The sequence below is a fragment of the Photobacterium arenosum genome (assembly GCF_014841115.1).
GTDB classification, from domain to species: Bacteria; Pseudomonadota; Gammaproteobacteria; order Enterobacterales; family Vibrionaceae; genus Photobacterium; species Photobacterium arenosum.
This window is the reverse complement of the sequence record NZ_JACYTP010000015.1, coordinates 57672-115342: the sequence shown is the minus strand read 5'-3', so window position 1 is coordinate 115342 and position 57671 is coordinate 57672. Positions and strand designations below refer to the sequence as shown.

Genomic DNA, 57671 nt, shown 5'->3' with positions numbered 1-57671 from the left:
CCGTTCGGCATGTAGCAATCAGCATCATGCCCCTGGCTGTGATGCCCCAGAGGACACGGCCCGCTAGGACTTGATCACCACACAGGCCGTCTGTTTCTGGCGGCCAAAGCCGAGGATCTGGCTCAGCCCGGCTTTATTGAGCGGAATATGGGCGCGATGGCTGCTGTCCGCCTTGTCTTCGGCGAAAGGGTCATGAAAGAAAAAGAACTGTTCGCTGACGCCGCTCAGCACAATCCAGTGTGGCTCTTTGCAGCCGTTGAAACGATAGGTGCTGATCAGCATCAGCAAACAGTACCCTTGCTTCAGCCAGTCTTCAATCTGACTAACCGCCGGCATGGCATCCACCACAGGCACACCAGCCTCATCCATCTGCTGACAAAAATCCTGATGGACCAGCTCGATAATGTCCTTTTTCCTGGGATCGCGAACACTGTCTATAAAAGGCGTTGACAGCGACTGAGCCCACAATTCCACTTTGCACCCGCGCCGGTTTGCCGCCAGTGCCAACCCGTGTCCGCTGCACCCACCGTGCCCCGAGGCCATGAAGATAGTGGTAGCCTCCCGCCACAGCTGCATCTCGGTCTGCCGGCTGGGCTGAAAAGCTGGATCCAGATAAGACAGACTCATCATTAAGCAGGCCGGACCACAGGTGAATGGCGTGGTCTGCACATACAAAGGGAGTGGCAGCAAATGCTTAGCTTCCATAGGGCTCAGGCGTTTTTGCATCCTGACGCCATCGGCCAGATCATCGTAATAATGGATTAAAATTTTTAATGGTTTATAACCGCATTTTTCATAAAGATTTCGCGCCGCGAGATTGTCATTACGCACTTCCAGCCTTAATGTATTGAAACCGTTTTCCAGTGCCGCCGCTTCACAGGCAGACAGTAACTGCTGAGCAATGTGCCTGCCTCGATAAACGGGATCGACGGCAAGGGAATACAACCGCGCCAGCTGGGTACCCCGGTGAAATAACACCAGCCCATAGCCAGCTATCCGGCCTTCATCTTCCGCGACAAACAGCACGCTCTGGGGTGATTTAATAAACCGCCGCATCTGACGGGGTGAAATTCGATCCCCATCAAAAAGCTGAGCCTCCAGAGCATTTAAACTATCTAGATCATAAAGCTGTGCAATACGGACTATCATGGACTTATTCACGCTTGAGTGGACTAGTTCGATTTAATCCCAAAATTAGCCGTAAGGCTATAGGTGAAGAAAAAGATGACAAAAGTCCTCATTATTACCGACAACGACAGTGACTGGCGGCAGTATTTTCCCTCTGACAGGGTTGTCACTGTCGACACATATTTGCAGCAGGGCGCGTTTTGTGAAAACAAAGCCACTCAGGTCATAAACCTGTGTCGCGACTACGGTTACATGAGCAGCGGTTATTACTGCTCGCTGATGGCTGAAGCCCGCGGGCACAGGGTCATTCCCCGTGTGATGACGATTAATGACTTATCTCAGCCCTTCCTGTTGTCGGTACCGTCAGACCAGCTGGAAAAAGCCTTTGCGCACCAGTTGCAGTCGTCTGGGGATCAGCTCGAAGAAAAAATTTATTTTGGTCAGTCCAAAGTGCCCGGCTTTGAAAAAATGGCGCGCCGCCTGTTCGAGCACTTTATGGTGCCTGTGATTAAGGTCATTATCCGCCGCTCCGATTCGCACTGGCAGGTAGAGCAGATCACGCCGTTCCCGTTTCAGGATTTGACGGATCCTGAACAGGATTTGTTTGCCGATGCACTGGAACGTTTTTCTAACAAGGTATGGCGCTCACCCAAGCCCAGCAAGAATGCACGCTACGATCTGGCGCTGCTGGTCGATCCATACGAAAAGATGCCGCCGTCAGACAGTGCGGCACTGCACAATTTCAAGAAAGCCGCCAAGCGTCTGGGCATGCGGCTGCAGGCCATTACGCCGGATGACCTGTCGCGGCTGGGCGAATTTGATGGCCTGTTCATTCGTGCCACCACCAATATCGGTAACTTCACTTACCGTTTTGCCAAAACGGCGGAGAAGCTGGGCCTGATCGTGATGGACGATCCGGAGTCGATCATGAAATGCACCAACAAGGTGTTTCTCACCGAATTGTTGCGGTTGCATAAAGTCCCGACCCCGAAAAGTGTGGTGCTGAAAAGCTTCGATCCTAACTGGCTCGAACAGGCCGAAAACGACATAGGTTTTCCTATGGTGCTCAAAGTGCCGGACGGTGCTTTTTCCGTCGGCGTGGTGAAAGTCAAAAGCCGGGAAGAGCTGCTGACCCAAATGGATACCCTGTTTGCGCGCAGTACGCTGATTCTGGCTCAAGAGTTCCTGCCGACAGATTTTGACTGGCGGATTGGTATCCTCAACCGTCAGCCGCTGTTTGCCTGTAAATACTATATGAGCCGCGGCCACTGGCAGATTTACCAGCACCACAACAGCGGCCGGGTGACCTCGGGCGGCTTTGAAACGCTGGATTTGAAGCAGGTGCCGAAGAACGTTATCGAGGTTGCGCTCAAAGCGGCCAACCAGATTGGCTCTGGTCTGTACGGCGTTGATCTGAAGGAAGTGAATGGCCAGGTGGTGGTGATAGAAGTGAACGACAACCCGAGTATCGATCATAAAGTCGAGGATGCTTTCCTTGGCGATCTGCTCTACGACCGGGTGATGACTGAGTTTCTGCGCCGCATTCAGCTGCGCGGCTTTTGAGTCTGCGCCCCAGTCACCCCCTCCTAGCCTCCCCCTTGAAAAGGGGGAGGGACTGATTGAGTTTGCTGCAAGTCTTGCGTTCGTCCTCCCCATGGCAAGGAGGACGAACAGCTAAAGCACCGCTCTCAGAATGGCTGATTCACCATGACGTTGAAACTACTTTCCTCTTCACCCCATGCCATTTCAGCCCGTACCACCACCCCTTCTACCTGAAAGCGCACTGCGCCTCCGGCACTCCAGCGCATGTCCTGGTTCAGTTCAGCAAGATCAAACTCGTCAGCCACCCGACCCAAATCGGTAAACAGCACCCATTGCCACCAGGGAACATCATACCAGTCAAACACCGGCCAGCCGCTCAGCGGTTGCCACTCGGGCATGACCCGGTATTCCATGCTGTAACTGAGCGCACTGCGATCAGAAAAACGCCCGCCGGGATAACTGCGCAGGCGAAACAGACCGCCAAGGCTGGCACGGGCAAACTCTGGCGGCCTGTGATAACGGGTTTGCCCCTGCACCTGCTCACTCTGATCCCAGCTCGGCACATCCGACAAATAGGCATTAAAGGCAATCACCTGCTGCTCAAACCAATCACCGCCCGGCCCTATGTCCCAAAACCAGCTCTGACTGAGCTCCCACTGCCACCAGCTTTCACGATCGCTGCTGCCGGGATCTGTGGTCACCGTCAGCAGGCTGTGCGATCCCTGGCTGGGGTTATGTTCGCTGTTGAGATTATCCCACTCCAGACGGGTTTCCAGCGCCCAGACCTCGTCAGTATCGGCAAATTCCGTGTCCGGCAAAGGCGGGGAGTCGTGAAAGCGGCGGTTCTGGTAATAAGGGCGAAATTCAATGGACGTGATCCCGCTTTGCCACGGCGTACTGCCGGTCAGCGGACGTTCCAGCGCCAGAGCAGCCAGAGGGTTGGCCGTTGCAGAGCCCAATGGAAAGATATAACGGGCAAACATCCGGTATCTGGCATCATAGGCATTGGCATTGAAGGCATCCAGGGCGCTTGAATCATTGCTGGCTGCCTCTCCGAGATAAAAATCGGTATGCTGAAAATCGGCGTTGTAGATCTCGGCACCTAACAGCCAGCGGCTGTCGTTGCTTAAGCGAAAGTTATCGCCGCGTATATAGGTCAGCCAGGTTCCCTTGTTCCCTTTCAGGCCGGCCCCGAACAGTGAGGCCTGTGGCTGAAACGCGCCTTTGACCACTCCGGCCATGCCTAAAGCAAAACCGATGTTGTCGGTATAAAAAGCAAAGGGCACCACGGCATAATCTTTTGCCCAATTCAGTTCGCCCTCGTCATCATAACCGCCGGTATTGATCTTAATACCGTCATCAGAGGCACAGGCAACCGCAGGATAGCCCGCCCAGAGCAAGGCTGAAAACAACCAAGCCGTGGCATTGACCACGGCTTGTCTGGGATGGCAGATACTTGTACGGGATAATGCCCGGCGATATAAGGGTGTCAGCATAACAGTTTCTTCATTGTCAGCGGTACGCCATAGCCACACGCGATGTCAGCTTGGTGACCAGTTCGTACGCTATGGTACCAACATGATCGGCCACCACCTCGGCAGGTAATCCCTGTCCCCATAATACTGCTTCATCGCCCACCCGATCAGTGGCATCCGGCCCCAGATCGACCGTCAGCATATCCATAGAGACCCGGCCTGCAATCGGCACCCAGCGGCCGTTAATCAGTACAGGCGTACCGTTCGGCGCGGTGCGCGGATAGCCGTCGCCATAACCTATGGCCACCACGCCGACTTTGGTATCCCGCTCGCTGACCCAGGTGCCGCCATAACCGACCGCTTCCCCTTGCCTGAGTGTCCGCACCGCAATCACACTGGAGGTCAGTGTCATCACAGGTTGCATACCAAAGGCCTCGGCAGAGTGCGTCTTATCAGCGAACGGCGAAATGCCGTACATAATAATGCCGGGACGAATCCACTCCAGGTGGCTGTCCGGCCAGGCCAGAATACCCGCAGAATTGGCCAGAGAGCGCTCGCCACGGCAACCCTGCGTCAGGGACATAAAAGTTTGGATCTGACTGTCTGTCACCGGGCTGTCCAGCTCATCGGCACAGGCAAAGTGGCTCATATAGCGCAGCGGCTGTGCCACATTCTGGCTGGCATGCAGGCGCTCGACAAAAGCCTGGAACTCTTCCGGACGCACGCCGAGGCGATGCATGCCGCTGTCAATTTTGAGCCAGACTTTCACCGGCGTCTCCAGCACTGCCTGCTCCAGGGCTTCCAACTGCTCTATGGTGTGGACCACGGTCTGAATATTATTGGTCACCAGCACAGGTAAATCCGATGGCGAATAAAAGCCTTCCATCAGAAGAATAGGCTTTACCACGCCACAGGCGCGCAACGAGAGGGCTTCCTCTATCCTCGCGACGCCAAAACCGTCTGCATCCGGCAGCCCGGTAGCAACCTGCTCCAGACCGTGCCCGTAACCATTGGCCTTGACCATGGCGAGCAACTTGCAGCCGGGCGCCTGTTGTCTGATCAGACTCATGTTCTGGCGCAAAGCCCGGGTATCAATATAGGCGGTAGCTGCTTTCATTTATTGTCCTGCTGCTGGGTTAACGCTAATACTCATCATCAAAAGCCGGGCCGGCATAGTTATCAAAGCGGGAAAACTGACCCTGGAAAGTCAGGCGCACGCTACCGATGGGACCATTACGCTGCTTACCTATGATGATTTCTGCAATGCCTTTCAGTGCACTGTCTTCGTGATATACCTCATCACGGTAGATGAACATGATCAAGTCCGCATCCTGCTCGATGGCACCGGATTCACGCAAGTCTGAGTTTACCGGACGCTTGTCGGCACGCTGTTCCAGCGAGCGGTTAAGCTGAGACAGCGCCACCACAGGCACATTCAGCTCTTTCGCCAGGGCTTTCAGCGAGCGGGAGATCTCGGCAATTTCCAGCGTACGGTTATCCTGCAAGCCAGGCACCCGCATCAGCTGAAGGTAGTCGACCATGATCATGCTAAGACCGCCATGTTCACGGGCAATACGGCGGGCACGAGAGCGGACATCTGTCGGGGTCAGGCCAGAACTGTCATCAATGTACATGTTCTTCTTTTCCATCAGTATACCCATGGTCGACGAAATACGCGCCCAGTCTTCATCATCCAGCTGTCCGGTACGGATCTTGGTCTGGTCTACCCGCGACAGCGACGCCAACATACGCATCATGATTTGTTCGGCGGGCATCTCCAGCGAGAAAATCAGCACAGGTTTTTCCTGCTCCATGGCTGCGTTTTCACACAGGTTCATCGCAAACGTCGTTTTACCCATAGACGGACGGGCTGCCACTATGATCAGATCCGATCCCTGCAGGCCAGCAGTTTTCTTATTCAGATCAGTAAAGCCGGTCGAGACCCCGGTGACACCATCCTGAGGCGACTGATACAGCAGTTCGATACGTTCCAGGGTTTTTTCCAGTATGGTATCGACATTTTGCGGGCCTTCATTTTCATTGGTACGCTGCTCGGCAATGGCAAACACTTTGCTCTCGGCCATATCGAGCAGATCGACGCTGGTTCTGCCCTGAGGATCATAACCGGCGTCGGCAATCTCGTTAGCGACCCCTATCATGTCACGGATCAGCGCACGCTCCCTGACAATCTCAGCATAGGCGGTAATATTGGCCGCAGACGGCGTGTTCTTGGCTAACTCGGCCAGGTAGGCAAAGCCACCGACATCATCAAGCTGGTCATGCAGCTCAAGACGTTCTGACAGGGTGATCAGATCCAACGGCTGGCCGGATTCCAGCAACCCGGCGGCAGACTCAAAAATCATCCGGTGCGGACGGCTGTAAAAATCACGCGCGACCACTTTTTCTGCAACGCTGTCCCAGCGCTCATTATCCAGCAACAGGCCGCCAAGCACTGACTGTTCTGCCTCCAGCGAATGAGGCGGCATTTTGAGCGCATCCATCTGACTGTCTTTGGGACGATTGGGTTTACTTTTCTCTGCCATAACCACTTGCACGTTTGACCTGAATCCGGCCTGTTAGTATACCTGAACATTCCTGCGAGCTGGCAGCCATCCAGACAAAAAAGACCCGGTAAAAGCTGTGCTGCCCAATCTTACGGCACTTCAGCAAAATTTATGTCTAATAGCGCAACATCCTGACGATCATCTGACATTATTCAGCTACACTGCGCCGCCTACACCTTTTCTGCACTTTTTTGTGCAAGCCGTCGTTTCTTGTGTCTGTAGTTGGGAGGGCACGTGGCAAATAAATGCATACTGCTTCCTGTGCTGACATCCGGCCTGCTCATGATGGCTGAGGCCAGTGCAGACGAAGTGCCAGAGCTCCCGCCGATCACCTCGCCCTGGTCCAGTGAACTGGAGCTGGGATACCAATCGCTTTCCGGCAACTCGAATACCAAATCGCTCAATACCCGGCTGGGGCTGACCTATGTCAAAGATCAGTTTCGTCAGCAGGTCGAAGCCAAATACCTGCTGGCAGAAGAAGACGGTGAGGAAGAAAAACGCAAAGGCCAGCTCGAATTACAGAGCGACTTCATCATTAATGAGCGGGCATATGTGCTGGGCAATACCAGCTATATCGACGATAAATACGGCCCCTATTTCAGGGATTTCACTCTGGCAACCGGTATCGGCTACCGGGTCATCCGGCTGGAAAACATGATGATGGAAATAGAAGCCGGGCCGGGTTACCGCCATCAGGAACCTAACATAGACGAAATTGACGATGACGACATCATAGTGCCTGAAACCGTCGATGAGCTGATCCTGCGTGGCAGTACCCGCTGGATCTGGAAACCGTCCAAAGATGTCGAGCTGAATATCCGGCTGACAGGCATAGTCGGTAACAGTAACAGCACGCTGGAAACCCAGGTGTCTCTCACCAGTGCTATCTCAGAACATATCGCTATCAAGCTCAGCAACACTCAGAAGTTCAACAGCTGGGTACCGGATGGCCTGCAAAAGCGCGACGGCACCATGACAATCAACCTGCTATTTCATTACTGATCAGCTTCATTACTGAGCAGCGTCATTACTAAGCTGCGCCATCCTGCCGACAGCCCTTTCTCCAGACATAAAAAAACCAGCCCTGAGGCTGGTTTTTTCGCAGAAGTGCAGGTGCTGATTACTCAGCAGCAACAACTTCCAGCTTAACTGTTGCAAATACGTCAGAGTGCAGCTGCAGGCTGATCTCATATTCGCCAGTTGTGCGCAGAGCACCTTCTGGCAGACGTACTTCGCTTTTCGCTACTTCAACGCCAGCAGCAGTTACTGCATCAGCGATATCACGAGTACCGATTGAACCGAACAGTTTGCCTTCATCACCCGCTTTAGAAGCAATAACTACAGCTTCCAGAGCGTTAACTTTCTCAGCGCGAGCTTGAGCAGCAGTCAGTTGCTCTGCAACTTTTGCTTCCAGCTCAGCACGACGAGTTTCAAACATTTCAACGTTAGATTTGGTAGCCATAACTGCTTTACCCTGAGGGATCAGGAAGTTACGAGCATAACCAGCTTTAACGCTTACCTGATCACCAAGGCTGCCCAGGTTACCGATTTTATCAAGTAGAATAACTTGCATTATCTTGTCCTCTTAAACTTAATTAAACCGGGCCTATTACTGATGCTTGTCAGTATATGGCAGCAGAGCCAGGTAACGTGAACGCTTGATAGCGCGAGCCAGCTGACGCTGGTACTTAGCGCGAGTACCTGTGATACGGCTTGGTACGATTTTACCAGCTTCAGTGATGTAGTTTTTCAGAGTTGCTACATCTTTGTAGTCAATCTCTTGTACGCCTTCTGCAGTAAAACGGCAGAACTTACGACGACGGAAGAAACGTGCCATGGGCTTATCTCCTGAACTAAATTTTTTCAATATGATCGGCATGCAACACTAACTTACCTATGCCATTCCGGCCGGTTTGCCACGAGATAAATCCCCCGGCTTTAATGTTGCTTCCGACAGCTAAATCATGAGTGAGTAATTGCTGACCTTTACCGCTGACCACCACGTTGATGTAACAATACACCTGCCGTGTTAAGTCCGCTTCCACCTGGTTGGAACGATGCTCAAGCACAAAATGGCAATGAGGAACGCCCGCCGGGGACTGGCTTCGTTTGGGATGCTTGGCAACAGTGCCAGACAACTCCAGACGATTGGTCATTCAATGATTACTCAGCGTCGGCCATTAGACCTTCAGATTGTGCATCTGCACGATCTTCACGACGTGGGGCACGCTCTTCTTTAGCCTTCATCATTGGAGATGGCTCAGTGATAGCGCCTTTAGTGCGCATGATCATGTTACGGATCACAGCATCGTTAAAGCGGAAGCTTGACTCCAGCTCGTCGACCACAGACTGCTCAGCTTCAACGTTCATCAGAACGTAGTGTGCTTTGTGCAGTTTGTTGATTGGGTAAGCCAGTTGACGACGACCCCAATCTTCCAGACGGTGGATTTGACCGCCAGAATCTTTGATAGCACCGGTGTAACGCTCGACCATGCCAGCAACTTGCTCGCTTTGATCAGGGTGCACCATAAATACGATTTCGTAATGACGCATGGGTTGCTCCTTACGGATTATTCAGCTTCCCTGTTCAGCTCGGTTATCCTGGGGAAGCAAGGAACGAAAAAATAAAACCGAGAATTTAGGCGCGAGATAGTACAGAATTACACCGCTCAGCGCAACTAAAAGAACAGCGATATCGCCCTGTTCTGGCGTTTATTTTCACCACAGACAGAAAGGCCACCCGAGAGGATGGCATTTCATTTGATTTAGCAGGTATTTTTGTTTTAGTCCTGACGCTGGCGCACCGCTTCAAACAGGCAGATACCCGTTGCAACCGACACATTCAGGCTGGAGACAGTGCCCGCCATCGGGATCTTAATCAGATCATCACAGGTCTCGCGGGTCAGACGGCGCATCCCTTCCCCTTCCGCGCCCATCACTATGGCCAGTGGCCCGGTCAGTTTGCTTTGATAGAGGTCATGAGTCGCTTCACCGGCAGTCCCCACAATCCAAATCCCTTTGTCCTGCAAGGCACGCATAGTGCGGGCCAGATTGGTCACCCGAATCAGCGGCACCACTTCAGCAGCGCCACAGGCCACTTTAGACGCGGTTGCGTTCAACTGGGCGGCCCTGTCTTTCGGCACGATAATCGCCACCACACCGGCGGCATCGGCATTTCGCAGACACGCGCCCAGGTTATGCGGATCGGTCACGCCATCCAGTATCAGCAACAGTGGATTGTCTTTACCTTCAAGCAGGTCATCCAGATCCTGTTCATTGTACTGTTTACCCGGTTTTACCCGCGCCACAATACCCTGATGGCTGCCGCCGTCGGCTTTATCGTCCAGAGCCTTACGGCCGGTCTGCTGGATAGTCACCCCTAATCGCTGCAATTCGTTCAGCAGCGGCAATACCCGCTCGTCCTGACGCCCTTTCAGCACAAAGACTTCAATGAAGCGTGCCGGGTCGGAACCCAGCACAGCGCTGACGGCATGAATGCCGAAAATCATATCATTACGCATTACTTAGTCTTCTTCGCCGCTCGTTCTTTCTTACCGGCCCGCGGCTTGCGCGCCTTGACCGATTTCTTTTTCGCCTTGTCTTTTTTCTTGGCTTTTTTGCCTTTCTTGTCGTCTTCGCTGCCAGGCTTAGCTATCACACCGGCTTTCAGCTGCTGACGAACAGAAGTGCGCTCTTTCTTCGCTTCCGCTTTGTGCTCCTGCTGCGCTTCACCGTTTTCAACGCGGTACGCTTTCAGGTTCTGACGCTGCAAGCCTTCTGCTTTGCGCATCCGTTGCTGCTTCTCACGGGTTTGCGCGGTTTTACCTGGTCGGCGGGACTTTCTGCCACCGCCCACCAGTTCGAAATCAATCTGGCGGTCGTTGAGGTTAATCGCCGCGACTTTCACCTGGACAGTGTCACCCAGGCGGTAAATTTTGCCGGAGGCATCCCCCACCAGGCGCTGACCGATAGGATCGAACTGGTAGTAATCGTTATCAAGATTTGAGATGTGCACCAGGCCGTCAATATTAAGCTCATTGAGGCGGACAAAGAAGCCAAAGCCCGTCACATTGGCAATCACGCCTTCGAACTCATCACCGACATGGTCCTGCATGTATTCACATTTCAGCCAGTCAGCCACATCACGCGTGGCATCATCGGCACGACGCTCTGTCATTGAGCATTGCTCGCCCAGCACATCCATGTCGTCGAAGGAATAGTGGTAGCCGCCGGTCGGTGTCCAGCGATCTTTGTGAGTGCCGTTCTCTTTGGCAACCAGATATTTGATGGCACGATGCAGAGCCAAATCAGGATAACGGCGGATCGGCGAGGTAAAGTGCGCATACGAGTTGAGGGCCAGACCGAAGTGACCCAGGTTTTCCGCCTGATACACTGCCTGCTTCATGGAACGCAACAGCATGGTCTGGATCAGTTCTTTGTCCGGGCGATTCTGGATCGCCGCTGCCAGGTGAGCATAATCACTCGGGGCAGGCTCCAGGCCACCGGTCAGATTCAGGCCCAGCTCGCCGAGGAAATCCCGGAAACCTGTCAGGCGTTCTTCGCCCGGGGTATCATGCACCCGGTACAGCGCAGGCTCTTTGGCTTTTTCTACCAGCTTGGCAGAAGCCACATTGGCCATGATCATACATTCTTCGATGATCTTGTGGGCATCGTTACGCTCTGACGGCACAATGCGGTCAATCTTACGATCCGCATTGAAAATGAACTGGGTTTCCAGCGTTTCAAACTCAATAGCACCGCGCTGTTCACGCGCAAGCTTGAGCACTTTGTACATGCTGTACAGCTCTTCCAGGTGCGGAACCAGAGGCGCATAACGCTGGCGCAGATCCTCGTCCCCTTCCAGCATCTTGCTGACTTTAGTGTACGTCAGACGGGCATGAGAGTTCATCACAGCTTCGTAATGCCGGTAGCCGGACAGTTTGCCGGCCGCCGAAATAGTCATCTCACAGACCATGCACAGGCGATCAACCTGAGGGTTGAGCGAGCACAGGCCGTTCGACAGCACTTCAGGCAACATAGGGATCACCTGAGCCGGGAAGTAAACCGAGTTACCGCGGTTTATCGCTTCTTTATCCAGTGCGCTGTCAGGGCGCACATAGTAGCTGACATCGGCGATAGCCACCCATAAACGCCAGCCACCTGATTTTTTCTTTTCACAGAACACAGCGTCATCGAAGTCGCGGGCGTCTTCGCCGTCGATAGTCACCAGCGGCAAATCCCGCAGATCAACACGGCCTTTCTTGGCGTCTTCCGGCACGTCTTCTTTCAGTGTCGCGACCTGCTTCTCAACCTCTGCCGGCCAGACATGGGGAATATCGTAGGTACGCAGGGCAATTTCAATTTCCATGCCCGGTGCCATGTTCTCGCCCAACACTTCCACAATTTTACCGACAGCATTGTACTGACGGGTAGCGCGCTGGGTGATTTCCACCACCACTACGTTACCCATGCGGGCACCCTGACGCACTTCCTGAGGGATCACGATATCCTGCGAGATCCGTGAATCATCCGGTACGACAAAGCCCATACCGTCTTCAATAAAATAGCGACCGACAATCTGGCCGCTGTATTCCTGCAGCACACGGACAATCCGCCCTTCACGGCGGCCGCGTTTATCGACGCCAGCCACCTGAACCAGAACGTAATCACCATGGATAACACCGCGCATCTGATGAGACGGCAACAGCAGGTCATCTTGACGGGCCATGCCGCTGCCTTCAGGGCGCACAAAGCCAAAGCCGTCTTTATGGCCAATGACATGGCCTTTAATCAAATCCAGCCTTTCCGGCAATGCGTAACACTGGCGGCGGGTGTACACCAGCTGGCCGTCGCGCTCCATGGCGCGCAATCGGCGGCGAAGGCCTTCGTACTGGTCTTCGCCCTGCAATTTCAGCTCGGTAAACAGCTGATCGCGATTAACAGGTGTACTAAAGCCGCGAACCACTTCCAGAATGAATTCACGGCTTGGGATTGGGTTTTCGTAGTTTTGAGCTTCCCGCTCGCGGAAAGGATCGACGGGTAAATCAGTTGTACCTTTGGACATAAAATAATCCGTATTGGCAGCCAGATACCCTAAGTATATCCCTGCCATCAATAATTAGTTGGGAGCAGGTCAAATTCCGCTCCAATAAATGAAGATAATATCTGCGTGTGAATCAGTCGCTTACACGCTTTTTTTGTGAGCCTGCCTGTCACTGGCAGCTCAAGCAACGCGACAAGATAAATGCCGCTCAGATCACATTCTAAGCGCTAACTGCCTGAAAAGATACCGCAGGCCAAAAATCACCACGGCAAGAGGGAGGTTACCAGAAGCTCTCTCGTCGCTTCGCGCGAGCAATCACATTGGAAGGCATACGCAGCTCTAAATTGCGACGTAACTGAGCAATCTTTTTGTGGGTCCGGCCGTCAGCCGTCACTGACTGATACAGCCAGCGGTAAGCATCTTCGTAATCCAGCGGGCTGCCATAATCATTGAGCAGCAATTCGGCAAGCTGAATGCGTGCAGCCAGATGGCCCATCGCCGCCGCTTCGCGCAAATAAGGAATCGCACGTTCCCGATCCTGTTGCACCAGTGTGCCCCTGGCATAATAACGGCCCAGCTGTTCCAGCGCTGAAGGCAGGCCCTGACGAGCCGCTGTTTCCATGTAATAGAGGCCCAGTTCAACGTCACGCTGCACACACACGCCCCAAGCCAGCATGTCACCGTACAGAAACTGATACGCTGGCAGTTCAACACGCTCTGCCCGCACTTCAATATCCTGTACCAACTGGCACTCATCGGCTTTCACGCGCTGTAACTGCTGGTTGCCCTCAAACAGATGGATCAGTTCCGCCTCTGAATACAAAGGCACAGCATCCCCAACATCTGTAATCGCTTTAACCGGCATCGCCGCCATTAAAGCTGAAAGCACTATTACACGCAGAACCATTCCGCTCTCTCTTTACATTGAAACATTACGACTGGACTCAGCCACATTTCTTCGCTGAAAACGATAAAAAACCTGGCGGTATGAACCTTATCGACCAGAGGCAAACAGACTTTAGTCAAAATTTCAGAAAGCGAACAACAAAAAGCCAACCCTAAGGTTGGCTTTTGAGCATCAGGTCAAATCGCTCAGCAATCAGCTTGCGTACGGATGCACCTTGATGATGGTTTCGTTACGATCAGGGCCGGTTGAGATCAAATCGACAGGTACACCTGTCAGCTCTTCCAGACGCGCGATGTAATTCAGTGCCGCCTGCGGCAACTCTTCCAGTGTTTTCACACCGAAGGTAGTCTCAGTCCAGCCTGGCATAGTTTCGTAGATAGGCTCTACGTCTTCGAATGCATCAGCCGCCATTGGAGACACAGTCAGGATCTTGCCATCCGGCAGTTTGTAACCGGTACAGATCTTGATTTCTTCCAGACCATCCAGAACATCCAGCTTAGTCAGACAGAAACCGGACACTGAGTTGATTTGCACAGCACGGCGCATTGCAACGGCATCAAACCAGCCACAACGACGCTTACGGCCTGTGGTTGCACCAAACTCATTACCTTTCACCCCCAGGTGCTCACCGACTGCATCATCAAGCTCAGTCGGGAACGGGCCAGCACCAACACGTGTGCAGTACGCTTTGGCGATGCCCAGAATGTAACCCAGGTAACGAGGACCGAAGCCAGAACCGGCAGCAACACCGCCCGCCGTCGTGTTAGAAGAAGTCACATACGGGTAAGTACCGTGATCGATGTCCAGCAGTGTGCCTTGTGCACCTTCGAACATGATCTTGTCGCCACGCTTGCGTGCGTCATCCAGCTCCTGGGTTACATCAATAACCATAGATGTCAGGATGTCCGCCTGAGCCAGCACAGTTTCCAGTACTTCTTCGTAGCTTACAGGCTCAACATTGTAATAATGCTCCAGCTGGAAGTTATGGTAAGCCATCACTTCCTTAAGCTTCTCGGCAAATGCCTCTTTATCGAACAAATCGCCAACACGCAGACCGCGACGAGCAACTTTATCTTCATAGGCAGGACCGATACCACGGCCAGTCGTACCGATTGCTTTCTTACCACGAGCCAGCTCACGAGCCTGGTCCAGCGCAATGTGATACGGAAGAATTAGCGGACAAGCTTCTGACAGGTATAAACGCTCACGAACTGGAATACCACGCGCTTCCAGTGGCTCCATTTCTTTCAGCAGAGCATCAGGAGAAAGGACGACACCGTTACCGATAATGCATTTCACGTTGTTACGCAGGATGCCTGAAGGGATTAAGTGCAGGACAGTTTTTTCACCATCTATGACAAGGGTGTGACCTGCGTTGTGACCGCCCTGGTAGCGAACCACATATTGTGCATCTTCAGTCAGCAGATCAACGATCTTGCCCTTACCTTCGTCACCCCACTGGGTGCCGAGAACGACTACATTGTTTGCCATCTTTCTTCGTCTATCAGTAGTTAAAAATGGATTCTAGCACCTTACAAATTTGCTTGCAGTCATTTTTTGACCATGACCCAGAAAATCGAAAGGCAGGCTTCACGAATACCCTACGTCAGGATTTACAGCTGGGTGAACATGATATAAGCAATAACGCTGCCAGCGACGACTAAACAACCACCTATACGGCGTAATGTCTGATCATCCTGGCTGCTCAACTGACTGATCAGTTCGCGCCAGCCCCTGGGTGCCAGTAATGGCCCCAAACCTTCCAGAATCAGTACCAGCCCGACGGCCAGCCAGAATGTTTGACTCATCGTTTTACCCCGCTATCGGCTCATAATCTCCAGGTCTCAGACAAAAAAAAGACAAGGCCAACGCCTTGTCTTTTTGTCAGCACTGAACCCTCTTAGTTCAGGCCGTCCGACCCTTTCATGTATTTGAAGAAGTCACTGTTTGGATCAACCACCAGAATATCCTGCTTGGAGCTGAAGCTGTTTTCGTACGCTTTCAAAGAACGCAGGAAGTTATAAAACTCCGGATCTTTGTTAAACGCAGTCGCATAGATATCTGCAGCTTTCGCTTCAGCATCACCGCGCTGGATGCGGGCAATACGTTCTGCTTCAGAAATAATCTTGGCGACTTCCAGCTCAGACTGAGCACGGATAACCTCGGCTTTTTCACGGCCCTGAGAACGGTGCTTACGAGCAACCGATTCACGTTCGGCACGCATACGGCGATAGATAGACTCGCTGATCTCATCCGGCAGGTTGATTTTCTTCATCCGGAAATCAACCACTTCGATACCAAGGTCACGGGCACTGATCTGAGTTTCTGCCAGTACATCTGCCATGATCTTGTCACGCTCGCCTTCCAGCTCTCGCTTGGGGGCCACTTCCTGCACAATTTCAGATGCAATGGCCACGCTTTCATCAACGGGTGCAGCAGCGCCGGCATCCACGTTGTTGCCACGATCCGGACCAGACACTATCTGTTTGATCTCTTTGGCACCGATCTGAGCACGCAGACTGTCGACAACCTTACGTTTCAGCAGCCCTTCCGCCGTTGCGGTATTACCGCCACCGGTGGTCAGGTAATACTGACCAAAGTCCTGAATACGCCACTTTACATAAGTGTCGATGATCACGTCTTTTTTCTCAGAAGTGACAAAACGGTCAGCCTGATCATCCATGGTCTGAATACGGGCATCCAGTTTACGCACACGGTCAAATACCGGTACTTTAAAGTGCAGGCCCGGCTCATACACACGTGTCATGTTGCTAACGTCATCTTTAATGATTCGACCGAAACGAACCACAATTCCACGCTCGCCCTCTTTGACGACGAAGACGGACATCAACACCAGAGCGATGAGAATGACTACGAGCGGGATAATTAACTTACGCATAATTAATATCTCCCCTGACGACCAGAGTCAGCACGCGGTGCCGCTGGAGTAGGATTCGCATTTTCCGTCTTCTCCAGCTCAATACCGTACGAGCTGGATGGGCTCATTTGCTGCTTACTGCCTTCAGACTGATTCATCAGCTTGTCCAAAGGCAGATATAACAGATTGCCACCAGATTTCGAGTCCACCATCACCTTGCTGGTGTTGGAGTAAACGCGTTCCATAGTGTCCAGATACAAGCGATTACGGGTTACTTCTTTCGCTACGTTGTACTCAGGTAACAGTTTCTCAAATTGAGCCACTTCACCCAGTGCGCCGTTAACCACTTTCTCGGTATAACCTTCCGCTTCTTTCTTCAGACGTTCAGCACGACCTGTCGCTTTCGGCAAAATATCGTTGCTGTATGCTTCCGCTTCGCGCACAAAGCGCTCCTCATCCTCACGGGCCGCAATCGCATCATCAAATGCATCTTTCACAGCTTCCGGCGGACGGGCTGACTGGAAGTTCACGTCCACAACCAGAATACCCATGTCATATTTATCGGTAATCTTATCGATATCAGTCTGGGTATTGGCACGAATCGTCTGACGGCCACGGGTCAGGGCTTCATCCATAGTGGAGTCACCGATCACCGCACGCAGTGCAGAATCCGTCGCCTGGCGCAGACTGTCGTCCGCATTGGTCACACTGAACAGATACTTCTGTGCGTCAGACACCCTGTACTGCACTTCCATTTCAACTCTCAGTACGTTTTCATCCTTCGTCAGCATCAGACCTGAGCTGCGCAGAGAACGAATCGCCTGTACGTTGACCAGCTCAACATCATCGATGAAGGTAGGCTTCCAGTTCAGACCAGGATCGACCATTTCATAGAATTTACCAAACCGAAGTACGACGCCACGCTCAGCTTCGCCAACAGTGTAAAACCCAGAAAATCCCCAAATCGCAGCCGCGATAACAGCAATGACACCTAAACCGACAGCACCGCCGCCGCTCGAAGGTCCACGCTTATTCCCAAAAATACCACCAAACTTACGACTCAGTTTTGCAAACACTTCATCGAGATCAGGCGGCCCTTGTTCACGACCACCACGATTATTGTTCCCCCAAGGGTCCTTATCGCGGCCACCGTTGTTTCCAGGCTCATTCCACGCCATTATAGAACTCCATCAATATGATATGACGACAGTTTTTATTACTCTAGCAGTCCATCAGGCAAGGATAAAGTCATCCAGCCCCTGGTGCTCTCTTTTTTGCAGTCGAGCCCATTCTGCGATGGGTAAACGTACATCCAGTATCAGGTTACCATTTTCTTCATACTCTTCCCTGACAATCGCCCCAAGCTGATAAAACTTGCTCCGGAAGCGACCGATCACTGCCGGCGGCAGACGCAGAGTATGGGTGACCATAGTCCCGGACAGCCGTTCCGTCAGTGCCGTGAAAAGCACATCAATACCTGTCCCTTCACGGGCAGAAACCCAGATCCGCCGTGGAATACCGTCTTCGTCGCGCTCAATACGCGGCTCAGCCTCTTCCAGGTTGTCGATCTTATTCATGACCACCAATACCGGGACATCACCGGCGTCGATCTCTTCCAGTACCGTGTTGACCGCATCGATATTTTCCCGATAACGCTCATCACTGGCATCCACCACATGTAACAACAACGCGGCTTCCTGGGTTTCTTTCAGCGTGGCTTTAAACGCAGCCACCAGATCATGAGGAAGATGGCGGATAAATCCGACCGTATCGGCCAGGATACTGGTCCCCACATCGTCCACATCGATTTTCCGCAACGTCGGATCCAAGGTGGCGAACAGCTGATCCGCAGCATATACCCCGGCATCAGTTACCCGGTTAAACAGGGTAGACTTACCGGCGTTGGTATAACCGACTAACGAAATTGTCGGAATATCTGCCCGACTTCTGGCTCGGCGGCCCTGATCCCGCTGTTTGGATACCTTATCCAAGCGACGCAGAATCGCCTTGATCCTTTCGCGCAGTAAACGACGGTCAGTTTCAAGCTGAGTTTCACCCGGTCCGCGCAGACCTATCCCGCCCTTCTGTCGTTCAAGGTGGGTCCAGCCTCGGATCAAACGGGTAGAAATATGACGTAACTGCGCCAGCTCGACTTGCAACTTACCCTCATGGGTACGCGCACGCTGAGCGAAGATATCCAAGATCAATCCGGTTCTGTCCAGAACCCGGCATTTGCACAGCCGCTCCAGGTTTCGCTCCTGGGCAGGCGAGAGTGAATGGTTAAAAATGACGATCTCGGCGTTTTCCGCCCTGACCGCATCGGCAATTTCCTGTGCTTTACCTTCTCCCACGTAATACTTAGGGTGGGGAGACTGTCTGCTGCCTGTAATCACACGCAGCTTATTGACTCCCGCCGAGGAGACCAGCATTTCAAACTCGCTGAGATCTTCCCATTCCCCTTCTTGCGTGAAGTTGATATGAACAAGAATTGCCTGTTCACCGGCTTCATAACGGTCAAACAAGCAATCAACTCCTTATCGAAGAATATTATTCTTCTGTTTTTTCCTGACCACGTTCTGTTGTCGGACGATCACCTGAATGGTGATGATTTACCGGGCGAGCCGGTACGACAGTAGAAATAGCGTGCTTGTACACCATTTGGTTGACAGTGTTTTTCAGCAGGATAACGAACTGGTCAAATGACTCAATCTGTCCCTGGAGCTTAATACCATTGACCAAGTAAATAGAAACCGGGATTCTTTCACGACGCAGCGCATTCAAAAACGGGTCTTGTAGAGATTGCCCCTTAGCCATTCTTTCTTTTCCTTATTTGTTTGTAGTTGTATGTTTCAATGAACAAAAAAACAATACGCAAAGCAGAGATGAGTATACACGTTAATCAAACCTCACGGCTAACGGAGTTTGTGACTGTTTGTAACGCTTTCTCTACATCACTGCTATCCAACCAAGTCAGCGCTTTCCAGCTGCGAAGCCAGGTAATTTGCCGCTTGGCTAACTGACGGGTTGCACAGATTCCGCGAAAAACCGCTTCATCCAAGGTGCAATTTCCGTCAAAGTAATCCCACATCTGTCGGTATCCAACACAGCGCACTGACGGGAGATCCGGATGCAGATCCCCCCGCTCATACAAGGCTCGAACTTCCTGTTCAAAGCCTGCCTTGATCATCTTGTCAAAACGCTGTTCGATCCTCTGATGCAGAATAGCCCTATCCATGGGTGTTATCGCAAATTGGTGTACCTGGTAAGGTAATGTTTCCCCCTGCGTTTGGGTCAACTCAGTTAAAGTTTTACCTGAAATTCGGAAAACTTCCAATGCCCGCGACAATCGTTGTGGATCATTTGGATGGATCCGTGTCGCAGAGACGGGATCAATTTGTTGTAATTCTTCATGTAAAGCCAGCCAACCCTGTTCCTGGGCTTGTTGCTCAATCTCAGCACGAATAGCCGGATCAGCCTGCGGGAGTGGCGAAAGCCCCTCCAGCAATGCCTTAAAGTAGAGCATAGTGCCGCCAACCAATAATGGAATGCGACCAGCCGCCACGATATCTGCCATTTCTTTAAGGGCATCTTCGCGAAAATCGGCGGCTGAATAACTTTGTGACGGATCACGAATATCGATCAGCCGATGCGGTGCCTGAGCCAGCTCAGCAGCATCCGGCTTCGCGGTACCAATGTCCATATCACGATAAATCAGTGCAGAGTCCACACTGATTAATTCAACAGGCAACTGCTGACGCAAACGGATTGCCAGGTCGGTTTTTCCCGACGCGGTAGGCCCCATCAGAAAAATGGCCTGTGGAAGAGATTTAGTCATGTTTAAACGCTTCTAATGCCGGCTGCAAATCGACCGGACGCAGCAGCCGGGAATAATAAGATTCCAGGGTACTCCCCCAGAGTTGTTCGAGCTCACCCAGCAAAGTAATGGCCTGTGACAGGCTGAAGCGTTCACTGTGAGCCGACAGTTCGGCCGACAGCCAATCCAGCAAAGCTTCCCAGTAATCAGTATGACTCAGTTGTTCCCCGGCCTCTGACAGCGTGCAGAGTTGATCCAGTAACGCAGGGATCAGCAATTGCAGGTTCTGCTGGCGAAGCGGCAGGCTCACCGCCAGGATCACCAGTTTATCCTGCCCTTTTGCCCGGATCTGGATACCCAGTTTCTGCAGGACCGCGCTGTGCTGTCCGGCACTTTGGCTTAACCGCTGTGTAGTTGGGATCACCAGTGGGATCAGCAATGGCTGAGGTTTAAGGCCGTCATGACGGGCAAATTCCAGTTGCCCTTTGATGCGCAGCTGATCTGCCTCTGTGAGCGATAACAAAGCCACATCAGTGCCATGGCTGACCAGCAGATAGCGCTCTGCAATTACGGTCAGCGCTTTACCCAGTCCATGCTCCGGCTGGCTGTTGAGTACCGGATCGCGTTTGACCGGTTCCGGCGTTTCACGCCAGACGTTGGCAGGTTGTACACTTTGCGGCTGGCGTGGCATCTGCTCAGGTTCTGCCGATGCGACAGGTGTCTGCATCAATGCCTGATAGGCCGCAACTTCCGTTTTGGAAGGCGATTCTCCGCCATGCTGACGAGGCGAGTGGCTCCGGGTACTGGCAGCAGGACGGGACGACACCGGGGCAACAGCGGCCCTCTCCTGCTCTGGACGACCGGCCGGGCGGGCTGAGGTGACAGACTCATCGCTCTGTCGCCACTCTTTTGCTGGCGCTTGTCGCGGATAGGCCGGGGTATTGGCAATAGCATCCAGTGCGTTGGAAGGAGAGACGCGCGAGCTATCGGTGTCTTGTGCCGGATCCGGCTGCCTGCTGAGCGGTGCCGGTTCCTTGATCTGGTAAGCACCCGGCTGGGCGGCATCACCGCGGGCCGATGCTCGTTCTGGTGCCGAGTACAGGCTGCTTTCAGCTCCACTCTGCTGCAATGCACTTTGCACGCCCTGATAGATAAAATCATGCACCAGACGGGCATGGTGAAAGCGTACCTCGTGCTTGGCCGGGTGAACGTTAACATCCACCTGGTGCGGGTCGACCTCAATGAACAGCACGTAAGCCGCGTACTGCTCTGCGGCCAGGGCGCCTTCAAAGGCCTGACGGATAGCATGATTGATCAGCTTATCCTTCATCATCCGGCCATTGACGTAACAGTACTGAATATCGTTCTGTGCCCGCGCCCCTTGCGGGGTGCAGATCCAGCCTGACAGGCGCAGGTCGCCGTGACCCAGCTCCAGTGACAGCGCATGTTGCAGAAAACCCTGCCCGCACACGGCGGCCAGCCGGCGCTCTTTTTGCGCCTGTGTCTCTGCAGCGCGATACTGACGGATCAGTTTACCGTTGTGGCGCAGCAGTATACTGGCATCGAACCGGCTCAGTGCAATACGCTTGAGCAGTTCATCAATATGGGCAAATTCGGTTTTTTCGGTACGGAGAAATTTACGGCGAGCCGGGGTATTGAAAAACAGATCCAGCACTTCCACTGTCGTCCCGACCGGGTGAGCGGCCGGTTTAAGCTGCACCGTCATTTCACGCCCTTCAGCATAGGCCGACCAGGCTTCCGGCTGCGCATCGGTACGGGATGTCAGCGTCAGACGGGATACCGAGCTGATACTCGCCAGTGCCTCCCCCCTGAAGCCAAGGCTGGCGATAGCTTCCAGATCATCCAGAGTCGTGATTTTTGACGTAGCGTGACGGCTGAGCGCGAGTTGCAGCTCTTCTTTCACTATTCCGACTCCGTTATCACGGATGCGAATGGTGCGGCTGCCGCCTTTATCAATGTCGATTTCAATACGGGTTGCGCCAGCATCCAGACTGTTTTCCACCAGCTCTTTCACCACAGAAGCAGGGCGTTCCACTACTTCACCAGCGGCGATCTGGTTAGCCAGCCTGGCAGGTAATATCTGAATGGGCATAATCAGGTCTGCAATTAAGTGCTTGGAATTTTAAGTTTCTGGCCCACCGCCAGTGTATCTGAGCTTAGCTGATTCGCTTGCCGGATACTACTGACGCTGACCCCATAATGGGTTGCAATTTTACCGAGGAATTCACCGCGGCGTACAGTATGCTCAACCAGCTTGCGCTGAACCGGAATGTTCAGCTTCTGGCCGACGGCCAGTTCATCTGCTCGCAAAGCGTTAGCCTGCCGAATACTGTCGACTGTCACTTTATACCGGCTGGCGATCTTACCCAAAAATTCGCCCCGCTGCACGGTATGCACCACGGTGCTGTGCGTGATGCTGGCCACAGCGGCACTGCTGTTAGTGGTGCTGCTGTTGTGGCTGGCCGTTTTACCGGCAGGAATTCGCAATATCTGGCCCACTTTCACCACATTGGATGACAGCTGGTTCATCTGACGGATTGCCTGGACAGACGAGTTGTATTTATCGGCGATCACGCTCAATGACTCGCCGCTGGCGACTTTGTGCTTAATACCGTGCTTGCGGGCAGCAAATAAGGTCCCTTCCGGTGGTTTATCATTGAAATAAGCCAACACTCCCTTATACACCGCCTCTGAGAGCTTGTTCTGGTGGCTGGTGCTGTTGAGCAAACGTTCTTCGCGCGGATTGGTGATAAATCCGGTTTCAACCAGCAGAGAAGGGATATCCGGTGATTTCAGTACCGCCAGACTGGCATGCTCGGGTTTCGACTTATGCAGCTTAGTCACTTTAGCCATTTCGTTCAGTACCCGGCTGGCAACGTCATACCCTTCTTTTTGTGAATGACTGAACTGCAAATCCAGCACCGCCATACTCAGGTACTGATCGTCCTGACCGCCGGACAGCACATCGCCGCCGCCCAGCAATTCAGACTGCTTCTCTTGCTGTTCGAGCCAGCGGCCGATTTCTGTATTGGCGCGGCGGGTATTCAATACCCAGACAGACGCCCCTTGCGGCTGCGGTTTATGAAAACCGTCCGCATGGATAGAAACCAGTAAATGCGCTTTGTTCTTGCGGGCAATTTCAGAGCGTTTGTTCAGATTGACAAAGTAATCCCCCCGACGGGTCATGACCGCTTTCATGCCTGGTGTAGCGTTAATGCGGTCAGCCACCTTACGCGCAATGGTCAAAGTGACATTTTTTTCATATTTCCGGCTCGGGCCGATAGAACCGGGGTCTTCCCCGCCATGGCCGGCATCGATGGCCACGATAATATCGTCATTACCGTAAGGCAGGTGAATGCTGTCGACCGCTTTTGCCTTGCTGCCCGTGTCCGCCGATTTGACGGTTTCGGTTTTGGCGGCATGCGGCAGATCCAGCACCAGACGGTGACTGTAATGGCCATCCGGAGTCGGTGGCAGTTTGAAAATCTTGGGGGATGTGGTGGAGCGGGTCTCAAACACCAGACGGGATGTCCCGGTTTCCGGCGGGCTGCTGCTGCGAATTTTCGTCAATACATCACTGTCTTTGACCACAACCGGTAACGACGATTTCAACGAAGTATCCTTCAGATCAATCACCAAACGATCAGGTTTAGTCAGCGTAAAATAGGTAAAAGTCGGCTCTTCCTCCATGTCCAGCACGACCCGGGTTTCATCCGGGGCTGGCCATACACGAATCCCTTCTACTTCATTCGCCAGAGCTGAGCCGCTCACTATCCCGGCAAGAAAAACCGTCAAAGAAAAACTTCTGCGCCACCCCATTGAATCAACTCTGCTCCAGTTTCTTTAACAATGCCATCCCGTAGCCGTTGTTCGCCGTCACTTCAACCTGACGGTGCTGATCTACGTAGCGAAGTTCAATATCCAGATCCGGCGCCGGCAATAATCCTGTGCCTTTTTCCGGCCATTCAACCAGACAGATGGCATCCGAAGTGAAATAGTCACGGATCCCCATAAATTCCAGCTCTTCCGGATCTGCCAGACGGTAAAGATCAAAATGGTAAACCTGCCAGGGCGGCAGTTCATAAGGTTCCACCAGGGTATAGGTCGGGCTTTTTACATTGCCCTGATGACCCAGCGCGCGGATAAAGCCCCGGCAAAAGGTTGTTTTACCTGCACCTAAATCACCGTGAAGGTAAATCGTCGTCTGCCGCTCACAGGCCTGAGCCAATTGTTGACCAAAAGCCACCGTTGCCGCTTCATCGGCCAACACAATATTCAATGTCTGCATTGTTGTCGTTATCTTTATCTTAGATTTATCAATTGTCGAATATACGCAAAGAGATCACCAGCCAGCAAGCCACGTTCCCCTGACTCTGCAGCCAGATCTGCTGCCCGGCTATGAATCCACACACCAGCCCGGCCCGCTTGCGATAGCGTCAGCCCCTGCGCCAGCAGTCCACCAATCAGTCCTGCCAGCACATCCCCCATTCCACCCGTCGCCATGCCGGGGTTTCCGGCCAGACAGACATAATGCTGTCGGCCATCATACACCACAGTACCGGCTCCTTTCAGCACTACGACCCCGCCATAGCGCTGCTGGATCTGTTCAGCAGCAGCAAAACGATCGGCTTCGACCTCTGCAACGGTCAGATTGAGTAATCGGGCTGCCTCACCAGGATGAGGCGTCAAAATGCGGTTCTCTTTATAGTCTGGTGCCTGAGCCAATAAGTTCAATCCATCTGCATCCAGCACCAGTGACTGATCCTGTCGCACCACACTGTGGCTGGCATAGAGCGCTTTTCCCCATGCGCGCTGACCAAGGCCCGGGCCTAATACTACAACATCGGCCCAGTCAATCCGGCTGCTGAGCTGTTGATTAGCCCGGTCAAGACCCAGTTGCCAGCTCTGAGCCATTATCTCAGGACGCGCGGCCACAATTGCCAGCACATTGTCAGTATGTGTGACGGCTGCTGTCAGGCCTGCGCCAGCTCTGGCGCAGGCTTCAGATGCCAGACGAATCGCACCGCCCATGCCCTGATCGCCTCCCAGGCATAGCACCCGGCCGTAACTGCCCTTATGGGCTGTCCGCGAGCGCGGAGGCAGCATGGCGGCAATATCATCTTGCTGAATCACTCTGGTACTGGCCGGTTGCAGCTGCTCCAGCACCTCGGCAACGCCCAGCCCGGCAAAGATTAACTCTCCCCGGTACAAGGCGGCCTGCCCGGTCAGCAATCCTCTTTTCATACAAATAAAGGTGACTGTCTGCCAGGCTTTTACCGTCTCACCCAGTATCTGGCCGGTATCAGCGCACAAGCCCGACGGAATATCCACGGAAATGACAGGTTTAGCGGTGGCGTTGAGCGCTTTTATCAGTGCGGCAGCATTATCACGCACGGCACCGGATAACCCGGTCCCCAGGATAGCATCGACAATCACATCAACCGCTGCATCAATATGTGCCTTCGGGGTGTCTATCTTGCCACCGCAGGCCAGCCAGGCATCCCGGGCCAGCGCCGCCTCGCCCTGTAAACGGGAAGCCTCCCCCAACTGCCACAGCGTGACTGTTAGCCCGCGTTCACGTGCCAGACGGGCAACCACATAGCCGTCGCCGCCATTGTTACCACCGCCACAACACACCAGCACATGTTTTGCCGTGGAATGGCAATACTGAAGGCACTCAAATACCGCCAACCCTGCATTTTCCATTAACTGATACATAGGCCAGCCCAGCTTTTGTGCCGCCTGTTTCTCACCCTCCCGAACCTGCCTGGCCCGAAAAGCGGAGCTGGGTAACGACGTCTCTGTCATGTCGGCACGACTTCCTTCGCTCTGCATCTGCTTATCAAAGCACCCTGTACTGGGCATATACTTTAAAATAGTGCCGAAAAGCGTTTCCTGGCACAACAATCCGTGCCGTATTTTTCGCCATCGCTGATTATTTTTCACTGAGCGAACTGTGCTACACTCCGGCCCCCAATTCATCCATCAGACGGCAGCCACATCATGCTCGACTATCAACAGCTCGCTAACGACATAAAACAATGGGGTAAAGACCTGGGTTTTCAGCATGTTGGTATCTGCGATGTTGACCTGTCAAAGCACGAGGCTCAGCTACAACGCTGGCTGGATGCCGGCTATCACGGAGAGATGGACTGGATGGCTCGTCATGGCATGATGCGGGCTCGTCCGGCTGAGTTATTGCCCGGAACGATCAGAGTCATCAGTGTCAGGATGAATTACCTGCCACCGGAAGCCGGCTTTGCCCAGACCCTGAAACAGCCCGAAAAAGCCTATATCAGCCGTTATGCCCTCGGCCGCGATTACCATAAGCTGGTCCGTAACCGCCTCAAACAGCTGGGCCAGAAAATCGAGCAGGTTACCGGTGCTTTTGGCTACCGGCCTTTTGTCGATTCAGCGCCTATCCTGGAACGCCCGCTCGCGGAAAAAGCCGGATTAGGCTGGACGGGCAAGCATTCCCTCATATTAAGTGAGGACGCAGGTTCCTGGTTCTTCCTCGGTGAGCTCTTGATTGATTTGCCATTGCCCACAGATGAGCCCGTAGACAATCAATGCGGTAAGTGTGTGGCCTGTATCACCAGTTGCCCGACTCAGGCCATTGTCGCTGACGGCGTGGTCGATGCGCGCCGCTGTATCTCCTACCTGACCATAGAGCTGGATGGTCCTATTCCGGAAGAATTCCGCGAAGCCATGGGTAACCGGATTTACGGCTGCGATGACTGCCAACTGGTGTGCCCCTACAACCGGGAGTCGGCGATCACGGATGAACAAGATTACCACTGCCGACCTCAGCTCTATCAGCAAGATCTGCTGACATTATTCAACTGGGACGAAGCCACGTTCTTGAAAAACACCGAAGGCTCGCCCATTCGGCGCATCGGTCATCTCAAGTGGCTACGCAATCTCAGTGTCGCTATTGGTAATGCTCCCTACACTCCGGCACTGCTTAACGCCTTGATTGAACGTAAAGGGTTGGACAGTATGCTGGATGAACACCTTGACTGGTCAATCCATCGTCAAATAACCAGGCGGGATGAAGCCCGTGTGGATGTCGTAGCCAATAAAACCAAGCGGCTGATCCGAATCGTCGAAAAAGGACTTCCCCGAGACGCCTGAAACCAGTAACCACGCGTCACCTTCGTTTGCGGGTGATTCACGGGCTACAAAACGCGATCCCGATCAGCCTTTTTTGTATGTGGAAAACAATTTCATTTGCACCATTTTGGTTATGAACACTGGTTATTAAGCACAAGCTGAAGCTGTTTGATTTAAGAATGTTATTCACCATGATCATTATATGATCACCCTGTTCACAACTTTGAAATCATCACAATTAAATACATAAAAAACAACAAGTTAAACAAACACTGAAAGATTAATTCTCTGTTGATAATGGGGATAAATATTTAAATGCACAGAGTTATGCACAGATGGACAGCACAACTAATCAACCGACTTATCCACAAAGAAAATGATGTGGATAACTCTGTGCATTAGATGATGCAAATGCAGAATTTAATTTGGATAACAGCAAACCCAAGCGAATAAACACTCATGTGCTTTAGGGCTGATTTGACGTGCAGACAAGATTGTAGTGTAGCCTATATTGGCTAAACAACATTGACTGTCATCATTGATGGTCGCCAATACTTCTCAGTATGGGAATACAGAGCATCTTAATTTCAGACAAAAAAACAACCTTTCGGCTGTCTTGACTGATTTGGGATGATGTTGATTTCAGCTTACTGATACTTATGTAAGCTTGAGGTGGCCTGGACTTTGTCCGATAGAACCTCGCGAGGCAAAGCTCTGACCTCAAAGACTATTACTTCACAGTAATGGTTGTGCGATTCTACAGCTTTTAATGTATTAAGCTGTGATCTTCCTATCAAGTAGGAAATCTGGTGCGACACACGAGGTTCCTGATCTTCAAGGAACCGGGCGTGACCTCAACCTTGGCAAGGTTGCGCTCTACCAACTGAGCTAGTGTCACATCACGTTTCACCGTCAGGTACGGTGACAACCGCTTTTGCAAGCTAAGAATTTGGAGCGACACACGAGGTTCCTGATCTTCAAGGTACCGGGCGTGACCTCAACCTTGGCAAGGTTGCGCTCTACCCGCTGAGCTAGTGTCGCATCACGTTTCATCGTCAGGTACGGTGACAACCGCTTTTGCAAGCTAAGAATTTGGAGCGACACACGAGGTTCCTGATCTTCAAGGAGCCGGGCGTGACCTCAACCTTGGCAAGGTTGCGCTCTACCCACTGTTCGAGTGTCACATCAATTATCATCGTTAGTACGATGACAATCGCTTTTGCAAGCTGAGAATCTGGAGCGACACACGAGGTTCGAACTCGTGACCTCAACCTTGGCAAGGTTGCGCTCTACCAACTGAGCTAGTGTCGCATCATTTTTCATCGTCAGGTACGATGACAACCGCTTTTGCAAGCTAAGAATTTGGAGCGACACACGAGGTTCGAACTCGTGACCTCAACCTTGGCAAGGTTGCGCTCTACCAACTGAGCTAGTGTCGCATATTTTCTTAAAAAAGAAAATTGGTTGCGGGGGCTGGATTTGAACCAACGACCTTCGGGTTATGAGCCCGACGAGCTACCAAGCTGCTCCACCCCGCGTCCGTATTGTTTCACCGTCAGGTACGATGACAACCGCTTTTCTTTAAGCAAAGAAAGCTGGAGCGACACACGAGGTTCGAACTCGTGACCTCAACCTTGGCAAGGTTGCGCTCTACCAACTGAGCTAGTGTCGCACTTCGATAATCTGGCATTGACCAAATCATCTTTAAATTTTTGGTTGCGGGGGCTGGATTTGAACCAACGACCTTCGGGTTATGAGCCCGACGAGCTACCAAGCTGCTCCACCCCGCGTCCGTATTGTTTCACCGTCAGGTACGATGACAACCGCTTTTCTTCAAGCAAAGAAAGCTGGAGCGACACACGAGGTTCGAACTCGTGACCTCAACCTTGGCAAGGTTGCGCTCTACCAACTGAGCTAGTGTCGCATTTCGATAATCTGGCATTAACCAAACCATCTTTAAATTTTTGGTTGCGGGGGCTGGATTTGAACCAACGACCTTCGGGTTATGAGCCCGACGAGCTACCAAGCTGCTCCACCCCGCGTCCGAAAACACTGAAAAGCAAACTGAAACATTATTGCCTTTCGAGGCTGCGCATTATACGAGGAAAACAGGCGGATGCAATAGTTCTGAGTAAAAATCTCCGCCGCCCCGCCCAACCGTTCATTAAAGCATCAAATTTTAAAAATATGCTCACGATAGAAACGCAGTTCAGCTATGGATTCGCGAATATCATCCAGCGCCAGGTGACTGCCCTGCTTGTGGAAGTCATTCAGCAGCTCAGGCTTCCAGCGACGGGTCAGCTCCTTCAGAGTACTGACATCCAGGTACCTGTAATGAAAGTATTGTTCTAATTCCGGCATGTGGCTATAAAGGAAACGGCGATCCTGACCTATGCTGTTACCACAAATAGGCGATGCGCCCTTGGGCACCCATTGTTCGAGAAATGCGATGGTCTGACGAACCGCTTCCAGTTCATTAACCTGGCTTTGCTGCACCCGGGCGACCAGGCCACTGTGGGTATGTGTATTGGTACACCAGTCATCCATCTTGTCCAGTTCGGCTTGGGGTTGATGAATTGCCAGTACCGGTCCCTCTGCCAGAATGTTGAGCTGGGCATCGGTCACTATGGTCGCAATTTCAATGATTTTGTGTGTATCGGGATCCAGACCTGTCATTTCCAGATCGATCCAAATCAGGTTCTGATCGCTGATTGTCATTGGAATTTGCCTATTTGATGACTAAAGCATGTATCATACTTAGCCTGAAATGAAAGCCAACCAAACAGAACGATATTCTTGTGGCAAAAAAGAAAAAGTTAACTAAAGGTCAGAGCCGACGTGTCCGCTCTAACCAAAATAAGCGCCTGACTAAGGGCATGGAAGATATCCAGTGGGATGAAGCCCTGCTGGAGAATGCCCGTGAAGGCTTGGTGATCACCCGATTCGGCCAGCATGCCGATATTGAAGATCCGGAAACAGGGACCATTCACCGCTGTAACCTGCGTCGCAGTATTCAGAGCCTGGTGTCCGGAGATCGCGTTGTCTGGCGGCCCGGAGTTGAAGCCCTGCAGGGCATCGCCGGTGTAGTAGAAGCGGTCCATGAGCGAACATCGATGCTGACCCGCCCGGATTACTACGATGGGGTTAAGCCGGTGGCAGCGAATGTTAACCGCATCATCATCGTCTCTTCCGTACTGCCTGAGCTGTCACTGAACATTATCGACCGCTATCTGGTAGCTGCCGAGACAGTTGAAATCGAGCCACTCATTGTACTGAACAAAGTCGATTTGCTCGATGACGGCACCCGTCAGCAGGTCGAGCGCACCCTGTCGCTGTACAAAGCGATCGGCTATGAGGTGCGTTACGTCAGCACCATGACAGGGGAAGGGTTAGCGGCACTGAAAGCGGATCTGAAAGATCACGTCAACATCTTTGCCGGTCAGTCCGGGGTGGGAAAATCCAGCCTGGTCAATGCCCTGATGCCGGAAGTGGATGCAGAGATCGGCGATGTGTCGGAGAACTCGGGACTGGGCCAGCACACCACCACAGCTGCACGTCTGTACCACTTTGCTGAAGGCGGCGATCTGATAGATTCTCCCGGTGTTCGGGAGTTCGGACTGTGGCACCTGGAACCGGAGCAAGTGACTAACGCTTTTGTCGAGTTTCGACGTTACCTGGGCGGCTGTAAATTCCGCGACTGTAAGCACAAAGACGATCCGGGCTGCCTGCTGCGGCAAGCACTCGACGAGGGCAAAATCAGCCAGGCGCGTTTCGACAGTTACCACAAGATCATTGAAAGCATGTCGGAAAACGTGGCTAACCGTCAGTTTTCCCGAAATAAGCAAAATTAAGCGGCCCTGCGTCATCAACTGCGAACTGGCTCCCTCTTCGTGTGCGCTCACCTGACTTCATATCTGAAATCAGGTAGAATCCGCAGCCCGGGTCAGCGCTATTGATGGCGAAGAACCAAGTTATTGATTTATAGAACAATCGGAATCTTATTGTGAGCGATAATCTGAAAATTGGCCTGCAATACTGCGCGCCCAAACATGCCCTGACCCGCCTGGCAGGCAAACTTGCCGACCTGAAAGGTGGCTTTGTCACCACGGCGGTGATCCGTTGGTTTATCAACCGCTACAAAGTGGATATGGCAGAAGCCCGTAACGAAGATCCCGCGTCTTACGCCACTTTCAACGATTTCTTCGTGCGCGAACTCAAAGACGATGCCCGTCCGCTGAACGACGAGGCAGAGGTGTTCTGTCACCCGGCAGATGCCTGTGTCAGTCAGCTGGGGCCGATTGAAAAAGGCCAGCTGATTCAGGCCAAGGGTCATTACTACGACGCAGTTGAACTGCTGGGCGGCGACCAGGCGCTGGCAGAAGAATTTGCTGACGGGAGTTTCGCCACTCTGTATCTGTCTCCGCGAGATTATCACCGCGTACACATGCCATGTGACGGCACCCTGCGTCAGATGATTTATGTTCCGGGCGATCTGTTCTCGGTCAACCCGCTGACCGCTGAAAATGTGCCAAACCTGTTTGCCCGTAATGAGCGCGTGGTTTGTATCTTTGATACAGAATTCGGCCCGGTTGCTCAAGTACTGGTGGGGGCCACAATCGTTGGCAGCATCGAAACTGTATGGTCTGGCACTATTACACCGCCGCGCGGCCCCGTTGTCCGTCGCTGGGATTACCCGGCCGACGGCGAGCAGGCTGTCACCCTGAAAAAAGGCCAGGAAATGGGCCGTTTCAAACTGGGGTCAACCGTCATCAACCTGTTCCCGAAAGAGATGGTGACCTTTGCCGACAACCTGGCGCCGAATGTGGCTACCCGTATGGGTGAGGCCTACGCCCGACTGACTGCACAGCCAGTAACAGAGCCGATGGCAGACAACAGCGACACTTAACCGCACCGCTAACGCGATTGACAGAAAAGGGACGAATTCGTCCCTTTTTTGATGCGTATTTTGATCTCACCCGCCATATGCATCTCATTGAGAGTGCTATGCTGTCCGTGCCCTTTTTGATACAGAGCACCGGACATGCGGGAAATATCGCTACTGCTGAAATTACTGATTGCCTTCGGCCTGCCCTTTGCCCTGCTGCAGATCCCGACACCCTCACTACCGCTGGGTGAGCTGACGCTGGTGCAGCACAGGTTACTGGCCATTTTCGTGATGGCCGCATTGCTCTGGGTATTAGAGCCGGTGCCTGTCTATGCGACGTCCCTGCTGATCATAGTGCTGCAACTTGTCATGCTCTCCGATCAGAGCCTGCTGGTTTTCCGTCAGCCGGCAGACACCACCCCGCTGGGCGCTGTCATTGCCTATACCGACATTTTCCACGCTTTTGCTTCGCCTATCATCATGCTGTTTCTCGGTGGCTTTGCCCTGGCGATTGCCGCCGCCAAGTACCGGCTGGACACCAATCTGGCGCGTGTGCTGTTAAAACCCTTTGGCTCGCAGCCACGCTACATCATGCTGGGGCTGATGCTTATCACTGCAGTCTTTTCCATGTTTATGTCCAATACTGCCACCACTGTCATGATGCTGGCGTTGCTGGTCCCTATCCTGGCAGCAGTCCCCAAAGAAGACAGCAGTATTAAAGCACTGGTACTGGCGATACCGGTTGCCGCCAACACAGGCGGTATTGCCACCCCAATTGGCACGCCGCCCAATGCCATTGCCTTACAGTACCTGAGCGATGATCACAGCATCAGTTTTCTCGGCTGGATGGCGTTTGGTCTGCCGTTTGTTTTAGTACAGCTTGCGCTGGCATGGTGGCTGCTGCAGCGACTTTTTCCTACCCGGCATCACACGCTGGATTTACGGCTTGAAGGGCAGTTTCAGCGCTGCTGGCAGGCCTGGGTGGTCTACCTGACGTTCGGGCTGACCATTGTGCTCTGGCTGACAACGGCCTGGCACGGAATGAATGCCTATGTTGTCGCCCTGCTCCCCCTGACAGTGTTCGCGCTGACAGGCATTATCGGCAAAGAAGAGCTGAAACTCTTTAACTGGGATGTGCTGTGGCTGGTAACCGGCGGGATCGCCATTGGCATGGCACTCGACCAGACCGGACTGGCCGGACAGCTGGCCCACGCAATTGACTACGCCAGCCTGCCGACCCTGCTGATTCTGATCCTGCTCTCGGTATTGTGCTGGCTGATGGCCAATTTTATGTCCAATACGGCGACTGCCAACCTGCTGATGCCCATCGGGGCCGCGATTGCCACTTCGGTCCCCGCCCTGGCCGGGGCGGGAGGATTGACTGCCATGCTGATCATGCTGGCCTTCTCTGCTTCGTTAGGCATGGTGCTTCCCGTTTCAACCCCGCCCAATTCACTGGCCTACTCCACAGGCCTGATTGATAGTCGCGATATGATGAAAGTGGGGGTACTGGTCGGTCTCAGCGGCCTGTCGGTACTGTATCTGGTAGCATTAATGGCTTTATCAATGTAATTCGATCCGATGGAAGCATAATTTTGGCATCATGATCACATCCTAACAATGGACTGCGCAATTAAGCATTAAGCAAACATAAGATTCGCTGATAATTCCGAGTGACTCACTATTTACTTCTGCCCACGCTTTTAACAGCAAAAGAAAGTCAGGGAACGAACTCGGGATTGCAGTATGAAATTCACGATAAAAATGAAAATCCAGGTGGCCATTGCGGCCATCATAGCCACAGTCAGTGCTATCCAGGCTGGCATTTCAGTCACCCAGCTTCGCACCGAAACCACCAACGAAGTCAATGCCCAGATGCGTGCCGCCGGCGGGGCCACCAGCGATTACATTGCCGACTGGCTGGGTGCCCGCCGCGATATGCTATTAGCCAACCTGCCGCTGATTGCAGCCGATAACAATATCGACAGAGAGCTGCTGCTGACCAAACGCGCCGGGGATTTTTTGTCTGTCTATGCCGGTTTCAGCGACGGCAGCATTGCCTATGGCGATAAAACGGAAGACTGGCCCGCTGACTATGATCCCCGTACCCGCCCCTGGTACCAGGACGCGAGTAAGTCCAGCCAGCTGATTCTGACCGAACCCTATCAGGATTTTGATGGCAGCCTGGTGGTCAGCTTCGCCCGTTCATTCAGCGGCGAACGTCGCGGTGTACTGGCCGCAGATCTCACCGTCACCCACATTGTCGACAAAATCCTCAGCCTGACGCTGGACAACGCAGGCAGCGCTTTTCTGATTGACGGCAACAATACGCTGGTCGCATATCAGGATACTTCGCTGAGTCGTAAGCCATTAACCCAACTAGATAATGATCTCTCCTCTGGCTTTATCCGCAATGTTACCGGCAGCCAGCAGGTCGCAGAGTTTCATTTTGATCAAGAAGGGAAAGACAAACTGATCTTTGTCTCGCCGATTGCCGGTACTGGCTGGTCGGTGGGAATCATCGAGGATAAAGATCTGGCGTATGCAGCCATAGGGAAAACTCTGTCCTTCACCCTGATGGCCTCAGTGCTCTTGTATCTTGTCATTGCCCTGCTGGCTGGCTGGATCATTAACAGCCTGCTGCGCCCGCTCAGTGATCTTAATCGCTCGGTGCATGCGCTGACCCAAGGCAACGGCGATCTGACCCAGCGCATTGCCATCCAGCGCATGGATGAAGTCGGCGAGCTGGCAGAGAACATGAATCTGTTCCTCAGCCAGCTGCAACAGATGATCAAAGGCATAGTCTCCCGCTCACACACCCTGGGCGAACAGGCCGAACAGTCGTTTCACCAGGCTCGTCAGGCCTCGGAACGGGTCAACGGCCAGCAGAATGAGATCAACCAGATCGCCACGGCCATCCATGAAATGTCGGCCACTGCTGCCGAAGTGGCAAGCCATGCCGAGCTGACTGCCTCCGCGGCCCAGTCTTCCACCGGCGCTTGCACGCAGGGACAAAGTGTCATCAGTCAAAACCGCGAGGCCATTGTTTCGCTGGCCAATCAGGTGCAGGATGCAGCCCGGGTGATTCAGACTCTGGAAGCCAATGCGCAGGACATCAATCATATTCTGGCAACCATTCAGGGCATTGCGGAACAGACCAACCTGCTGGCACTGAATGCCGCGATTGAAGCCGCCCGGGCCGGTGAACAGGGCCGTGGGTTTGCCGTTGTGGCCGACGAAGTGCGCGTGCTGAGCCAGCGCACTCATGATTCAACCGAAGAGATCCGGGCCATGATAGACACGCTGCAAGGCAATACCCGCCAGGCAGTCGACAGCATGGGAGCCAGCACAGAGCTGGCCGGGCAAAGTGTGGATTACGCCCAGGCCGCCAGTGACAGCCTGAGCCAGATCACCCAGTCCATCGCAGAGATTTCTGATATGGCCACCCAAATTGCCAGCGCGGCAGAGGAGCAGCGTGCGGTAAGTGAAGATATCAGCCGCAATACTCAAGCGATTCGCGATGTGTCGGATCACCTGGCTACCCAGACGCAAGACGTCAGCCAAAGCGCTCAGGGTATGAATCAGGCGGCCAAAGCAATGCGCGACGACGTCTCACGCTTTAAGATTTAACCCCGCTCATCCCCGCACGGTCAGCCCGGTCCGGCTGGCCGTGCTCGCCGTTGCCATCATCCGCCGATACCATTTTCCGCCGCTTTGCTGCATGATATGCGACCACTCCGCATAACAAACTGCCTTGCAGTGTTTTCGAATAAGGATATCCATGGGTTACGAATGGCTGGCGCTGGCCGCCGCTTTGTTGTGGGCCATCAGCAGTTTAATCTCCGTCACACCTTCTCGCCATCTCGGCGCATTTGCCTACAGCCGCTGGCGCATGGCTTGCGTTACTGTGATGCTGTCCGCCATGGCGCTCGTTAATGGTGGCTGGGCCAGTATGACTCTGGATCTGGCTTTGGTGATGGCACTGTCAGGGCTGATTGGTATTTTTATCGGTGATACCGCGCTGTTTGCCTGCTTCAACCGGATTGGTCCGCGCCGGGGCGGCCTGTTGTTTTCCTGCCATGCCGTCTTCTCTGCACTGCTCGGCATCTGGCTATTCGATGAGACCCTACTGGGCTGGAAGCTGGTCGGGGCGCTGTTGGTGTTTGCCGGTGTGGTGACGGCAATTCTATTCGGCCAGAAAAGCCAGAAGCATCAGATAGAAGCCATCACCGGCAGTTTAGCTATCGCGGTGGTGCTGGGCTTGACGGCGGCACTGTGTCAGTCGCTGGGCGCGATTATCGCGAAACCCGCGATGCAGACCACGCTGGACCCAGTGGCCGCTTCGGCGATGCGCATGGCAACGGCATTGGCTGCCCACAGTGTGCTGCGCCTCAGTGGCGCCAGCATTGCCAAACCCCTGCAGCCGATCAATCTGCCGATCCTAGGTATGGTTGCCCTCAATGGTTTTCTGGCCATGGCCGTCGGGATGACGCTGATTCTGTTTGCCCTGCAGCACGGTGATGTGGGTATGGTGGCACTGTTATCTTCCACCACCCCTATCATGATTTTGCCGCTGCTGTGGATCTACACCCGGCACCGACCGCCGGGCGCCGCCTGGCTGGGCGCGTTACTGGCGGTGATCGGCACCGGTTTGATACTCAGTGACTGACGACATGCGCACAGTCCTCTTTCTCAGGCGATAGTGACCGGAAAAGCGGTCACTGCCGCTATGTGCGCCTGCCCCAGTGCCAGCATCACCAGGCGATCAATCCCCAGCGCCACGCCGGCACAATCGGGAAAGCCGGCCTTGAGCGCGGCAACCAGGTGCTGATCGATCGGCTGCGCCGGCAGACCCATTGTCAGCCGCTTGGCGTTATCGGCTTCAAAACGGGATAACTGCTCATCGCCGTCGGACAGCTCGTGAAAGCCGTTGGCCAGCTCAATGCCTTTAAAGTACACCTCAAAACGTTCAGCAACACGGCTATCAGACGGGCTGATCCGCGCCAGTGCTGCTTGCGAGGCTGGAAAATCATACACAAAGGCCGGCACCTGCTGGCCGATCACCGGCTCCACGCCCATGCTGAACATCAGTTGCAACAGGGTGTCTCTGTCGGTTTCACTGGCCGCCACCTCGCCGAGATTCAGCACCAGAGCCGCACGTTTCAGCTCGTCCATTGAGGCGCTGAGGGGACAAACATTCAACACCTGTAAAAAAGCCTGCTGATAGCTCATGCGCTCGGCAGCAGTACACTGCAGCACAAGTTGCAGCAGGGCATCCATTTCATCCATCAGCACATGGTGGTCAAACCCGGGGCGGTACCACTCCAGCATAGTAAATTCCGGGTTATGGTAACGGCCGGATTCTTCGTTGCGAAAAGCCTTACAGATTTGGTAGATAGGCCCGCTGCCCGCCGATAACAATCGCTTCATGTGAAATTCAGGGCTGGTCATCAGATAGAGCGTCTGGCCGTGGGCAAAACCGGGACCGACAAATTGCGTCTGAAAGGTATGCAGGTGAATGTCGGTGACTGTGGCCTGGCTCATGGCCGGGGTATCCACCTCCATTACACCGCGATGTGCGAAAAATTCACGCACAGACGCCAGAATTGCGGCCCGCTGGCGCAGGTTCGCCAGATCAGCTGTGGGTTGCCATTGCATTGTCATAGGAGAGTCTTTTTCATCTGAGTCGAAAGTGGTGAAGACAAAACGGGGCATGAAAACAACAAAGGCCGCATAATGCGGCCCTTGTCTGCTCACACGAAGGAATTACTTCACGCGGCTGACGTATTCCGCAGAGCGGGTGTCAACTTTGAGCACTTCACCGATCTGAATGAACAGCGGCACGCGAACCACAGCACCGGTAGACAGAGTCGCAGGTTTGCCGCCTGTACCCTGAGTATCACCTTTCAGGCCCGGATCCGTCTCAACCACTTCCAATTCCACAAAGTTAGGTGGTGTGACGGCAATCGGGTTACCGTTCCACAGTGTCAGCGTACAGGTGTTGTTTTCTACCAGCCATTTCGCATTATCGCCCACAGCCTTCACATCAGCAGCGATTTGCTCAAAGGTTTCATTGTTCATGAAGTGATAGAATTCACCGTCGTTGTACAGGTAATCCAGTTCAATATCGACAACGTCTGCAGCTTCTACAGAATCACCCGATTTGAAGGTTTTTTCCAGTACCTTGCCAGACAGCAGTTTGCGGATTTTAACCCGGTTAAACGCCTGGCCTTTACCAGGCTTCACAAATTCGTTTTCGATAATGACACAGGGTTCATTATCGAGCATAATTTTCATTCCGCCGCGGAATTCATTAGTGCTGAAAGACGCCATTTTTTTCCTCTTAACATCTTCGAGTTATTTTTCATGCCGCACATCATAACCCGAAACGTCGCTACTGTTGAGCAAAACTGGCTCGAACAATTAGCCGATGCGATCTCGGATCCGCTTGAACTGCTTCACCGGCTGGATATCGACCCTGCCCCCTGGCAAAACGGGCTGGCAGCCAGAAAGCTGTTTGCGCAGCGTGTACCAAGAAGCTTTGTTGACAGAATGGAAATGGGCAACCCGCATGACCCCTTATTACGCCAGGTTTTGCCGCTGGCCGAAGAATTTGAGGTCCACGAGGGCTTTTCACACGATCCGCTGGAAGAACAGAATAATACCCTGCCCGGCCTGCTGCACAAATACCGCAACCGGGTACTGCTGATCGTCAAAGGCGGCTGTGCCATTAACTGCCGCTACTGCTTTCGCCGCCATTTCCCCTATCAGGACAATCCGGGCAGCAAACGCCAGTGGCAGCAGGCACTCGATTACATTGCCGCTCACCCTGAACTGAATGAAGTGATTCTGTCGGGCGGCGATCCGCTGATGGCCAAAGACAGTGAACTGCGCTGGTTAGTGGAAGGCATTGCCGCCATCGGGCATATCAAACGGCTGCGGATCCATACCCGCCTGCCTGTGGTGATCCCGGCCCGGATAACACCCGAGTTGCGCCTGTTACTGCAACAAACCCGGCTCCAGGTCGTTCTGGTCACCCATATCAACCACGGCAATGAAATTAACCACGAGCTGAGAGCGGCACTGGCACCGCTGCGCGACGCCGGCGTCACTTTGCTCAATCAGGGCGTGTTATTGCGGGGGGTCAACGACTCGGTTGACGCCCTGGTCAACCTGAGCGAAGCCTTGTTTGATGCCGGGATCCTGCCTTATTACCTGCACGTGCTGGATAAAGTACAGGGCGCCGCTCATTTCATGGTAAGCGATGATGAAGCCCGGGTGTTAATAGCCGGGCTGATAGCAAAGGTGTCCGGTTATTTAGTGCCCAAACTGACCCGAGAGATTGGCGGACGTACCAGCAAAACTCCGCTGGATCTGCATTTGGAATAACGCCCGATACCGGCTTTGTGATGTGGTGCCATCCGGCTCCCCGTCAGTCTTCACCGGTGATGACCCACAAGTCCCTGCTTAGCCAGGGACGCGTCCTGCCGAAAAAGTACAACCTTTTCTTCACATCACGATCAATAGCACATACAACTGAAAAATATTAATCATACAAAATAAAAACAAATAAAATTAATCACTTATTAGCGTTTGAAAGTGTTAATAATGTCATTAGACTGGCCGCCGAATACTCTCGTATTGCATATTTTTGTGATTCATATCACTCACTAGCATTCGGAAAAAGTCATGACTGCCAATTGGAATCTTAAAACCAAGCTTTCGATGCTGTTCACAGCCATCGCGCTTATTATCATCGCGGCTCTGTCTGCGATTTCTTATCACACCCTGGTCAATTCAGCGATGAGCAGTATTGATACAGAACTGAACACTGCTGCTCAGGCCGTGGAACAGCTCATCGGCGATCTGCCCAATGAGGAAGCCGGCCGTGATGATGCCCTGTATGACGACATTTCAGCCCATCTGACCCACTTTACCCAAGGCGCTAAGCTGGAATGGGCCTACTCAACCGTGCGTCGCGGCGGCCAGGTGTACTACACCTATATCAACCGGGATGAGAATGAGTGGAAAAGCGGCCGCTATAAGAACTGGTATCTGGAGCAATACCTGAAAGTGCCGGAAATGCTGTACGAAGCCTTCCGTACCGAGCAAACCCAATATCAGAGTTATCAGGGCGAATACGGCATGTACCGCTCTATCTTTGTGCCTTTTCGCGGCGATAAAGGCGATCTCCATGTCATCGGCATAGATGTCAAACTGACAGACATCGAAGAAGTCAAAACCGAAGCGCTGAAGAAAACCTTTATAATAGCGGCCGTGTTCCTGGTACTGACAGTGATAGCGGCACGCATGATTGCCAACTTGATCGTCACCCCGGTCAATGGCCTCAATCAGGTGCTGCGTTCACTGGCAAACGGCAACTGGGATCTGAACCAGCGTGTGACAGTCCGCAGCCAGGATGAAATCGGCGAAATGTCCGATTCCTTCAATATCTTTATGGCCGCCTTGCGCCAGCGGATGCTGGAAGTGCAGCAATCGTCCGACAGTGTGGCAGCCACCAGCGCCCAGCTCGACACCCTGATCCGCGCCGTGACAGATCGCTCAATGACCCAGTCAGAACATGTCGGCAGCAGTGCCACCGCCATTGAAGAGCTGGCGGCCAGCGCACAGAGCATCACTGAGATTGTTGATAATGCTAACCAGCAAATGGGCCAGTTCGAACTGCTGACCCAAAATACCGTTGAAGCCATTGATAACGCAGTACGTGGTATGCAGTCTGTCCAGCTGGAAACCAATACTGTGGCTGACAAACTGCAGCAACTCGACAACCGAGCCAGTGAAATCAACTCCATTGTCGAAGTCATTAAAGATATCGCCGATCAAACCAACCTGCTGGCACTCAATGCGGCCATTGAAGCCGCACGTGCCGGTGCGCAGGGCCGCGGCTTTGCCGTTGTCGCCGATGAAGTCCGTCAGTTGTCAGAGCGTACCGCCAAAGCGACGGTAGAGATCAGTACTATGATCCGCTCGATTCAGACCGACACCAGCGATACCACGCAAACCATGCAGCACGCCGTCGACCGGGTCGACAACAGTGTGCAGCATGCCGATCAAGCCAACGCATCCCTCAGTTCCTTTAACCAGGAAATCTCAGCGGTCAGTTCCGGCATGGAAGAAATCGCCGGTTCGGTCAAGGAGCAGGCTCACGCCTCAGATCATCTGTCTCGCAATGTCGCTTCCCTGAGTGACAGCGCGGAAGAAAACCGCCTGTCCACCCTGGAAGCCCAGCAGGGGGTTGATGAACTGAAACGCCGCGCCAATGCGCTGCATCAGATCGTCAGTCAATTCACCCTGTAACCTGTAATAACAACAGAGACTTATAATGAAAAACTTTAAATTCTCACTGATTGCCCTCGCCATGATGGGGACCACTTCCGCTTCAATGCATGCGACTGCTGCGCCAATGCTGCCAAGCATTGAGCAGGCACACACCATGGAAGACGTTCAGACAGCCAATGCCTGGGTGGAAGTTGACAAGGCGGCGTTTGAGTCAAACATTGCGCATCTGCAAAACCATGTTGGCAGCAACACCGACATCTGTGCCGTCATGAAGGCCGATGCGTACGGGAACGGCATTGCCAATCTGCTGCCTTCTGTGATGCAAAGCGGCATTCCTTGTGTAGGGATCACCAGCAACGCGGAAGCCCGACTGATCCGTGAGATGGGCTTTAACGGCCGCCTGATGCGCCTGCGTGCGGCGACCCCTTCTGAGATTGAAACCGCTGTTGATCTGGGACTGGAAGAGCTGATCGGCACCAAGCAGCAGGCAAAAATTATTGCCCGCATTGCGCGCCAGCACGGCACTGTGATCCCGGTACATCTGGCACTGAACTCTGCCAGCATGGGCCGTAACGGTCTGGAAATGCGCACCAAACACGGGAAGAAAGAAGCCAGAAAGATTGTCAATACCCGACATCTGCAGATAGTGGGCATCATGACCCACTTCCCGACCGAAGATCTGAATGAAATCCGTGACGGTCTGCACCAGTTCAAGCAAGACAGCCAGTGGATCATCAAGCACACGGATCTGGAACGTGATGATGTCCTGCTGCACGTAGCCAACTCTTTCACCACTCTGATGGTGCCTGAAGCTCAGCTGGACATGGTTCGTACCGGCGGCGCCCTGTACGGTGACACCACACCGGCGTTCCCTGAGTACAAGCGCATTGTGTCGTTCAAGACCCAGGTCGCATCCATCCACCGCCTGCCAAAAGGCTCAACCATAGGTTACAGCAAGACGGAAACGCTGGAACGCAATTCTGTGCTGGCCAACCTGCCGATCGGTTACTCTGATGCCTTCCCGCGCTCAATGAGCCGTGTCGGTGAAGTGCTGATCAACGGTCAGCGTGCCAAAGTGCTGGGTTCAACGTCCATGAACACCACTATGGTCGACATCACAGATATCAAAGGCGTGAAGCCTGGCGATGAAGTGGTGCTGTTCGGCCGTCAGGGCCGCGACGAAATCACCATTGGCGAAACGGAAGACCATTCAGGCCGGATCCTGTCTGAAATCTATACCCTGTGGGGCACGTCCAACCCGAAAGTGCTGAAATAATTAAACTCTCCCCTGAGACCTTTCCCCCTTTGGTCTCAGGGGAGCTTTCCAGCCCGCTTATCTTCTGCCTTCCCTTGTTGAGTAAATTTTCTTCTCGTCACCATTAAAAGAGATCATGGTCCAACCTCTCGATTCTTGGTCACTTTCAGGGCATATTCTGCGTCCGTTTTACCGAGCAGAAATTCTAAGGTTGCCAGCCCCTTTGCTCGGATTCCTCCAGCTTTTTGACGAGAACACGATGAAAATTGGCATTTTGTCCCAGAACGCAAACCTGTATTCCACCCGACGCCTGCGCGAAGCCTGCGAACAACGGGGCCATGAAGCCGTGGTCATTAACGCCCTGCGCTGCTACATGAATATCAATTCGGTGCAACCTTCCATTCATTTTGAAGGTCATGATGTGGTCGGTATTGATGCCATCATTCCGCGCATCGGGGCCGACATTACTTTTTACGGCTGTTCTGTGCTGCGTCAGTTTGAAATGATGAATGTCTTTTCCATCAACCAGTCGATTGCGATTTCGCGTTCGCGGGACAAACTGCGCTCCCTGCAGTTGCTGAGCCGCAAAGGCGTCGGTATGCCGATCACCGGTTTTGCCAGCAAACCTGACGATGTCAAAGATCTGATCAAAATGGTCGGCGGGACGCCTGTGGTGATCAAACTGCTGGAAGGCACACAAGGTATAGGTGTGGTGCTGGCAGAAACCCAGAAAGCCGCGGAAAGTGTGATTGAAGCTTTCATGGGCCTGAAAGCCAACATCATGATTCAGGAATACATTGCAGAAGCCGGCGGTGCCGATATCCGCTGCTTCGTACTGGGTGACAAAGTGATCGCGTCAATGAAGCGCCAGGCCGCCGAGGGAGAATTCCGCTCCAACCTGCATCGCGGCGGCAGTGCTTCCTTAGTGCGTATTACTCCGGAAGAGCGCCGCACCGCGGTGGCGGCGGCAAAAGCCATGGGGCTGAATGTGGCGGGTGTTGACTTGCTGCGCTCCAACCGCGGGCCGCTGATCATGGAAGTGAACTCATCGCCGGGCCTGGAAGGGATTGAGCATGCCACCGGCAAAGACATTGCCGGTATGATCATCGAGTACATAGAAAAACACGCGGCTAAAAAGCGCCGTCAGCAGCAGCAATAACGGTTTAAATCGCGATAAGCTGCCTCTGACACCCAGGGGCAGCCAGTACAGACTTTTCCGACAAAAACACCAATAAGCTGACCGCTGTTAGCCCTCTCTGCAATGCCCGCCTGAAAATACAGATAAGATACTGATAATAAACAATTTTAAATTTCGTACAGCTTTTTCAGTTATTTTCCATATGACGCTGATGCCGTCTTTTTCAGTGGCGGGCAGAGTTTAGCAAAGCCATTAAGACAAGACCGTTATGATGAAACAGCTTTTACCTTTTAGAACAGCTTTTTTATGCGCTTAATCAGAACTTACTAATTAAGACAACATTAAATAAACTTAACTAATTGATTTTAAATGAGATCGTTAAGCGTACAGCTTTTCCGGCTTTTTCCCTGGTGAACCCAGTCACGGTTAACGACGGCCCATGGCTAACAAAAATCACACAACAACCCTCTGGTACGGCTTTTTGCCTCACTGTCAGCATTTTGCTGCTCAAAATCACATCTTAAATGGAAAAGTTAAAAAATCATTTTAAAGCAATGATTTTAAACGACAAAAAACACGTACAGCTTTTCAGGCAATTTTTCAGCTGAACCTTGTACCGGCATGTCAGGGTTCAGCATTTCACTTTTATGCAGAGGAATAAATGTTCACCCGGTAGCCCCCCTCAGGATCGTCGATAAAATCAACAAAATGCTTAATCGCCTCTAAAGCATCTTCTTCATGATGCGTCACGTAGAGCAACTGGCTGATCTTCGCTGAGGCTATACGATTTAAGGCCTGATACACCAGCTTGCGATTGAGATAATCCAGCCCCTGATACGGCTCATCCAATATCAGTAAAGCAGGTTGTTTGATCAGGGCACGACCAATCAGCAGCAATCTTTGCTGACCATAATCCAGCTCACGGAAACTGACTTTTTCAAACTCCGCCATTTCAAGCAGCCCCAGCCATTCACGGGCCAGCAGCACTTCGCGCTTGCTCGGCTGCTGATACAAGCCGATGGAGTCGTAAAACCCTGACAGCAGTACATCCAGCGCCGGACAACCGACGCGGTATTGCAGGTGCAAGGCCGAAGAGACCACACCAATATGTTTTTTCACGTCCCAGATAGTCTCGCCACTGCCGCGCTTCATGCCCAGCACGGTCACATCGTTGCTGTAGCACTGCGGATGATCCCCCAGCACCAGTCCCAGTAACGTACTTTTCCCGCACCCGTTCGGGCCACGAACCTGCCAGTGCTGGCCTTGCTCTATCTGCCAGTTTACGCCGGAAAAAATCCTGCTCCCCACGTATTCCACTTTGGCATCCCGCATTGAAACCAAGGGGTTGGGGTAATCATGCTCCGCCTGATGGGCCTGTAGCAAGGCCAGCATGGCGTCACTTTTTTGCGCGGACAAGGCTTTCATCTGCGCCATCACAGGGTGCGACAACCAGGCATCACGGCTGAGCACCTGCGACAGCTGCTTCTCGTCAAACAACGCAACATGGCTGATAAACGGCGGCAACTCATCTTCCCGCGAAGTCACTATCAGTAGTTGCATCTGTTGCGACAGCTCATCGAGCAACTGCGACAAAGCCTGACGGTGCTGCACATCCAGACCGGCATAGGGCTCATCTAAAATCAGCAATGCTGGCTTGGTTGCCAGCGCGCGTGCCAGCATCACCCTGCGGGTCTCACCGGTAGATAGCTGACGAAATCCCCGCTGCCTGAGCCGGGTGAGATCTGTCTTTGCCAGCAGCGCTTCCAGCTCCGCTGCGCTGCACCCGGCTTCCAGCACCAGAGCTTCGACCGTGGTGCCGTAATCAATGCTGTCGGAAAAATCGGTCTCGTCTTTGTCCAATTCCAGATCAAGCAGCCTTTGCTGTTCATGCAATGAAATACAGGCAACAGATTGCGGCAGACCATGGATCTGGCCTTGTTGCGGCGTCAGTTCGCCACTGAACATTCTGACCAGCAGCGAAGCGGCATGACTGTGGGTGGAAAATATCCCCCAGTGCTGGCCCGGTTCAATGTGCCAGTTTGCGATATACAGTGATGCCGACTCGGTGTGGTGTTTTAAATCCTGAATATGCATATCAACTTTCCTTAGTCTCTCATCCCTCCATAGTGCATAACTTATTGGCTAATTTCTATGCGTTCCTGACTGTTCAGACAATAAAAAGGCCGACGTTGCACGTCAGCCTGAGATGCTTCAATAATGATTTCTCACACCAGGGCAGGACTCAGAGGGGATACCATCATCGTTTTCAGATTGCTGAACAGCTCGAACAGGGTATTCACTTCCCCCACATGGGCCTGATCCGGGCTCATCCCCAGCTGCAGCCTGACCACCCGGCTTTTCCCTTTGGTCAGATCAACCGGTACCAAATCACCGTCCTCCAGCTTATCGGCAATACTGTGCGCGGGTAACCAGCCGAACCCCAGCCCCTGCTCGACCGACGCCATCGCTGCCGTCAGGCTGCTGACCGTCAGTCGCTGGTGGGATCCCAGCCAGCCACTGTCCACATTCTGATTGCCTGAATCACGGATCACCACCTGGCGATAACGTTTGAGCTCCGGCTGAAATACCTGAGTTTCTGTTGCCAGCGGAAAAGAAGGGGCGCAGACACAAAGCAGTTCGATCTCAGCCAGGGGTTCCAGCACGGTTTCTTTGGGAAGACGGCCGGCAATTGCCAGCGACACGCTGCCCGACTCCATCAACTGCCCGGCACCGGATAACGAGGTTTCAAATACCCGTATCGAAACCATTGGATAGGCCTGATAAAAGCGCTCAAACACGCTCTGAATAAAATCGAACGGCAGCAGAACATCCACAGCCACATTGATTTCTGTCATCAGCTGCCCCTGGTATTTCGAGGCCAGCGCTTCAATCTGGGTTGCATTGTTATGTAAACTTTGTGCCCGCGGTAACAGACTGTGTCCCAGATCCGTTAAGGTAGATTTTCTGCCTTCGACGATAAACAGTGAATGCCCCAGTAAGGACTCCATTTTCTTGATGCTGTGACACACAGCCGACTGGCTTTTATTCAATTTCTGGGCCGCCTTCATTGCGCTGCCCTGCTCGGCAATCGCAATAAAAGCCCGCCACATTTCTAAGGTTACGCGCGCTGACATGATTGATATCCCTCTAACCCACTCACTCTCGTTATGTTTTTTTATTTGCTGAACATTTGCTGAACATTGACTGAAAACCAAGTTATAGTGCAACTTAACGATTAGCAACACAATGAATAAAAATGAAATTGTGAACTCGATCTATGCAGCTACGGCATCTGCTGTCGGCCTGCCATAGAAAAACAACATCACGGAAGGGAGAAAACATGACTATTGAGTATCAGCTTGACCAACGTGGCTGTGCCCACATCCAGCTTAGCCGCGAGCAGGTGCATAATGCGCTGAACGAACAAGTGATCGCCGGCCTGATCGCCATGATCGACCGGGCCCATCAGGAACAGGCGAAAGCTATTTTGTTATCCGGCCGCGGCAAACATTTTTCAGCCGGTGCCGATCTCGCCTGGATGAAATCGATGGCCAATAACTCACGGGAAGCCAATCTGGCGGACTCCGCGCAGCTCGCGGCCCTGATGAGCACACTCAATAGCGCCCGAATGCCGGTGATCACTGTGGTTCAGGGGGCAGCCTACGGCGGCGCACTGGGATTGATCGCCTGCAGCGACATTGTGATAGCAGCCCGTAATGCCGCTTTCTGCCTCAGCGAAGTGAAGCTGGGCCTTATTCCGGCGGTGATCAGCCCCTATGTGATCAGGGCGATGGGGGAATCTCAGGCCCGTCGCTATTTTCTGACCGCTGAAGTGTTTGATGCTGAAGATGCCCTGCGTCTGGGGCTGGTTCACCAAATCAGCGATGAACCGGAACAGGTGGCTGAGCAGTTGCTGACGCAGATCCTGAAGAATTCACCTCAGGCATTGATAGCGGCCAAACAGTTGATTTCCGATGTTTCCGGCCGACCGATTGATGCAGAACTGATTGCTGAGACTGCGCAGCGCATTGCCGATATCCGCGTCTCTGAGGAAGGGCAGGAGGGGCTGGCCGCCTTTTTTGACAAGCGGCCGCCATCCTGGGTCAGTTAAGATTACTGGCTGAGTTTCTTGGCCAGCTTAGCCACATGCTGGCCTTGGAATTGGGCCATCGACAGTTCCTTGGACGAAGGCTGACGCGAGCCGTCACCGCCTGCGATACAGGCCGCGCCCAGCGGAGAACCGCCTTTGACTTCCGACAGATCAGTCAGCTCAGAGGCCGTGTAAGGCAGACCCACCACTACCATGCCATGGTGAAACAAAGTGGTATGGAATGACTGCAAGGTGGTTTCATTGCCGCCGCCGGTACCGGTTGAGGTAAACACGCTGCCGACTTTGCCAACCAGTTTCTTCTCAAACCATAACCCACCGGTCTGGTCGAGGAAGTTACGCATCTGAGCCGCCATGTTACCGAAGCGGGTCGGCGTACCAAAGATAATGGCATCGTAATTCGCCAGCTCGCCAGGCTCGGCAATCGGGGCCAGCTGATCCAGCTGAATACCGGATTGACGGGCAATCTCTTCCGGCACCAGTTCAGGCACGCGCTTAACGTCGACCTGTACATCACTGACACTCTTGGCCCCTTCTGCCACTGCGTGCGCCATTGTTTCAACATGCCCATAGCTTGAATAATATAGAACCAGTACTTTTGTCGTCATTGTGCTATCTCACTTAAATGTAATTAGAAATCTGTCAGGTTTTCCGGTTATCCGGACTATCTCTGGTGTTATTGCAAAAACAGCTGATCGATTTGTTCGTTGGTCAGGGTGTCAGTCACCACATGCTCGCCGTTGACAATCAGGCTTGGAATACTGCGCAGGTTAAACTCTCTGGCTCGATTGAGATCGGCTTCTACCGCCTGGCGAACTTCATCGCTGTCCAGCGCTTTGGTAAAGGCCGCCGTATCCAGGCCAATGTTGCTCGCCGCGGCGATAATGACTTCACGGTCGCCAATGTTATCGTTCACTTTCAGGTGCAGGCGCTGGATTTCATCGAAGTAATCCCAGTGGGTGTCAGAATTGCCAAGCAACTCAGCCGCTTTGGCGCCCAGTGCCGCCAGATAACCGCTCGGGTACGAAAATGGCTGAGCACGCATGCCTTCAATATTAAAGCGGGTCGGATCATCCGCTCTTTGCTGGCAGGCAACCCAGTGGTTGAGGATTTCAGATTTGGCCGCCGCCAGAGAGCCAAAGCGCTGCACCATTTCCTCATCATTACGTTGCAGGACAAAGCAGCGTTGTTTGACTTCGACATCGGCACGTTCAACCAGCTTGCGCAGCCGTGGGCTCAGGACATAACACCAGCCACAGACTGCATCGTGAAAAAATTCAATCGTTACTTTAGACATAGCTTCGTTTCCTTTGGGTTATCTTGCTAACTGTTCTCTAAAGCCTGGCCAGGCATTGCTTGCTGTTCGTTAAGCTCGAAACTGATATTAGGAGCCCCCGCCTGATAAAAAAATTGAAAAGAGTGGCGCATTGATATCGAATTATTTCAAACAACCAAATAAGTAACTGATTTTTAATAATTTAAAAGCAAACCACTGACAGCAATGAAAGCAAAAAGGAATGCAAAAAAAGCGCTAACCTTGCTTGCGGGCTGAAAAAAAGCAGTGCTCAGTAGCCAGATAACTATACCGATTCAGCTCCGTTGCCTGCGCTTCACGGCAGACAGCGAAAAGGGAAATGGAGAGTACAGACAACCCAAGTGAACAAACGCACAGGGGGAACAAGCAGGCAGACAGCCAAAGCGGATAATCGAACAGACGGACAGCTGTTCAGAACGGAAAAAGGGCGGCAGGATATATCGGACAAAAAAGCTTTCGGGCTGGCGCTGTTACTGACTGCGGCCCAACCCGGAGGGATAGTAAAAACGGTACACCAGACAAGCCACCACAGCGGAACCCGCATCATGACTTGTCAATAAACTGCCAGCGGGCCAGCCGGGTGTCTTTGATCTGACAGGACTGCAGCGACAGGGGCCGCCAGCGATGCAGCGGGGATGAGGTCTGATCGGATTGCTCTCCCACCGCAAGACACAACTCAGAGCCTGTCAGCCGGACTTCCCCGTCATCGCTCCACTGAAATTTCTGCAGCGGCTGCGCCTGTAGAAAGTCGGAATGTTCACCGCAATCTCGCGCCATCAGTGCGGTACCCGGCAGGGCCTGAGTATGCGGCGCAATGGCAGTGAGGCACTTTTTATAGGCCGGCAGATAAATTTCCCCGCTTTTCAGCAACGACATGGCCTGATCCCGGAATAACCCGTTTTTGCAGTTATGGGCGATTAAAGGCAGATCCAACCGCTCATAAGGGCTGTAGCCAATCACATCCAGGCAAAAGCCGTCTTTTGGTCTGTCCAGCGGGTCGACAAGCTGAATCACGCCAATGGAGGGCGATTTCAGCGGTGCTGCCTGGGCTGTGGCGACGCTGGCGCTGAGAGTAGCCGCCAGAGCGCCGGCCAGTGTGCCCAAAGAGAGCATCTTTTGCTTCATGCCGCCACCTCTGCTGTTGTGGTCAAAGCCTGACGGCGCTTGAACTTGCTGAGCTGAGCCGTCGCTATCAGGCTGCGCGCGCCGGATGCATTAATTTTGTAAGCCTCACAATGGCTGAACAGCAGGTTGCGGCCATTGCGGGTAATGCGGGCTTCAAATTCTACCGTCTCGCCGCGCTTGGTCGCTGACATGATATTGGCGGAAAAATTATTGGTGATGGCGTACTCCCCGTCATCCAGGGTAGCGATGGTCGCCAGCATGCTGGTGACATCCATCATGGAGTAGATCACCCCGCCGTGCAGGGTTTGGCTCAGGTTATCAATCTGCTCAGTGACCGTCAGCCGCGTTTTGCAGTACTCAGGGGTCTGTGTTACCACCTCAATGCCGCAAAACTGCTGGTAGTTGTGGTTAATTAATGCCTCAGACAACAGCTGAGAATAGGCACTTAATGGCGCCGATTGTGCAGAATAAGTCATGGTTCTTCCTATTTGGTCAGAGAATGGATCAGTGATTTACCTATGATGTTCTGTAACACTTCCGTGGTGCCGCCGCCTAATGAGAGGATTTTGGCGTCGCGAAAGACCCGTTCCGGCAAATACCCCCTTTCACAGCCCCGGGCGCCGAAAATCTGTACCCCAAGGCTGGATACCAGATCCAGGGCACGGGTGGCATTGACCTTAGTGACACAAGCGGCCTCATCCGTCAGGCGCTCTTCTCTCAGCGCGGCCACACTTTGTGCGACCAGGGCGCTGGTGGCTGAAATCTGCAATTGCATCTCAGCCAGATGGTGCAATATGGCCTGTTTATTGTGCAGCGGCGCACCGTGAACCTGGCGCTTGTGGGCAAAAATCAGGCTGTCGTCCAGCAGGCTTCTGGCGTCGCTGTTTGCCATAACGGCCAGATTGATCCTCTCCTTTTTCAGCATCATCTTCAGTGTGCCGAAGCAGGCCTGACTGCCGGCAATCAGACGGCCTCTGGCCATCTCCAGCCTGACGCTCGACACGTCCAGACATTGCCAGCCCAGGGTGGGAATTCGCTCTCCGGACACAGTACCTGGCTCCCGCTCGACCAGAAACAGCCCCATCTCTTGCTGGCCTGTTGCCCGATCGCCGTACTTCGCCAGCACCACAAAATAGTTCGCATGCAAACCGCCACAGATATAGCTTTTCTCTCCCGTAATCAGGAACTCATCCTGTTGCGCCGACGGCACCGCCTGAGTAGTGATCGCAGCAATATCCGACCCGGCCTGAGGTTCAGTGATCGCCAGCGAAATGGTGGCGTCGCCATCGAGTACCTGTTCAATCACGGCATCAAACCGGCCATCGTTATGCTGGTGCAGCGCACTTAAGCTGACCAGGTAAGACGCCAGCCCCATGGCCAGACCCTGGCTGCCGCCGGCGGTCAGGGTTTCCACCAGCGCCACGGCACTGTCGGTATCGCGAAAGAGGCTGTCTTTGTCGCTATGGCCTAACCGCAATATCCCTTCGCTGCCCGCCATACTGTGCAGCTCCTGCGGGTACTCGCCTGCCGCTTCCCATTGCACGATATACGGCTTGATGTAGTGGTCCGAAAAGCGGTTGAGTTCTGTTACAAAAGATTGGTTCATCATCATGTTAAAATGCCGTTGTTCGGGCCAGTTCGTGAAAGCGTCCCATCACCTCGCCGAGACGCTGTTGTTTTTGCACGGTTTCTTTCTGGAAATAAAACAAGTCTGTCAGTTGCTCCATCACCTCGATTAACTGGCAGGAACGCTGTGCCACCCGGGTCTGGTAGCGCTTGAGTGCCGGTTGAATGTCATCAAAACAGCTGCCGTTCAGTGCCTGAGCCAGCATGAAGCAGTTTTCCAGTCCCAGGGTCAGCCCGTAACCCAGCGTCGGTAACATGCCGTGAATACTGTCACCCAGCAGCACACAACGGCCGTTGTACCATTGATGACCCGGGGTGATGGCGTTGAGCGGCAGGGTCAGTATGTTGTCTTCCCGCGTATTTTCGATCATCTCCAGCAGCGGTGCCGGCAGCCCTTCCAGGCGCTGCGCCATCTCGTTTCTGTTCAGGGTGGGCTGATCCAGGTCATGCTGGTACGCCACGAACCAGTAACGGAAACGGGTGCTGTTATCGAGCGGATAAGTCACCAGCCGGGCCTGATCATGGGCGAAAATCTGGCACGCATTCTCTTCCAGAATATCGCAGTCAAAGCAGGTCACGCCCCGGGAAGCGATCACCCCGGTGTAGTGCGGCTGACTGTCGCAGACATATTCCCTGACCTTGGATGAGATACCGTCGGTGCCGACAACCAGATCAAAAGATTCATAGTCACTGTGGTTGATTTCAATTTTTGCCTCTTCGCGGGTATTGATCACCTTGGTACAGGCTGCGCCGTAGCGGATGTCATCCGGGCCCAGCTCCTGTTTGAGCAGATTGAACAAACGCTGACGCTCAAACATCACAGCCGGTGCCGGAAAATCATGCCCCGGCATTTGAACCAGCTGGCGGTGCACTTCTTTACCGTGGCGATCCAACGTCACCAGCGAATCTATCGGCTGCCCTTCGTTAAGGAAGCTGTTGTCATTGAGAATGAAGCGCAGGATCTGTACTCCTTGCGGCCAGACGTAGATCCCTGTGCCTGAATCCCGCGGTTGCTCGCTGCGCTCGAACACAGTGACCTCATGCCCGAACTTTTTCAGCAGCAGTGCGCAGGCCAGTCCGTTTAATCCCGCGCCAACAATACCGATTTTCATTATGCCGCTTCCTTATACACAGACGGTGTCGATGCCAGGTTGAACTTACGCTGCAAGATGCACAGGCTGGTCAGCTCCATCAGCATAGGGTCGAGCAGTGCCAGACGCTGCGGTGACATTTTCGGCATCTCTGCCAGCAGGCGGCGTACTTTCTTGCTGTCGAAGAAAGGCAGTGCATCCAGGCTGGACGAGTTCAGGGTGTCGTTAACCAGTTCAAACAGCGGGCCCTGCTGCATCAGCGTGGAAGGCGGGGCGCGGAAGTAATGTTTTTTACGCTTATACAGCTCTTCAGGCAGGTAAGGCTTCATGGCTTCACGGAACACAAATTTTTCAGTATTACCGCGCACTTTCAGGTGCACAGGCAATGTCGCCGCCAGCTCCATCACGCGGTGGTCCAGCAGAGGCACGCGACCTTCTACGCTGTGGGCCATTTCCATGCGATCACCCAAAGTGGTCAGCACAAAGTTCGGCAGAAAAGACTTGGCCCACAGATACATAGAGCGGTGTACCGGGTCGATCCCTGCCAGCTTGCGGTGATCGAGCTGATTGAAGAAGATACGGTAGGGTTCGACATCACCAAATCTGTCGATCTGGCTGTCGGCATAGACGTTTTGCAGCTCTTTGAACCAGCCCGCCTGATTGTCGAGCCAGGATACCCCGTGCCCCAGCTGCTGCGTCAGCCACTCAACGTCCGCCGGCATACCTTGCTGGGTATAACCCGCCTGATTAGCCTTCATTTTCTGTAAGATGGCCTGAACATCGTCCGGGTTCTGGCCCTGGGTATTAAACAGCGCCATGTCGCGCTTAAAGTGCGGGTAGCCGCCAAAGACTTCGTCCGCCCCTTCCCCGGTCAGCACCACTTTGTTACCGGCATCCTGTACTATGCCGCTGAGAATATATTTCGCCACGCCGTGTGCATTAAAAAACGGGGTCTCGTTATGCCAGACGGCTTTTTCAAAATTATCGGCCAGATCTTTTTGCGTCACAGGCACAGTATGGAAACGGGCACCGTTCTTCTCCGCCGCCAAGCGGGCAAAACGGTTTTCGTCGTAATCTTCCATTTCACCAAAGGACAGGTTATAGGCATCAAACGGCTTGCCCGCCAGCTGAGTGGCCATCCCCAGGATAGCCGAGGAATCCACGCCCCCGCTCAGGTATACCCCAATCGGTACGTCCGCTCTCAGGCGCAGCTTCACTGACTCTTCAATGGCATCGTGCACCTGTTGAATGGCATCAGCATCAGACAGGGTACTGGCATTGAGCGTTTCCGCATCCGGGTAGTCGATATCCCAGTAGCACTGCTGGGTCACACCGGAAGGCGTCAGGGTCATCATGTGCCCCGCCGGTACGGACTGCACATTTTGGAACAGGGTATTATTCTTGAGGTAAAACGCGCGGGTGTTGTAGGACGCCTCATCCCAGACAGCGCGGACGCCAGAATCAATAATGGCTTTGATTTCAGAAGCAAAGTAATAGCGGCCCTGATCTTCGGCCACGAATAAGGGCTTCACCCCGGCCCTGTCACGCATTGCAATCACCAGGTTTTGACGCTGGTCAAACAGCACCAGAGAGAATTCGCCCCGCAGTTTTTCCAGCCCTTTGGTGCCGTACAGCTGATAAAGGTGCAGCGCGATCTCGCTGTCCGACTGAGTCACGAACTTGCAGCCCTGACGGGTCAGCTCATAGCGGATTTTCTCAAAGTCATAAAATTCGCCATTCACCACAATATGCAACGCACCATCCGTACTGTGGATCGGTTGAATACCGTTATCCAGGCCGATAATACTCAGCCGGGTATGGCCCATAATCATGCGCTGGTCATTAGACTGCCAGACCCGCCCTTCATCGGGGCCGCGGTGAATGATGGATTTAAGACCCTGCTCAATCTGAGCAGGTTTGATCTGATTAAGAGGATTCGCACTATAAACCGTTACAAAGCCGCACATGTTACTCTTCCTTATTAAACAAATAGTGGTATTGATTGGATGTTAAAAGTGGCGATGTCTGGCTTTAAGCCGCTTTGCTCATTGGCTCGAGCACACGTTCATAGACACGCTTGTTGTCGTGAATCGCGGCCAGCCTGAAGTTCGAGCCGGAAGTCGGGTTATAGCGAATGTTGGCCTGATCGTAGTCGCGCAGCTGGTACATATACTGACAATAAGTGTCGTAGCTGAGCGCGGTTCGTGCAGCCAGCTTTTGCTGATTCGCCAGGGTATTAATGGCGTGGCGGTAATTCTTATTCACCGTGCCCGAGAAGAATTCACCCACCGCCCCTGAGCCATAGCTGAAGAAGCCGATTGTCTGTCCCGTCAAATCCTGCTCAGCGTTATCAAGCAGAGACAGCAGGCCAATGTAGAGGCTGGCGGTATAGGTATTGCCAATTTCACGTCCGTATTGCTGGCTGATGCTGTAAGCGGCATCGGTTTTATCCGCCATCTGCTCAGGATACTGGGCGCTGAGGTGCTCAAAGGCTTTTTTGGCCATCTTAGTGAAAGGCTGGTGGAAGCAGAGCCATTCGAGCTGATCCAGTGGCTTACCGCCGTTGACCAGATAGCCTTGATAGCTGCTTGTCATCACATTGAGGTAGGCATCTTTCGACAACTCGCCGTCCACCAGGGCATGTTTGAACTGGTTCGGGCGCCAGAAATCCATGATGTCGGCACTGTAGCAGCCGCGTTCAGCATCAATCTCAATGATGTCCGGGTCAGCGGTAATCAGCATGGCTACCGCACCGGCACCTTGTGTGCATTCACCCGGGGTGTTTTGCTGATAACGGGCAATGTCGCAGGCCACAACCAGCACTGACTCATCCGGACGGGCACGCACCATATCGCAAGCCATCTGTAATCCGGCCGTACCGCCGTAGCAGGCCTGCTTCACTTCAAAAGCCCGGCAGTTGGGGTGAATATCAATTAGTCCCATCAGATAAGCCGCACCCGACTTGGACTGGTCAACACCCGTTTCAGTGGCAAAAATGAGTGTCGAAATGGTGTTCACTTCTTCCGGTGTCATAGTATTCAGCACATCCTGCGCCGCATTGGCCGCAATCGAGATGGTATCTTCATCCGGCGTCGGTACAGCCATTTTTGACTGACCTATACCATAAAGGTATTTAGCAGGATCAATCTGATGGGCCTCAGCCAGTTTTTCCAGCGTGAGATAATTCTCTGTGGTGCTGAATTCAATGCGATTAATACCGACTTTGATTGCCTTGTTCATTTTTCATTCCTTAATTTAAGTAAATTAACTGATTAATAAATGTCTCATTGCTTGTTGGAATTCATAATAGACAAGGCAGGTAAAAATAAAATTGAAAAAAATATAAAGCTATTAACCAAAAAATTAAAAGATAAACAAATCAAGAAATAAAAAACAATAAAATCAACACATTAAACACAAAACCACATCATAAAAAGAACAAAACAAAAGTAGAAAAACCAAGAAAAAGATTAAAAACACCAATAACAACTATATTTAAAGGTAATACAAATGACGAAGATAAATAAATTAACAAACCACTCATCAAAAATGTACTAGCAATAAACCAAAAAATGAAATCATTAACAATTAAGACAGTTTCTGCTTATTGATGAACCGCATAAAAACTATACCTCACAGAGATAGAGCAACGATGACAGCAATGTGCAAGGCAGAAAACTGCAAGCGATGACGTGCAGCTAAAAAGAGATGAGCAAGATAAGAGAAATAAAAAACGCAGAGCAGAAACCTGACTCGTGGCGCACCCATAACGATGTAGCACCCTGACACAGCATCAAAAAAGCCCGAGCCAGAAGGCCGGGCCTGAAAAACCGAATAAGCCGTAACCGCTACTGGCGGGTGATTACATAGGCATTATTCCCCATGCCAATGCCGACCCGGCAACTTGTAGAAAAATGGTGTCTGCTGCGGGTGTAGTTGGCAGGAATCGGCGAGTTGGCACACACAGTGAAACTGGATCTGTACTTATCGGCATACACCTGCGTGCTGCCGTTGACTGAGTTACCAGATCCAAAATTACAGGCCGGATTGTAGATGTTGGCGATAATCACAAAACCATCGTACACCCGGCTGTGATATCCGGCGCAAGTGTTAAACCGTGAACCGTCCTTCGGCGCTACAGTCAGAATGTAGGCATTGTCGCTGTGCTGCCAGCTGCCGCAATCGAAATTAACTGTAGTACTGGTGATGACATAGCCGTCAGGAATGAAGTCGCCCCGGCAAATGGTCATTCTTCTCGACTGCGCCCGGAACATGTCACTGAGACGCTCGTCAGACAACATCTGATCGCCCGGGATCTGATGGATCTGAGCATCCATATGATA

At 52.9% G+C, this 57671-nt stretch carries 50 protein-coding genes and 9 tRNA genes (2 of these 59 cut by a window edge); 14 read left to right on the top strand and 45 right to left on the bottom strand.

Annotation, left to right across the window (positions count from 1 at the left end; all coding sequences use genetic code 11):
• Positions 1 to 15, top strand: partial view of an NADPH-dependent FMN reductase gene (locus IFO68_RS18965; RefSeq protein WP_192017364.1) — the final stretch only. 582 nt of this gene lie to the left of the window's left edge; the window shows 15 of its 597 coding nt (coding positions 583–597); the start codon falls outside the window, past its left edge; its stop codon occupies positions 13 to 15.
• 48 nt (positions 16 to 63) lie between these two features.
• Here the strand turns inward: IFO68_RS18965 and IFO68_RS18960 are convergent, their stop codons facing one another.
• Positions 64 to 1149 (bottom strand): GNAT family N-acetyltransferase/peptidase C39 family protein, encoded by a 1086-nt coding sequence (locus IFO68_RS18960; protein WP_192017363.1) that lies wholly within the window; start codon positions 1147 to 1149, stop codon positions 64 to 66.
• A 75-nt stretch (positions 1150 to 1224) separates the two neighbouring features.
• Between IFO68_RS18960 and IFO68_RS18955 the strand changes: the two genes are divergently transcribed.
• The gene (locus tag IFO68_RS18955) at positions 1225 to 2691 is read left to right on the top strand and encodes a RimK family protein (RefSeq protein WP_192017362.1); all 1467 of its coding nucleotides are present in this window, start codon (positions 1225 to 1227) and stop codon (positions 2689 to 2691) included.
• A gap of 125 nt (positions 2692 to 2816) precedes the next feature.
• Here the strand turns inward: IFO68_RS18955 and IFO68_RS18950 are convergent, their stop codons facing one another.
• Genes IFO68_RS18950 through IFO68_RS18940 form a run of 3 tightly spaced genes read right to left on the bottom strand, consistent with a single transcriptional unit; the run spans position 2817 to position 6688 of the window.
• Entirely contained in the window at positions 2817 to 4166 is a 1350-nt protein-coding gene (locus IFO68_RS18950; protein WP_192017361.1) for a BamA/TamA family outer membrane protein, read from the bottom strand.
• Positions 4167 to 4182: 16 nt separating this feature from the next.
• A complete protein-coding gene (alr, locus tag IFO68_RS18945) occupies positions 4183 to 5262 on the bottom strand; it encodes an alanine racemase (RefSeq protein ID WP_192017360.1) in 1080 nt (359 codons plus the stop codon).
• A gap of 25 nt (positions 5263 to 5287) precedes the next feature.
• Positions 5288 to 6688, bottom strand: coding sequence for a replicative DNA helicase (locus IFO68_RS18940; protein ID WP_120513586.1), 1401 nt, complete (start codon positions 6686 to 6688; stop codon positions 5288 to 5290).
• A gap of 255 nt (positions 6689 to 6943) precedes the next feature.
• Here IFO68_RS18940 and IFO68_RS18935 point away from each other — a divergent pair, with 255 nt between their 5' ends.
• Entirely contained in the window at positions 6944 to 7711 is a 768-nt protein-coding gene (locus IFO68_RS18935) for a DUF481 domain-containing protein (RefSeq protein WP_336510288.1), read from the top strand.
• Between the two features lie 118 nt (positions 7712 to 7829).
• Here IFO68_RS18935 and rplI read toward each other — a convergent pair whose 3' ends face one another.
• The 18 genes from rplI to IFO68_RS18845 all read right to left on the bottom strand — a co-directional run bounded on the left by rplI (position 7830) and on the right by IFO68_RS18845 (position 26180).
• Entirely contained in the window at positions 7830 to 8282 is a 453-nt protein-coding gene (rplI, locus tag IFO68_RS18930; RefSeq protein WP_192017359.1) for a 50S ribosomal protein L9, read from the bottom strand.
• A 36-nt stretch (positions 8283 to 8318) separates the two neighbouring features.
• Positions 8319 to 8546: a 30S ribosomal protein S18 gene (gene rpsR / locus IFO68_RS18925; protein ID WP_002539422.1), complete on the bottom strand. Its 228-nt coding sequence runs from the start codon at positions 8544 to 8546 to the stop codon at positions 8319 to 8321.
• Positions 8547 to 8562: 16 nt separating this feature from the next.
• Positions 8563 to 8865, bottom strand: a complete 303-nt coding sequence (priB, locus tag IFO68_RS18920; protein ID WP_027254047.1) for a primosomal replication protein N — start codon at positions 8863 to 8865, stop codon at positions 8563 to 8565.
• 7 nt (positions 8866 to 8872) lie between these two features.
• A complete protein-coding gene (gene rpsF / locus IFO68_RS18915; protein ID WP_192017358.1) occupies positions 8873 to 9262 on the bottom strand; it encodes a 30S ribosomal protein S6 in 390 nt (129 codons plus the stop codon).
• A 230-nt stretch (positions 9263 to 9492) separates the two neighbouring features.
• Positions 9493 to 10230 carry a 23S rRNA (guanosine(2251)-2'-O)-methyltransferase RlmB gene (gene rlmB / locus IFO68_RS18910; RefSeq protein ID WP_192017357.1) on the bottom strand — a complete coding sequence of 246 codons (738 nt, stop codon included), beginning with the start codon at positions 10228 to 10230 and terminating at the stop codon, positions 9493 to 9495.
• Positions 10230 to 12773 (bottom strand): ribonuclease R, encoded by a 2544-nt coding sequence (gene rnr / locus IFO68_RS18905; protein WP_192017356.1) that lies wholly within the window; start codon positions 12771 to 12773, stop codon positions 10230 to 10232. The genes rlmB and rnr overlap by 1 nt, the downstream gene beginning before the upstream one ends.
• Positions 12774 to 13032: 259 nt before the next feature.
• Positions 13033 to 13659, bottom strand: a complete 627-nt coding sequence (gene motX / locus IFO68_RS18900) for a flagellar protein MotX (RefSeq protein ID WP_192017355.1) — start codon at positions 13657 to 13659, stop codon at positions 13033 to 13035.
• 192 nt (positions 13660 to 13851) lie between these two features.
• Positions 13852 to 15150, bottom strand: a complete 1299-nt coding sequence (locus IFO68_RS18895; protein WP_192017354.1) for an adenylosuccinate synthase — start codon at positions 15148 to 15150, stop codon at positions 13852 to 13854.
• Positions 15151 to 15272: 122 nt separating this feature from the next.
• Entirely contained in the window at positions 15273 to 15467 is a 195-nt protein-coding gene (locus tag IFO68_RS18890) for a DUF2065 domain-containing protein (RefSeq protein ID WP_192017353.1), read from the bottom strand.
• 92 nt (positions 15468 to 15559) lie between these two features.
• Positions 15560 to 16558, bottom strand: coding sequence for a protease modulator HflC (gene hflC, locus IFO68_RS18885; protein WP_192017352.1), 999 nt, complete (start codon positions 16556 to 16558; stop codon positions 15560 to 15562).
• Positions 16559 to 16560: 2 nt separating this feature from the next.
• On the bottom strand, positions 16561 to 17715 hold the full coding sequence (gene hflK, locus IFO68_RS18880; RefSeq protein WP_192017351.1) for an FtsH protease activity modulator HflK: 1155 nt from the start codon (positions 17713 to 17715) through the stop codon (positions 16561 to 16563).
• 54 nt (positions 17716 to 17769) lie between these two features.
• Positions 17770 to 19059 (bottom strand): ribosome rescue GTPase HflX, encoded by a 1290-nt coding sequence (gene hflX, locus IFO68_RS18875; protein ID WP_192017350.1) that lies wholly within the window; start codon positions 19057 to 19059, stop codon positions 17770 to 17772.
• Positions 19060 to 19084: 25 nt separating this feature from the next.
• A complete protein-coding gene (gene hfq / locus IFO68_RS18870; RefSeq protein ID WP_027254057.1) occupies positions 19085 to 19351 on the bottom strand; it encodes an RNA chaperone Hfq in 267 nt (88 codons plus the stop codon).
• 85 nt (positions 19352 to 19436) lie between these two features.
• Positions 19437 to 20372 carry a tRNA (adenosine(37)-N6)-dimethylallyltransferase MiaA gene (gene miaA, locus IFO68_RS18865; protein WP_192017349.1) on the bottom strand — a complete coding sequence of 312 codons (936 nt, stop codon included), beginning with the start codon at positions 20370 to 20372 and terminating at the stop codon, positions 19437 to 19439.
• On the bottom strand, positions 20365 to 22464 hold the full coding sequence (mutL, locus tag IFO68_RS18860) for a DNA mismatch repair endonuclease MutL (RefSeq protein WP_192017348.1): 2100 nt from the start codon (positions 22462 to 22464) through the stop codon (positions 20365 to 20367). Before mutL ends, miaA begins: the two co-directional genes overlap by 8 nt.
• A 14-nt stretch (positions 22465 to 22478) precedes the next feature.
• Complete coding sequence (locus IFO68_RS18855; RefSeq protein WP_192017347.1) at positions 22479 to 24191, bottom strand: N-acetylmuramoyl-L-alanine amidase; 1713 nt, start codon at positions 24189 to 24191, stop codon at positions 22479 to 22481.
• Positions 24192 to 24195: 4 nt separating this feature from the next.
• Positions 24196 to 24660 carry a tRNA (adenosine(37)-N6)-threonylcarbamoyltransferase complex ATPase subunit type 1 TsaE gene (gene tsaE / locus IFO68_RS18850; protein WP_192017346.1) on the bottom strand — a complete coding sequence of 155 codons (465 nt, stop codon included), beginning with the start codon at positions 24658 to 24660 and terminating at the stop codon, positions 24196 to 24198.
• A gap of 14 nt (positions 24661 to 24674) precedes the next feature.
• Entirely contained in the window at positions 24675 to 26180 is a 1506-nt protein-coding gene (locus IFO68_RS18845) for an NAD(P)H-hydrate dehydratase (RefSeq protein WP_192017345.1), read from the bottom strand.
• A gap of 195 nt (positions 26181 to 26375) precedes the next feature.
• On the opposite strand from IFO68_RS18845, the gene queG reads away from it, so the two are divergent.
• Positions 26376 to 27506: a tRNA epoxyqueuosine(34) reductase QueG gene (gene queG / locus IFO68_RS18840; RefSeq protein WP_192017344.1), complete on the top strand. Its 1131-nt coding sequence runs from the start codon at positions 26376 to 26378 to the stop codon at positions 27504 to 27506.
• Between the two features lie 786 nt (positions 27507 to 28292).
• Here the strand turns inward: queG and IFO68_RS18835 are convergent.
• From IFO68_RS18835 to orn, 10 genes are all read right to left on the bottom strand, one after another.
• A tRNA-Gly gene (locus IFO68_RS18835) sits at positions 28293 to 28383 on the bottom strand.
• Positions 28384 to 28435: 52 nt separating this feature from the next.
• Positions 28436 to 28526 (bottom strand) — tRNA-Gly (locus IFO68_RS18830).
• Positions 28527 to 28720: 194 nt separating this feature from the next.
• Positions 28721 to 28796 (bottom strand) — tRNA-Gly (locus IFO68_RS18825).
• A gap of 52 nt (positions 28797 to 28848) precedes the next feature.
• Positions 28849 to 28924: transfer RNA gene (locus IFO68_RS18820), tRNA-Gly, on the bottom strand.
• A 22-nt stretch (positions 28925 to 28946) separates the two neighbouring features.
• Positions 28947 to 29023 (bottom strand) — tRNA-Met (locus tag IFO68_RS18815).
• 58 nt (positions 29024 to 29081) lie between these two features.
• A tRNA-Gly gene (locus IFO68_RS18810) sits at positions 29082 to 29157 on the bottom strand.
• Between the two features lie 41 nt (positions 29158 to 29198).
• Positions 29199 to 29275 (bottom strand) — tRNA-Met (locus tag IFO68_RS18805).
• Between the two features lie 58 nt (positions 29276 to 29333).
• A tRNA-Gly gene (locus IFO68_RS18800) sits at positions 29334 to 29409 on the bottom strand.
• A 41-nt stretch (positions 29410 to 29450) separates the two neighbouring features.
• Positions 29451 to 29527: transfer RNA gene (locus IFO68_RS18795), tRNA-Met, on the bottom strand.
• Positions 29528 to 29657: 130 nt separating this feature from the next.
• A complete protein-coding gene (orn, locus tag IFO68_RS18790; protein ID WP_192017343.1) occupies positions 29658 to 30203 on the bottom strand; it encodes an oligoribonuclease in 546 nt (181 codons plus the stop codon).
• A gap of 80 nt (positions 30204 to 30283) precedes the next feature.
• Here orn and rsgA point away from each other — a divergent pair, with 80 nt between their 5' ends.
• The 5 genes from rsgA (at position 30284) to IFO68_RS18765 (ending at position 37039) form a co-directional block, all read left to right on the top strand.
• The gene (rsgA, locus tag IFO68_RS18785) at positions 30284 to 31336 is read left to right on the top strand and encodes a small ribosomal subunit biogenesis GTPase RsgA (RefSeq protein WP_192017342.1); all 1053 of its coding nucleotides are present in this window, start codon (positions 30284 to 30286) and stop codon (positions 31334 to 31336) included.
• Positions 31337 to 31488: 152 nt separating this feature from the next.
• A complete protein-coding gene (asd, locus tag IFO68_RS18780) occupies positions 31489 to 32391 on the top strand; it encodes an archaetidylserine decarboxylase (RefSeq protein ID WP_192017341.1) in 903 nt (300 codons plus the stop codon).
• Between the two features lie 135 nt (positions 32392 to 32526).
• Entirely contained in the window at positions 32527 to 33942 is a 1416-nt protein-coding gene (locus IFO68_RS18775) for an SLC13 family permease (RefSeq protein ID WP_192017340.1), read from the top strand.
• Between the two features lie 174 nt (positions 33943 to 34116).
• On the top strand, positions 34117 to 36000 hold the full coding sequence (locus IFO68_RS18770) for a methyl-accepting chemotaxis protein (RefSeq protein ID WP_192017339.1): 1884 nt from the start codon (positions 34117 to 34119) through the stop codon (positions 35998 to 36000).
• Positions 36001 to 36151: 151 nt separating this feature from the next.
• A complete protein-coding gene (locus tag IFO68_RS18765; protein ID WP_192017338.1) occupies positions 36152 to 37039 on the top strand; it encodes a DMT family transporter in 888 nt (295 codons plus the stop codon).
• A 23-nt stretch (positions 37040 to 37062) separates the two neighbouring features.
• Here the strand turns inward: IFO68_RS18765 and epmA are convergent, their stop codons facing one another.
• Complete coding sequence (gene epmA / locus IFO68_RS18760; RefSeq protein WP_192017375.1) at positions 37063 to 38034, bottom strand: elongation factor P--(R)-beta-lysine ligase; 972 nt, start codon at positions 38032 to 38034, stop codon at positions 37063 to 37065.
• 102 nt (positions 38035 to 38136) lie between these two features.
• Positions 38137 to 38703, bottom strand: a complete 567-nt coding sequence (gene efp / locus IFO68_RS18755) for an elongation factor P (protein WP_027254071.1) — start codon at positions 38701 to 38703, stop codon at positions 38137 to 38139.
• Between the two features lie 33 nt (positions 38704 to 38736).
• Between efp and epmB the strand changes: the two genes are divergently transcribed.
• The 4 genes from epmB (at position 38737) to rimK (ending at position 44084) form a co-directional block, all read left to right on the top strand.
• Positions 38737 to 39759, top strand: coding sequence for an EF-P beta-lysylation protein EpmB (epmB, locus tag IFO68_RS18750; RefSeq protein ID WP_192017337.1), 1023 nt, complete (start codon positions 38737 to 38739; stop codon positions 39757 to 39759).
• A 300-nt stretch (positions 39760 to 40059) separates the two neighbouring features.
• Positions 40060 to 41688, top strand: a complete 1629-nt coding sequence (locus tag IFO68_RS18745) for a methyl-accepting chemotaxis protein (protein ID WP_192017336.1) — start codon at positions 40060 to 40062, stop codon at positions 41686 to 41688.
• A 25-nt stretch (positions 41689 to 41713) separates the two neighbouring features.
• Positions 41714 to 42946: an alanine racemase gene (alr, locus tag IFO68_RS18740; RefSeq protein WP_192017335.1), complete on the top strand. Its 1233-nt coding sequence runs from the start codon at positions 41714 to 41716 to the stop codon at positions 42944 to 42946.
• Positions 42947 to 43184: 238 nt separating this feature from the next.
• Complete coding sequence (gene rimK / locus IFO68_RS18735; protein WP_192017334.1) at positions 43185 to 44084, top strand: 30S ribosomal protein S6--L-glutamate ligase; 900 nt, start codon at positions 43185 to 43187, stop codon at positions 44082 to 44084.
• 624 nt (positions 44085 to 44708) lie between these two features.
• Here rimK and IFO68_RS18730 read toward each other — a convergent pair.
• Positions 44709 to 46157 (bottom strand): ATP-binding cassette domain-containing protein, encoded by a 1449-nt coding sequence (locus tag IFO68_RS18730; RefSeq protein ID WP_192017333.1) that lies wholly within the window; start codon positions 46155 to 46157, stop codon positions 44709 to 44711.
• Between the two features lie 131 nt (positions 46158 to 46288).
• The gene (locus IFO68_RS18725; RefSeq protein ID WP_225445331.1) at positions 46289 to 47197 is read right to left on the bottom strand and encodes a LysR family transcriptional regulator; all 909 of its coding nucleotides are present in this window, start codon (positions 47195 to 47197) and stop codon (positions 46289 to 46291) included.
• A gap of 206 nt (positions 47198 to 47403) precedes the next feature.
• On the opposite strand from IFO68_RS18725, the gene IFO68_RS18720 reads away from it, so the two are divergent.
• Positions 47404 to 48174: an enoyl-CoA hydratase-related protein gene (locus IFO68_RS18720; RefSeq protein WP_192017332.1), complete on the top strand. Its 771-nt coding sequence runs from the start codon at positions 47404 to 47406 to the stop codon at positions 48172 to 48174.
• 2 nt (positions 48175 to 48176) lie between these two features.
• Here the strand turns inward: IFO68_RS18720 and wrbA are convergent, their stop codons facing one another.
• The 9 genes from wrbA to IFO68_RS18675 form a co-directional block, all read right to left on the bottom strand.
• The gene (gene wrbA / locus IFO68_RS18715; RefSeq protein WP_192017331.1) at positions 48177 to 48779 is read right to left on the bottom strand and encodes an NAD(P)H:quinone oxidoreductase; all 603 of its coding nucleotides are present in this window, start codon (positions 48777 to 48779) and stop codon (positions 48177 to 48179) included.
• Positions 48780 to 48847: 68 nt separating this feature from the next.
• Positions 48848 to 49468, bottom strand: coding sequence for a DsbA family oxidoreductase (locus IFO68_RS18710; RefSeq protein ID WP_192017330.1), 621 nt, complete (start codon positions 49466 to 49468; stop codon positions 48848 to 48850).
• A 561-nt stretch (positions 49469 to 50029) separates the two neighbouring features.
• Positions 50030 to 50611: an RICIN domain-containing protein gene (locus IFO68_RS18705; protein ID WP_192017329.1), complete on the bottom strand. Its 582-nt coding sequence runs from the start codon at positions 50609 to 50611 to the stop codon at positions 50030 to 50032.
• Positions 50608 to 51087 (bottom strand): PaaI family thioesterase, encoded by a 480-nt coding sequence (locus tag IFO68_RS18700; protein WP_192017328.1) that lies wholly within the window; start codon positions 51085 to 51087, stop codon positions 50608 to 50610. The genes IFO68_RS18705 and IFO68_RS18700 overlap by 4 nt, the downstream gene beginning before the upstream one ends.
• A gap of 8 nt (positions 51088 to 51095) precedes the next feature.
• Positions 51096 to 52223, bottom strand: a complete 1128-nt coding sequence (locus IFO68_RS18695) for an acyl-CoA dehydrogenase family protein (RefSeq protein ID WP_192017327.1) — start codon at positions 52221 to 52223, stop codon at positions 51096 to 51098.
• Position 52224: 1 nt separating this feature from the next.
• Positions 52225 to 53349 carry an FAD-dependent oxidoreductase gene (locus IFO68_RS18690; RefSeq protein WP_192017326.1) on the bottom strand — a complete coding sequence of 375 codons (1125 nt, stop codon included), beginning with the start codon at positions 53347 to 53349 and terminating at the stop codon, positions 52225 to 52227.
• Positions 53349 to 55295: an asparagine synthase (glutamine-hydrolyzing) gene (gene asnB, locus IFO68_RS18685; RefSeq protein ID WP_192017325.1), complete on the bottom strand. Its 1947-nt coding sequence runs from the start codon at positions 55293 to 55295 to the stop codon at positions 53349 to 53351. Before asnB ends, IFO68_RS18690 begins: the two co-directional genes overlap by 1 nt.
• Positions 55296 to 55359: 64 nt before the next feature.
• Entirely contained in the window at positions 55360 to 56568 is a 1209-nt protein-coding gene (locus tag IFO68_RS18680) for a hydroxymethylglutaryl-CoA synthase (RefSeq protein ID WP_192017324.1), read from the bottom strand.
• Between the two features lie 608 nt (positions 56569 to 57176).
• A protein-coding gene (locus IFO68_RS18675) for a hypothetical protein (RefSeq protein WP_192017323.1) crosses the window boundary here: on the bottom strand, positions 57177 to 57671 show its 3' portion. The gene runs 96 nt beyond the window's last position; the window shows 495 of its 591 coding nt (coding positions 97–591); the start codon falls outside the window, past its right edge; the stop codon is at positions 57177 to 57179.

Bases quoted from the DNA above. Each gene is read 5' to 3' on its own strand.
- miaA (WP_192017349.1), bottom strand. From the start codon at position 20,372: ATGACTAAATCTCTTCCACAGGCCATTTTTCTGATGGGGCCTACCGCG.
- IFO68_RS18845 (WP_192017345.1), bottom strand. From the start codon at position 26,180: ATGACAGAGACGTCGTTACCCAGCTCCGCTTTTCGGGCCAGGCAGGTT.
- rimK (WP_192017334.1), top strand. From the start codon at position 43,185: ATGAAAATTGGCATTTTGTCCCAGAACGCAAACCTGTATTCCACCCGA.
- efp (WP_027254071.1), bottom strand. From the start codon at position 38,703: ATGGCGTCTTTCAGCACTAATGAATTCCGCGGCGGAATGAAAATTATG.
- IFO68_RS18720 (WP_192017332.1), top strand. From the start codon at position 47,404: ATGACTATTGAGTATCAGCTTGACCAACGTGGCTGTGCCCACATCCAG.
- alr (WP_192017335.1), top strand. From the start codon at position 41,714: ATGAAAAACTTTAAATTCTCACTGATTGCCCTCGCCATGATGGGGACC.
- IFO68_RS18890 (WP_192017353.1), bottom strand. From the start codon at position 15,467: ATGAGTCAAACATTCTGGCTGGCCGTCGGGCTGGTACTGATTCTGGAA.
- IFO68_RS18955 (WP_192017362.1), top strand. From the start codon at position 1,225: ATGACAAAAGTCCTCATTATTACCGACAACGACAGTGACTGGCGGCAG.
- mutL (WP_192017348.1), bottom strand. From the start codon at position 22,464: ATGCCCATTCAGATATTACCTGCCAGGCTGGCTAACCAGATCGCCGCT.
- IFO68_RS18770 (WP_192017339.1), top strand. From the start codon at position 34,117: ATGAAATTCACGATAAAAATGAAAATCCAGGTGGCCATTGCGGCCATC.
- IFO68_RS18745 (WP_192017336.1), top strand. From the start codon at position 40,060: ATGACTGCCAATTGGAATCTTAAAACCAAGCTTTCGATGCTGTTCACA.
- IFO68_RS18960 (WP_192017363.1), bottom strand. From the start codon at position 1,149: ATGATAGTCCGTATTGCACAGCTTTATGATCTAGATAGTTTAAATGCT.
- IFO68_RS18730 (WP_192017333.1), bottom strand. From the start codon at position 46,157: ATGCATATTCAGGATTTAAAACACCACACCGAGTCGGCATCACTGTAT.
- rplI (WP_192017359.1), bottom strand. From the start codon at position 8,282: ATGCAAGTTATTCTACTTGATAAAATCGGTAACCTGGGCAGCCTTGGT.
- IFO68_RS18690 (WP_192017326.1), bottom strand. From the start codon at position 53,349: ATGAAAATCGGTATTGTTGGCGCGGGATTAAACGGACTGGCCTGCGCA.
- IFO68_RS18940 (WP_120513586.1), bottom strand. From the start codon at position 6,688: ATGGCAGAGAAAAGTAAACCCAATCGTCCCAAAGACAGTCAGATGGAT.
- IFO68_RS18775 (WP_192017340.1), top strand. From the start codon at position 32,527: ATGCGGGAAATATCGCTACTGCTGAAATTACTGATTGCCTTCGGCCTG.
- rpsR (WP_002539422.1), bottom strand. From the start codon at position 8,546: ATGGCACGTTTCTTCCGTCGTCGTAAGTTCTGCCGTTTTACTGCAGAA.
- IFO68_RS18950 (WP_192017361.1), bottom strand. From the start codon at position 4,166: ATGCTGACACCCTTATATCGCCGGGCATTATCCCGTACAAGTATCTGC.
- wrbA (WP_192017331.1), bottom strand. From the start codon at position 48,779: ATGACGACAAAAGTACTGGTTCTATATTATTCAAGCTATGGGCATGTT.
- priB (WP_027254047.1), bottom strand. From the start codon at position 8,865: ATGACCAATCGTCTGGAGTTGTCTGGCACTGTTGCCAAGCATCCCAAA.
- tsaE (WP_192017346.1), bottom strand. From the start codon at position 24,660: ATGCAGACATTGAATATTGTGTTGGCCGATGAAGCGGCAACGGTGGCT.
- IFO68_RS18700 (WP_192017328.1), bottom strand. From the start codon at position 51,087: ATGACTTATTCTGCACAATCGGCGCCATTAAGTGCCTATTCTCAGCTG.
- IFO68_RS18765 (WP_192017338.1), top strand. From the start codon at position 36,152: ATGGGTTACGAATGGCTGGCGCTGGCCGCCGCTTTGTTGTGGGCCATC.
- motX (WP_192017355.1), bottom strand. From the start codon at position 13,659: ATGGTTCTGCGTGTAATAGTGCTTTCAGCTTTAATGGCGGCGATGCCG.
- hflC (WP_192017352.1), bottom strand. From the start codon at position 16,558: ATGCGTAAGTTAATTATCCCGCTCGTAGTCATTCTCATCGCTCTGGTG.
- hflK (WP_192017351.1), bottom strand. From the start codon at position 17,715: ATGGCGTGGAATGAGCCTGGAAACAACGGTGGCCGCGATAAGGACCCT.
- rpsF (WP_192017358.1), bottom strand. From the start codon at position 9,262: ATGCGTCATTACGAAATCGTATTTATGGTGCACCCTGATCAAAGCGAG.
- alr (WP_192017360.1), bottom strand. From the start codon at position 5,262: ATGAAAGCAGCTACCGCCTATATTGATACCCGGGCTTTGCGCCAGAAC.
- epmB (WP_192017337.1), top strand. From the start codon at position 38,737: ATGCCGCACATCATAACCCGAAACGTCGCTACTGTTGAGCAAAACTGG.
- IFO68_RS18695 (WP_192017327.1), bottom strand. From the start codon at position 52,223: ATGATGATGAACCAATCTTTTGTAACAGAACTCAACCGCTTTTCGGAC.
- IFO68_RS18680 (WP_192017324.1), bottom strand. From the start codon at position 56,568: ATGAACAAGGCAATCAAAGTCGGTATTAATCGCATTGAATTCAGCACC.
- IFO68_RS18705 (WP_192017329.1), bottom strand. From the start codon at position 50,611: ATGAAGCAAAAGATGCTCTCTTTGGGCACACTGGCCGGCGCTCTGGCG.
- hfq (WP_027254057.1), bottom strand. From the start codon at position 19,351: ATGGCTAAGGGGCAATCTCTACAAGACCCGTTTTTGAATGCGCTGCGT.
- IFO68_RS18855 (WP_192017347.1), bottom strand. From the start codon at position 24,191: ATGGGGTGGCGCAGAAGTTTTTCTTTGACGGTTTTTCTTGCCGGGATA.
- IFO68_RS18895 (WP_192017354.1), bottom strand. From the start codon at position 15,150: ATGGCAAACAATGTAGTCGTTCTCGGCACCCAGTGGGGTGACGAAGGT.
- rlmB (WP_192017357.1), bottom strand. From the start codon at position 10,230: ATGCGTAATGATATGATTTTCGGCATTCATGCCGTCAGCGCTGTGCTG.
- IFO68_RS18710 (WP_192017330.1), bottom strand. From the start codon at position 49,468: ATGTCTAAAGTAACGATTGAATTTTTTCACGATGCAGTCTGTGGCTGG.
- orn (WP_192017343.1), bottom strand. From the start codon at position 30,203: ATGACAATCAGCGATCAGAACCTGATTTGGATCGATCTGGAAATGACA.
- asnB (WP_192017325.1), bottom strand. From the start codon at position 55,295: ATGTGCGGCTTTGTAACGGTTTATAGTGCGAATCCTCTTAATCAGATC.
- rnr (WP_192017356.1), bottom strand. From the start codon at position 12,773: ATGTCCAAAGGTACAACTGATTTACCCGTCGATCCTTTCCGCGAGCGG.
- IFO68_RS18725 (WP_225445331.1), bottom strand. From the start codon at position 47,197: ATGTCAGCGCGCGTAACCTTAGAAATGTGGCGGGCTTTTATTGCGATT.
- queG (WP_192017344.1), top strand. From the start codon at position 26,376: ATGCTCGACTATCAACAGCTCGCTAACGACATAAAACAATGGGGTAAA.
- epmA (WP_192017375.1), bottom strand. From the start codon at position 38,034: ATGACAATGCAATGGCAACCCACAGCTGATCTGGCGAACCTGCGCCAG.